The following is a 57,671-nucleotide window of genomic DNA, read 5'->3' on the forward strand; positions in this document are numbered from 1 at the left end:
AGGTTTTTTTATGGCTTTTAATAGTAAAAATTAACATTATTCATAATCTTGAAATAATAATTATTGCTTGACTTTAGTTTCATAATTTAATGCAACGCTAGTGTAATTCCCTATAATTTCCCAGACAATAAAAAAGTGCTACGCTTTACGTAACACTCTAATCTTCGTAATTCAGCTTATCATGCTAACGAGGTTCTACGATTAATTTAATTGCTGTACGTTCTTCATCATCAATTAAAATATCAGTAAATGCCGGAATACAGATGAGGTCAACTCCACTTGGTGCAACAAATCCTCTAGCAATTGCTACTGCCTTTACAGCTTGATTTAATGCACCAGCGCCTATCGCTTGAATTTCTGCTGAGCCGCGTTCTCTTAAAACATTCGCAAGTGCACCTGCTACTGAATTGGGATTTGATTTTGCTGACACCTTTAATACTTCCATTACTAGTACCTCCTTCATTAACTATTATAGTTCTATTGCTACTATATTCCTGGAGATGTTAGCTTATTACCCTATTATGCATTAATAATTCGAAACATTCAAATAATCAATAAATAAACGGATGATCATCATTTATTAGAATGCGCTCCACCTTTGTTGCTTTCCCACTTTTATCATCAATCGTAACGAAAAAACCATTTAACTGACTTCTTCCCTTTTTTGTAATTTCAAAACGTACAGGCATGGAAGTTAAAAACCGTTGGATCACCGCTTCTTTCTCTACGCCTAATATTCCATCATACGGGCCCGTCATCCCTACATCGGATATATATGCAGTACCACCAGGCAATATGCGTTCATCAGCGGTTTGTGTATGCGTATGAGTACCAACGACTGCACTAGCACGACCGTCTACATACCATCCTAATGCCTGTTTTTCACTAGTTGCTTCGCCATGAAAATCTATAAAAATTATATTTGTTCGTTTTTTAGCTTCCTCTATTAATTGATCTGCTTTAGTAAACGGATCATCACTAGGTGGAAGGAATGTCCTTCCTTGTAAATTCATAACAGCGACTTCAATTCCATTAATATTTACATAAATAATTCCTTTTCCAGGATTATTTTCCGGAAAGTTCGCTGGACGGATCATATTCTTAGCATCGTCTATAAAATCATATATTTCCCGCTTATCCCATGTATGGTTTCCCATTGTAACAACTTGGGCTCCCCACTCCAGAAATTGTTTATAAATTTTTTCAGTTATTCCTTTACCTGATGCTGCATTTTCCCCATTAACAATAGTAAGATTTGGTCGATATTTCTCTTTTAACTTAGGCAAATATTCCTGTACCATATTTCTACCTGGAGAGCCAACGATATCTCCAATAAATAAAATTTTCATTAATCTTATCATCCTATCCTTTTGATTACTTTAAGTCTTTCATACCGTGTTTATCTTGTCAAAATTTCTAGTCATTATGTAAGGAAAAATATGCAGTCATCCTTAAAATACGCAAAATAAAAAGCGGTCTATGACCACTTTTTATTTTGCATATTCAACAGCTCTCGTTTCCCTGATTACCGTTACTTTAATATGACCTGGGTAATCAAGTTCTCCTTCAATTCGCTTGCGGATGTCCCGTGCGATTCGAACGGATTCTACATCATCGATTTCATCAGGCTTTACCATAATGCGAATTTCTCTTCCCGCCTGAATAGCAAATGATTTTTCCACTCCAGTGAACGATTCAGAAATTTCTTCTAATTTCTCTAATCGCTTAATATAATTTTCCAACGTTTCACTTCTAGCACCAGGTCTTGCTGCAGATAGTGCGTCCGCTGCAGCAACCAATACTGAGATAATGGAAGTAGGCTCTTCATCGCCATGGTGAGAAGCTATCGAATTAATGACAACCTCATGTTCCTTATATTTCATTGCAAGTTCTTTACCAATTTCGACGTGACTTCCTTCCACTTCATGATCTATTGCTTTACCAATATCATGGAGTAGTCCCGCTCTTCTTGCCAATGTTTCATCTTCACCTAGTTCAGCAGCAAGCAATCCAGAAAGGTATGCAACCTCAGTTGAATGCTTCAATACATTTTGTCCATAGCTTGTACGATATTTTAATCTACCAAGAATCTTTATTAAGTCTGGATGTAAGCCATGTACACCTACTTCAAACGTTGTTTCTTCACCAATCTCACGTATATATTCATCTACGTCGCGTCTCGCCTTATCTACCATTTCCTCTATTCGTGCTGGATGTATTCTTCCATCTTGTACGAGTTTTTCTAAAGCGAGGCGAGCTGTTTCTCTTCTAATCGGATCAAATCCAGATAAAATTACTGCTTCTGGAGTATCATCAATAATTAAATCAATACCTGTCAGCGTTTCTAGCGTACGAATATTCCGCCCTTCACGACCAATAATTCGTCCTTTCATTTCATCATTAGGAAGGTTAACAACTGAGACGGTTGTTTCAGCAACGTGGTCAGCAGCACAGCGTTGTAAAGCTAACGATAGGATGCTTTTGGCTTTTTTATCTGCTTCTTCTTTTGCGCGATTCTCAGCCTCTTTTATTAATAATGCTGATTCATGCGCAACTTCTTGTTCGATTCTTTCAAGAATAATTTGTCTAGCCTGGTCTGTTGTATATCCTGAAATGCGTTCAAGCTCGGTTTGCTGCTCTTGTAATGTAGCTTCCACTTTGCTTTCCATTTCTTCAATTTGTTGTTGTTTTTCTGTTAACGACTGTTCTTTCCTCTCTAACATAAGCTCACGCTTGTCTAGTGTTTCACTTTTTCTGTCCAGATTTTCTTCTTTTTGCATCAGACGATTTTCTTGCTTTTGTACTTCGTTACGTCGTTCACGAAGTTCATCTTCGGTCTGTTGGCGAAGTTTATGATTTTCATCCTTCGCTTCAAGAAGCGCCTCTTTTTTGGAGGCATCTGCATTCCGATGCGCCTCATCAACGATTTGTTTAGCTAATGTTTCAGCACTAGAAATTTTAGCTTCAGCAATAGATTTACGAATCAGATAACCAACAACAATACCGACGATTAGGATTCCAAGCAAAATGGAGATGAGTAAAAGACTGTCCATGATTTCACCTCCTATTGCTATAAAGTTGTACAATTAAATTATTGTCGGCATGTAGCATTTTCAATGCGTGAAAACAATAAAATATATCATTGAAATGATAAATCTATACAGTATTAATTTTAATTGTGTAGAATGCGAATGTCAAGGAAACGTCACAAGTTGTCGCGATTACTTGTGTAAATAATGGAAATATACTTACTTTAGTTAAGAGATAGTAATATTTTTGTTAATAAGTGCTTTAGACAAACATAACTTCTCACTCAAAATACAAACAATTATTTTATCACTATGGGAATATAATCATCGCAACCTGAAATATATCCGTTTCCGCGGGAGTCTCGCTTATTTTAGGTGCTAAATTATTAATTCTAATCAAAAAAACGAACTATAATCAACTTTAACTAATTATAGCTCGTTTTGATTGTTTCTTATTTACTTTTATCCCAGACTTTTTAATTATTGACTAGACATCTAAACTTTCCTGACCGGCTTCTTCTACTTCTTCCTTTGGCTGATCATCAAGATTATAATGACTGCGAATAGCCTCATGAATTTCCGTCATCACATTCGTATTTTCTTTTAGGAACTGCTTCGCATTCTCTCGACCTTGACCAAGTCTTTCTTCATTATAAGAATACCAAGCACCGCTCTTAAGGACAATATCCAAATCTGATCCAATATCCAATATTTCTCCTTCTTTGGATATACCTTCTCCATACATAATATCTACTTCGGCTTGTTTAAATGGCGGTGCTACTTTATTTTTCACTACCTTAATTCTTGCCTTATTTCCTACCATATCATTGCCTTGTTTTAATGACTCTGCACGACGTACTTCTAATCTAACAGAGGAGTAGAATTTAAGTGCTCTTCCACCAGGTGTTGTTTCAGGATTACCAAACATGACGCCGACCTTTTCACGGATTTGGTTAATAAAAATGGCTGTTGTTTTTGATTTATTAATCGCACCAGAAAGCTTCCTTAAAGCCTGTGACATTAAACGAGCCTGAAGACCAACATGAGAGTCTCCCATTTCACCTTCTATTTCGGCTTTAGGAACTAACGCTGCAACAGAATCGACTACAATAATATCAACGGCACCACTACGAACTAACGCTTCGGCGATTTCTAATGCTTGCTCTCCTGTATCAGGCTGTGAAAGGAGTAATTCTTCAATATTCACTCCTAAAGCACGGGCATAAGTAGGGTCTAATGCGTGTTCTGCATCGATAAACGCAGCTTGTCCACCTTGACGCTGTGCTTCGGCAATAGCATGCAAAGCTACAGTTGTTTTACCAGAGGATTCTGGACCATAAATTTCAACTACTCTCCCTCTCGGATAACCTCCAATACCTAAGGCAACATCTAATGCTAGTGAACCACTCGGTATGGTAGCAATTTTTTGTTCAGCTTGTTCTCCAAGTTTCATAATGGAGCCTTTACCGAATTGTTTCTCTATTTGTCTTAACGCCATATCTAAAGCTTGTTTTCTATCACTCAAAGCGTCGTCCTCCTTTAATAATCTACTTACATCATACATGGTTTTCGACCTTTTGCCAAGCAAAAAACGAATAAATGTTCCCTTTTTTAGAGGGGAATAACAAAAGGAAAAAGAATTATAGAATAGATTTCCGCGTAACTATGTAATTATCCATTCAATTATTCTGCTAACTTTATCATTTTAAATGATTGTACAAAAGCTCTAAACCTTTCTGAACAGTTCTTCTTCTTATCGTATTTCGATCTCCTTGAAATTGACATTTCTCTCTTATCGTATGTCCAGCTTGATCATATATAGCAATATATACTGTACCAACAGGCTTTCCTTCTGTTTCTGAAGGTCCAGCAACTCCAGTAAACCCAATACCGATAGATGCATTGAGTTTCGTTGCTGCGTTTTTTGCCATTGCTAAAGCACATTCCTTACTAATAGCACCATATTCCTCAATCACCTGAGGTGGTACGCCTAAAACATTTTGTTTTACCTCGTTATTATATGAAACAATGCCTCCACGAAACACGTCAGAAACACCAGGAACAGATGAAAGCTTTCCGGAGAATAGTCCTCCTGTTAGACTTTCAGCAGTTGCTAGTTGTTTGCTATCTTTCCTCAGCAGTTCTACAATTTCCCCCTCTAGCGTGGCTTGATTGACTCCATAAAAATAGTGACCAACTAAATTTAAAATTTTTGATTTGGTTTTATCTAGTAATTCATCTACTTGTTGCTCTGATTCTCCATTAGCTGTTAACCGAATCACGATCCCATCATCCTGGGCTAACGGTGCAATAGTCGGATTTGTCTGGGCTTGAATCATGTCCCGGAGTTCATGTTCTAGCTTGGACTCACCTATTCCTATAAATTTTAATACGACAGATTTTATGATTTCATGCTGACTAACCATTTGCTGAATCGTTGGGAATACATGCTCGATAGCAAGTGATTTCATTTCCCTGGGAACGCCAGGTAAAAATATCCATTTCCGACCTTCAAATGTTACCATCATCCCTGGAGCCATCCCTACACTGTTTTTCCAAACATCTGCTGTTTCAAAAACACGAGCCTGCTTTCGATTATTCGGGGTCATCTCAACGTCTTGCTTATGAAAATATGCTTGTATTTTATCCATGGAAGGCTTGTGTTCCACCATCGATAAATTCGATAATGCTTGAAAAGCCTCTCTTGTTAAGTCATCTTCTGTTGGCCCTAACCCACCAGTTACTAAAATAATATCGGATCGCAGATGTGCTTGTCTAAATGTCTCTTCGACGCGGCGTAGGTTATCACCGACGACAACATGGTTATATATGTTAACTCCATACTGAGCAAGTTGCTGCGATAGCCATTGTGCATTCGTATTTGCAATCTGACCGAGCAGTAATTCTGTTCCTACAGCAATAATCTCAGCTTTCACTTTTTTGGTCATTTTGAATCCCTCATTACATGCCAGTTTTTCATGAAATAATCAACCCCAGATAAAATAGTAAAGAACAGGCTAATATACAGCATCCATTGTCCAAATGGAAATCCTATATAGGCAAACGGAAAATTATGCAGTAGTAATACTGCTATAGCAATCATCTGCGTTGCCGTTTTCAATTTACCCATACTCCCAGCTGCTAAAACAATTCCTTCACCAGCAGCAACAAGTCTAAGACCTGTGACTGCAAATTCTCTACTGATAATAATGATAACTACCCATGCTGGAGCTACCCCCATTTCTACCAGTATGATTAATGCTGCTGAAACAAGTAACTTATCTGCAAGCGGATCTAAAAATTTACCTAAATTTGTTACCAAATTGTATTTTCTTGCATAGTGGCCGTCAATCCAATCAGTAGCGGCGGCGACAATAAATAATAATCCAGCAACAAAATGAGTCAGAGGTAATTGAGCTTCACCAATGTCCCACGATCCCCAATAAAATGGCACACTCATTAAAATAATAAAAACTGGTATTAAAAGTATTCGAGATAACGTTATTTTATTTGGTACATTCATTTATACATCCTCCTCGTGTAAGCATCTATAAATTAAAACCCTTCCCAACAAGTTGAAAGGAAGGGCTTATCAGTTATTCAGCTTCTTGATTTAATTCTATCCATATATTTTGTCTTACGGTTTGTGGGTCAACTGGATATTCCATTTCCACTCCATTAATCGTAATCGTAAGTACAGATGCATTACCGATTTTGAAGAACACACGATCTTTCCCTGTAAGCTTCAGTTCTAAAGGTGATTTTTCCTCATTAAACATAGCCTCTTCAAAGAACGTCTCCCCATCTTCCGATTTAACACCAAGCCATGTATCCCCTTCAGCTTCAAGAGTTGCCTCCACTTCCTCACCAGAATAATTGAAGGCAACAATCGATTCCGGAGTACTTCCTTCACCTTTCTCTATGACAGAGAAAGCTGCTTCTGGTTCATCATTTTTATCGTTCTGAGCTTCATCACTTTCATCAGTTTTATTTTCTTCATCACTCTTTGTATCTTCTTCTGCTGGTTGTTTTGAACGTTTATCATCATTAATCACAACACTATCGTCTTCTTTCACTTCTTCATTATTAGCATTTCCCGACATATTTTGATTAATAAAGATCAAGGCAACTACGATAATACCAATAATTAGTAACACGACGATGATCGTAGGGAAGATCGAAAAGCTTGAAGGAGTCTTTTCGGCATTCGTCTCCTTACGAGTCCGTTGAATCCTACTTAGCTGCTCTCCATCAGGTTCTTCCGTTTTCGGTACTTCTTCTTTAAATTCTTCCATCAATTCATCCGGATCAAGTCCTACTGCATTTGCATATTCCTTAATAAATGCTCTTGCATAGAATTTTCCTGGTAGAATATGTAAATTACCTTCTTCTATGGCAAGTAAATACCTTTTTTGAATCTTTGTTGTTTCCTGCAAACTTTCTAATGAGAGGTTCTTTGCCTCCCTTGCTTCCTTTAGCCTTGCTCCAATTTCCATTTCAAACACCATCCATTTTAAAAATCGAACGTAGAGAATCCATCTTCTTGACTAAATTGTTGTCTTTCAATAGGTTCATACGTAATTTCTTCATTCTCATAACTTCTTAGTTCAATAATGTAATCAAAGTCATCCATTTTATACTCTGTTGATTGTACAAATATATCCGGATGTTCAACTACCTTTATAGCAGGTAGCTGCATAACCTCTCGAATTAGCTGCCAGTGCTTTTCATTAGCACGTCTTGTCGAAACCATTCCATCAATGATATAAATGTTATCTGGGTTGTATTCTCCCTCGATTAATTGACTACGAACTGTCTGCTTCAATAACGTACTGGATACAAACAGCCATCGCTTATTTGCACAAACACTAGCTGCTACAACTGACTCCGTCTTGCCAACTCTTGGCATTCCGCGAATCCCAATTAATTTATGACCTTCTTTTTTATATAACTCCGCCATAAAATCAACCAATAGCCCTAGGTCATCACGGACAAATCGAATGGTCTTACGATCGTCAACATCTCTATGTATATATCTTCCATGTCGCACTGCCATTTTATCTCTGAGTTTAGGCTTTCGAAGTTTAGTAACGTTGATCATGTCCATTGTTTCTAAAATTGATTTTAGGCGTGTTATATTTTCATCAAATTGCGACAATAATAGCATACCTCTACGTGCATTTTCCACACCATTAATTGTAATAATATTTATGGATAACATACCTAATAACGACGAAATATCACCAAGTAAACCAGGTCGGTTAATTTGAATTTCATATTCAAGATACCATTCTGTCTTCTCCATAAAAAGCTCCTTTAAGTGACAACTTTTTTACAGACCTTCTTCAATTTAATTTTAACGATATAACTATATAATAAAGGATTTTACTCCAAGTGAAAAGAGATTATCATAAGAAATAAAAAAAAGAAGCTGTTTATTTAATAATAAACAACTTCGTAAATGAATACAAAATAGTCCCTATTTTGTATTGCCTTGATTTTGCACAAATTTCACCATTGTATTTGCAATAGCTTGTTGCTCATCCTCTGAAGCGGCATTCCATAAATCACGTAAAATTGCCTCTTCATTATTCTTTGCGTCGACATTTTGTGCAAGATAGTCGCCGACCTCTTGTGCCATATTTTGTATCGTTTGTTCACTCATCCCTTGCTCTTGTACTTGATTAAGCTTATTTGCAAGGAAACTTTTCCACGAATCAAAGTTATCAAGAACTGACATACTTTCTCCTCCTTCAATATTTTTACATGCATAGTATTTGAATTATTTCCTTGTTTATACATGCATGAAGGAACAAAAGTGAACATATCAAAACTGTTGGCTAGATTACCAGCCACCGGTAACATTGATTATTTCTCCTTGAATATAGCTACTATTCCCGGAAAGTAAAAAACTAGTCATATGTGCAATTTCTTCTGGCTTCCCAGCTCGATTTAGCGGAATATCAGCTATAATTTCTGCTTTCTCTTCATCTAAAAGATGTTGGTTCATTTTGGTTTCGATATAGCCCGGACTAATTGCATTTACCGAAACGCCCGACGGTCCCACTTCTTTAGCTAAGGCCTTTACAAAGCTATTTTGTGCACCTTTTACAGATGAATAAATGACTTCATTACTGGCACCTTGTTCACCCCAAATAGATGTAATAAAAATAACTTGCCCGCCTGTATGAATCATGGACGGTAATAATTCTTTTACGATCATCCAAGGCGATTTTATGTGAAGCTGGAGCATCTCATCCATTACATCTTCGGGTGTATCTTGAAACAAACCAAAGTGTGCTTTGCCACTTGCAAAAACAACTGCATCAATAGGGAAAACGAGCTGCTTAACAAAGGCCTTGCAAGCAGTTGCATTACTTAAATCTGCTTGTAGCATAGAAAGAATTTTTTCCGGTTCGATACTTTTACGGAAAGCTTCAAGTGCCTGTTTGTTATGATTGTAATGAAGAATAAGCTGATAATTTTGCTCTGCCAATTGTTTAGCAATTGCCACACCAATATCGCCACTCGCACCAACGATTAAAACATTCTTCCCCATTGTATTTACTCCGCAGCGATTGTACAAACAGATAAACGCTCTTCACTAATCCAGTTCTGCATAAATTGCTGAGCATCTTCGAATGTTAAAGCTCTCACTGTTGATAATATGGAGAAAAAGTCCAAATCCAAAATATGGTAATGTGTATATAAATTAGCCATTGTCTCTAAGTTATTCATACTCCGGAGCAACTTTCCAATTTTTTTTCTTTTTATCCGTTCGAATGTTTCGCTAGTAAGTTTTGCGTTCGTTATCCGAAGTAACATTTCTTTTAATGTATCAGCAAATTCAGTAGGCCGCTCACTATTACTACCTATTAAAGTATAACCAAAGTTGCGATCTAAATTCGTCTCAAAAAAGAAGCTATCATCAATTAACTGTTCTTCATATAATAGCTGATAAAATTCGCCACCCTTAGAAAAATAATGGTCCAATATCATGCCTTGTAGCAGATCCTTTTTCAGAAATGCTTCATTTGAAATGTCTAGGTTTGCTTCTTTGATACCAACTGTACATTTAGTAATGGAAACAGGCATCGTTATTTTTTTCTCTTTTGTCGCAACTTCTTGAGGTTCTACTGGGAAATTCCTACGTAACTCTTTCATTTCCTTAAAATCTTTGCGGTTTTGATTTCGTTCAACTAGCTGCATCATTCGATTGGGATCAAAATTTCCAGTAATAAACAACGTCATATTCTCCGGATGATAAAACGTGTTATAGCATGTATATAGATCATCTTTTGTAATCTTATTAATCGATTCCACCGTACCTGCAATATCCACGTTAACTGGATGGTGCTTAAACATTGCTTTTATTGTACCCATAAAAGATTGCCAATCGGGCTGGTCATCATACATGTTTATTTCTTGTGCAATAATTCCCTTTTCCTTTTCCACTGATTGTTCTGTAAAATATGGATCTTGAACAAAGTCGATCAATGTTTCTACATTCTTCTCAATTTGATCGGTGGCTGTAAATAAATAGGCAGTTTTCGTAAACGATGTATAAGCATTGGCGGATGCACCTTGTTTGGAGAAGTCAGCAAATACATCACCCTTCTCACTTTCGAATAGTTTATGTTCTAAAAAGTGGGCAACTCCTTCTGGAACAGTTACGAGTTCGTCCTTACCGATAGGAACAAATTCTAAATCAATAGAACCATAGTTTGTCGTAAATAATCCATGAGTCTTTGCCATTTCTGTTTTCGGCAACAAGATAACATCCAAGCCATTTTCCAATTTTTTTGTGTAAATTGTTTCACCGATCTCTTCATACGTATGCTTATTCATTAGAATCCCCTTTCTCTGCTGTTAATAAATAGAGAGTATCTTCTTCAAGCTTGTTCGCAACAGCAACGACTTCCTCTTTCGTTACGCGCTTAATCTGTTCAATAAACGCTAGAGGTTCAACTTTTTTATTAGATAAAACTTGCTGATACAAAAATTCTATGGTTCCTTGAGGGTGATCTAATGTTTCTAGTAACTGATTGGATATTAACGCTTTTGTTTCATCTAATTCATTTTCTGTAAAGTCACCCTGCTTCATTGCAGTCATCTGCTCTCTTATGATATCTCTTGCTTTTTCAAAATCATCTGGTGCAATACCACTAAATACGAGTAATAGACCTTTATGACTTTCCATTCTAGATGCAGCATAGTAAGCTAAACTATTTTTTTCTCTGACATTTATAAATAATTTAGAGCTAGGAAAACCTCCGAATAAGCCATTAAATACATGTAATGCATAATAGGCATCATCTTGAAATGTAATATTTGTTCGATAACCGATATGCAGTTTAGCCTGTTGAATTTTATCTGTTTCAATAACTTCTCTAGGCTTGGTTTTCTCAACAGAAGCCGGCTTCGGGTTTTTGGTAGCTTGCATTCTTTCTGCTTCAAGATCGTCTCGATGAAATACAGCGGATAATTTTCTCTCCATAACCGCTTCGTCCAAATCACCTTGTATATAGAGATCAATACTATCTTCCTTAAGCATCTGTTGATAGTAAGTAAATAAATTCTGTTCATTAAGTTTATTAAGATCTTCCTCGTAACCATGTACATGTAATTGATATGGTTCACCATTACACATTTCATCAATTAACCGCATATTAGCATAACTCATTTTGTCATCTTTTAATGCATTGATTTTTTGTCTTAATGTTTCTTTTTCTCTGTTAAAAATGGCTTGTTCAAATTGTTGATTTGTTACATTCGGATCAAATAATATTTCGTGCAGTAAATTAATTCCTTCATCAAGAATCGTCGTTGTATCCTCGAGAAATTTCTGATTCGCTATTTCAAGACGTAGACTAATAATATGATTTTCTCCTTTTTTAGCACCATCGATGGAAATAGAAGCACCATAGAGATCATCTAATTTCATTTGTAGCTTTTGCTTAGAAGGGTACTTTTTGGTTCCTTGCTTTAAAATGTAAGGAATTAAAGCTCTTTTTGTTATCGTGTCCCTGCTTAAAGGAGCTTTTAATTTCAATACCAATGTAATTGTCTTATATTTTTTATTTGGAATAAAATGAAGATGTAGTCCGTTTACATCTTTCGTTGTTTCTAAAATTTCGCGCATAAACATCCTCCTGAATTTCTCTAAGATTTATCAACTTTATTCTTCACATATTTTCCATTTGTCATCCATTATAAAACAAAAAAAACCGGGTTGCGACTATAAGACGCAATCCGATTGAAATAGTTATCTATCTGCTACCTTTTATATATGGATCTCCGTTTGCTCTTGGAGCTTCAGCTCTACCAATAAACCCTGCTAAAGCGAGAATCGTTAATACATATGGTGCAATTAACAGGAATACCTGTGGTACATCAGCCAAGAAAGGAATACCTGCACCAATTACACTGAGACTCTGGGCAAAACCGAAGAATAATGCTGCACCCATCGCACCAAGTGGATGCCATTTCCCAAAAATAACTGCTGCCAAAGCCATAAACCCTTGCCCAACAATTGTAGCATGCGAGAAATTAAGCGCGATAGTTAATGCAAAAACAGCTCCACCTAATCCACCCATGGCCCCAGATATAATTACTGCTACATAACGTAATTTATATACATTAATCCCATTTGTATCTGCAGCCATCGGATGTTCTCCGACTGCGCGAAGTCGTAAACCAAATGGTGTTTTATATAGAATGTACCATGCAATAAGCGCTAATACGATAGCTACATATGAAGTAATATAAATCCCTTGAAAGAAAATTGGACCGATGATAGGTATATCCGCTAATAATGGAACATCTGTCGTATAGAATGGCTGACTAACCATATCTGTTTGCCCTTTATCATACCACTGCTTCGTTAAGAAAACACCTAACCCTAACGCTAAAAAATTAATTGCAACCCCACTAACAACTTGGTCAGCGCGAAATGATACGGAAGCAACTGCATGAATAACCGAAAATAATGCAGAAATCACCATTGCGACGACGATAGATAACCATGGTGTCCATGCACCGAAGACATCAGCGAAGGTTAAGTTGAAGACAATTCCAACAAAAGCTCCCATTACCATGAGCCCTTCCAAACCAATATTAACAACGCCGGATCGCTCACTAAACACTCCGCCCAATGCCGTAAATATTAAAGGCGCTGAATAAAATAATGCAGTTGGGATGATCGATTGTAATAATTCAATAAACCCCATTTATTTGCCCTCCTTTTTGAAGCGAAGTATAATCCAACGAATAATATAGCTAGATGCAACAAAGAAAATGATTAATGCAATAATAATATCAACAAGTTCATTTGGAACGCCCGCCTGTGTCGGCATATTTAGCGCCCCTACCTTTAATGCACCAAATAAAAATGCTGCAAGAACTACTCCAATTGCACTATTAGCTCCCAACAACGCAACTGCTATGCCATCAAAACCAATATTCGAAAATCCAGAGCTAACGGTCATATTCCCATAGGTTCCTAGTCCTTCCATAGAACCAGCTAGTCCTGCAAAGGCTCCAGAAATAACCATTGCCAAAACGATGTTGCGTTTAACGCTCATTCCGGCATATTTCGATGCATGTTGATTATAACCTACCGATTTAAGCTCATAACCAATATTCGTTCGCTCAATGATAAACCACATGATCATTGCAGCAAATAGAGCAATTAAAATCCCATAATGCATCCTTGAAAAATACGTTAATCCTTCTAACCATTCAGAAGCTAAAGATGCACTTGGTGCGATCATCTCTGTTTTATCAGCATTATTAGTTAGTACGTTACGGATAATTGCATTTGCACTATAAAGGGCAATATAATTCATCATGATGGTAACAATTACTTCATGAACACCAAGCCTCGCCTTTAATACCCCAGGAATAAACCCCCAAATAGCTCCAGCTAATGCAGCGACGATAAGCGCTAATGGTATATGAATGATCATAGGTGCCTCTACCGTTGTACCTATCCACACAGCAGCTAGCCATCCAACAATAACCTGGCCCTCTGCTCCTATATTGAATAACCCCGTCCTAAAAGCAAATGCGATAGCGAGTCCAGTTAATATATAAGGAGTTGTCTGTCGAATTGTTTCACCAAAGAAATAAGGGTCTCCAAATGCTCCATTAAACAGGGCGACATAACCTTGAATCGGATTATACCCGAATCCAAGCATAATGATTGCTCCTGCAAGTATACCAATAAAAACAGAAATAATAGGAACTAGAATATTGAACCACTTGTTCGAATTCATTGATTATCACCTGCCTTTTCTTGGTTACTGCCAGCCATTAATAACCCTAATTCCTGTTCATTCGTATTTTCTGGTGACACATTTGCTACAATTTTCCCATCAAAAATGACGGCGATTCGATCACTGACATCTAATATCTCATCTAATTCGAAAGATACGAGTAAGATTGCCTTTCCTTTATCACGTTCTTCAATCAGTTTGCGATGAATAAACTCTATCGCTCCTACATCAAGTCCTCTAGTTGGCTGTGCAGCAATTAACAAAGCTGGAGAACGGTCAACTTCCCTTGCAATAATCGCCTTTTGCTGATTTCCACCAGACAGCGCCCTTGCTTTTGTATAAGCACTAGGAGTTCGAACATCATATTCGGAAATTAGACTTTCTGCCTTTTGATAGATTTCTTTATAATTAAGAATCTTATATTTAGAATAGGGGTTTTTGTAATAAGTCTGTAACACAATATTTTCGCCAATAGGAAAATCCAATACTAGCCCAAACTTGTGTCGGTCCTGAGGTATATGACCAACTCCACTTTCTGTTACTTTACGTGGGGATAAATTAGAAATTTCCTTTTCATTTAACCGAATACTTCCAGCGTTTGTTTTTTTTAATCCAGTGATTGCTTCAATCAATTCTGACTGTCCATTGCCATCTACCCCTGCTATCCCTACAATTTCTCCGGCACGTACGTCTAGATTCAAGCCCTTAACCATGTTTACCTTTCTTGAATCTTTTACGAATAAATCTTTAATTTCTAAGACTGTATTAGTAGGTTCAGCGGTTTTCTTTTCCGTTTTAAAAGAGACATCTCTTCCAACCATAAGCGCGGCCAATTCGGTTACATTTGTTTCCGCTACATTTACAGTACCAATTCCTTTTCCTTTACGAATAACTGTACAACGGTCACAAATTTGCATAATCTCTTTTAGTTTATGTGTTATTAGAATGATAGATTTGCCTTCTGCTATTAATGCTTTCATTATCTCCATCAACTCTTTAATTTCTTGAGGAGTAAGTACAGCAGTTGGTTCATCAAAGATTAAAACATCAGCACCACGATATAGTGTCTTTAAGATTTCTACCCGTTGCTGCATACCTACCGAAATATCGCTTATCTTTGCTGTAGCATCAACCTGTAAGCCATAACGATCAGATAACTCCTGAACTTCTCGTTCTGCTTTTTTTATATTAATCTTACCGTGCTTCGTAGGCTCACTACCGAGAATAATATTTTGCGTTACCGTAAACGGTTCTACTAGCATAAAATGTTGATGAACCATACCGATACCTAATTGATTGGCAACATTTGGATCTGCAATATTTACCTTTTTTCCTTTGACACGTATTTCACCTAGCTCAGGCTGATACAATCCGAACAGTACATTCATTAACGTTGACTTTCCAGCACCATTTTCTCCTAGCAGAGCATGTATTTCTCCCTTTTTAAGTTGAACAGTAATGTCATCATTAGCCACTATCCCCGGGAATTCTTTCCGAATATTCAGCATTTCTATTACATAATCCATGGGACTTCACTCCTTTAATATTCAAGTAATCATTACATGCTATCAGAAAAACTAGCAACGGAAGAGGGCTGGAATTTCGCTTCCGTTGCTAACCTTTCTTCCAGCTTACATTACATGCAAAGAGGCTGTTCAACCAGCCTCTTCATTATTGTTCTATAAAGATTCCTCGAATGTCTTCAGTTCATCTCTTGTTTGTGGAACATCTACATCGCCCTTAATAATTTTTTCTTTCCAGTCGTCCACAGCTGAAACGATTTCGTCTGTTATTGCATCTTCATTTGTTTTAGCTAAGAATACGCCATCATCAGATAACCCAAATTCAAGAATTTTTCCACCTGGGAAATCTCCTTCTAGTCCCATGTTACTTACTTTTTGTACGGATAAATCTACACGCTTGACCATTGATGTAAATGTTACATTATGATCGCCAATTTTCCCCTCTTCGTGTTGATCGCGATCCACACCAATAACCCAAATATCACGTTCTGGATCATTTTGTTTAATATCTTTAGCTTGAGCAAATACACCATTTCCTGCAGCACCAGCAGCATGATAAATAATGTCGGCATCATCATTATACATACGCGTAGCAATCAGCTTTCCGTCTGCAGCAGAACTGAAATTCCCTACGTATTGAATGTCAATTTCGATTGCTGGATTTACTGATTTAGCACCAGCTACAAATCCAGCTTCAAATTTATTAATTAAATCAGAATCAACGCCACCAATAAATCCTAATTTATTTGTTTTTGTTTTCATAGCTGCTGCAACGCCAGCCAAGAATGATCCCTCGTGTTCGGCAAAGGTTAAACTAGCAACATTGGGTGCTTCAACAACTGTGTCAACGATCGCATAATTCGTTTCAGGATTTTGTTTTGCCACTTTAGTTATCGAATCTTGAAGCAAAAAGCCAACTCCAAAGATTAAATCATAGCCTTCTTTTGTCATTCTTGTTAAGTTTGGAAGATAATCAGATTCATCTGAGGATTGCGCATAGTCGAACCCATTTCCTTTTGAAAGTCCATGCTCCTCTCCCCAAGCCTTTAACCCTTCCCATGAAGATTGGTTAAAGGATTTATCATCTACTCCACCCTCATCGGTAACAATAGCTGCTGAATAATCCGTTGACTCGCCTTTTTCACTTCCCTTGTCTGCTTCCTTATCATTTGAAGTTCCACAAGCTGCTAACACCATACTAAAACTAGCAATAACAGCAAAGAATAATAAAAACTTACGCTTCTTCATTGATTAAACCCCCTATTATTTTTATAAACATCATAAGTACTTCCTACTTCAATAACTACGCTATAACCACCCCCTCGATATAATTCACAAAAGCGGGAAAATTCCGCATAAAAAATGAAAGCCGTTTCACAAATGGATACGCTTCATTTTTTATCATGTACTACTTTCATACATTCATTCAACTACATTTTACAAACGCTTTCTTAACACGTGAAAGCTGAACATATCAGATCGAAAATAGTTTGCTGAATATAATACTGCCTCATCCTCTTCTGTATAGTGCATTTGTTTTAGGAGTAATAAGGTTTGTTCTGGATGACAGTCTAAAATGTTATAAATTCGATCATGATATCCAATCGGTTCAATATAAGTCACTGCATAAGCTACTCGTTTATTCGCGTATTCCTCCATAAGTTTAAAGATGGAATCTTCTTTATGTACACGATTAAGTGGTATTAAATCTTCTGGAATCTTATCGATACAGAAAACGACAGGTTTACAATCCGCTGTTCGAACCCGTTCAATCTTCGCTAAACGCTTTACTGATTTCGGAGCAAATCTACTCTTTTCATCGTCTGTAGCATCTTGCACATCTGTAGATAAGTATTGCGAACCCGCAATCTTTCCAGATTTCTCGATCATTGATGTCACACTTGTTAATTGTTCGATACCTGATGAAAAAATAGGTTTAGGGTTAACAAATGTACCTACACCATGTCTTCGCGTTACAATATTATCTTCTTCAAGGATGCGCAATGCTTCTCTAAGTGTCGCACGAGAAACACCAAGAAGCTTAGATAATTGAAATTCCGAAGGTAGCTTCTCCTTTTCCTTATATTTCCCCTTTTCAATATCTCGTTTAATTTCATCAATTACTTGTAAATACAAATGTCTTGCATCGGTTTTAATCGACAAGCTATATCCCCCCATCCAATATTTACAAACATCAAGAAATCCGACATCTGACGTATGACTCGTTTGTTCGTCATAAATCATACCATTAATCTTAAAATAAATAAATAGCTATAGGACATATTTCTTAAAAATAATCTTCCTATTTCGACATTAATAGACATTTTTCCACTGATTGTTTTGCTCATTACAAAAAACCGTATAAAGCTGTTTGCACAGACTTTATACGGTTCAATAAAACCTATGAAGATTGCTCCTCTGCTGATTGACTGATTAATACAGTTCGCGGTTTACTCCCTTCATAAGGCCCAACAATTCCACGTTGCTCCATAGCATCAATCAATCTTGCCGCTCTTGTATAGCCAATTCTAAATCTTCGCTGTAGCATCGAAACACTTGCGCTTTGCATTTCCGTTATGAGTTGAACGGCATCATCATATAGTTCATCGTCCACTTCATCTACAACTTCATTCGTTTCTTCTGGAATCATTTCCTCTTGGTATGAAGCCTTTTGCTGATCAATACAATGATCAACAATTCGTTCTACTTCTTCATCAGATAAAAATGCACCTTGTACACGTGTCGGCTTTGATGCTCCTACTGGTAAGAACAACATATCCCCTCTGCCAAGTAGCTTTTCTGCTCCCCCTGAATCCAGAATTGTTCTTGAATCAGTTGTAGAAGAAACACTAAAGGCAATACGAGAAGGGATATTCGCTTTGATAACACCTGTTATAACATCAACAGAAGGTCTTTGTGTGGCAATAATTAAATGAATACCTGCTGCTCTAGCCATTTGCGCTAAGCGCGTAATGGAATCTTCCACATCATTTGAAGCAACCATCATTAAATCGGCTAATTCATCTACTAAAACTACTATATAAGGAAGGTTCGGCTGTGTTTCATCAGCATGTAGATTATGCTTCCTTATGTATTCATTATATCCTTCAATATTTCTAGTTCCTGTATCAGAGAATAGTTCATAGCGTCGTTCCATTTCGGATACAACCTTTTTCAATGCTCTAGAAGCCTTTTTCGGATCAGTCACAACTGGAGCTAGCAAATGTGGGATGCCATTATACACATTTAATTCCACTTTCTTCGGGTCAATCATCATCATTTTCACTTCATGTGGTTTGGTTCGCATCAAGATCGTAGTAATGATTCCGTTCACGCAGACACTTTTACCACTTCCTGTTGCACCTGCTATTAGTAAATGTGGCATCTTATTTAACTCTGAAACTACGGCGTCTCCAGATATATCTCTACCTAAAGCAAAAAGCAGTTTAGAAGCTTGTTTATTAACCATACTATCTAGTACCTCTCGTAAAGATACCATGGCTACTTCCTGATTGGGTACTTCAATACCTACGGCGGATTTACCTGGAATTGGTGCTTCGATTCGAATATCCTTTGCAGCCAATGCCAGGGCCAGATCATCATGCAAACTAACAATCTTACTTACTTTCACTCCTGCTTCTGGATATACTTCATATTTCGTTACTGCTGGTCCAACATGAACCTTTGTTACCCTAGCCTTCACCCCAAAACTATTAAACGTACGCTCTAATTTTCGAACAGTAGCTTGAATCTGTGACTTTTCCTGTTGTTGGGAATTATGTGCTGGCTCTGCTAATAGTTGCATGGAAGGTAATACATATTCATAGTTTTCCGTTTCAGTCATTGGCATATTTTCAAGTGTATCCTCTTCCCCATTGTCTGCTTCTGGCTGTACAGTTTTTTTGCCTTGATCAGCTTGCGGAGTATGGGGGGTATATGCAACATCTGTAAAGTCTTGAATGACTGGCTCTTCCTCCGTATGATATACCACCTCATCAACTTCAGGTTCATCAGCATCTGTATCAACTGGATGGTTCACTTCTGGAAGTTGCTTATTTGCACGCTTTTCCTTCCAAGCGGCTTTATATCTAGCAAAAGAACCGCCAACTTTCTTCCAAAGCTTTGAAAAGATATCACCTATTGACAATTCCGTCATAAATATGATCCCAATAACAATGGAAAAAACAGCAACGATTTTAGCACCTGCTAAGGAGAATAAATAGTACGTGAAGGTGAGTAATAGAGCACCTGCCATTCCACCACCCAAATAGCCAGATGACAATTGATTTTCAAGATATGCAGCGTAATTTTCCCATGTTGTACCAATAATAGAAAGCTGACTATCTGAAGCTATTACCTGATCGAACATCTGAATGTGTGTGAGTAACAATATGCCGCAAAAAACAATATAAAACCCTACAAGTTTTTTGTTTGCAAAATCCGGAAATCTTCGCTTTGCTACTAAAATCATTCCTGTAATTAACAACAATACAGACGCAGCAAAGTACCATATACCTAAAAAGAAGCGAAATAAGTGCTCTAATCCTCCCGGAATAGCTCCGTCACTAATAGCACTTGCACCACTACCAAATATCCCTAAAAATATAAACAAGAGACCGAGTAACTCAAATTTGAGTTGTTTTTTAAACTTACTCTTTCGTTTTTTTCGTTTCTTTGCCATTATTTCACCCCAATCGATCTTGGCAAGTATACATGAAGAATAAACCCCTGTCGAAAAAATGACAAGGGTTTTTTCACGATGCATTTATTTCAATTATACCATAAAACACCAATTTAATAATAACAGTAACGATGCAAATTTAATGAAAAAAAGCAACGAGGAATTAATTGTCTTTGATGTTTGTATTAGGCAAGATGGTTCCAGGTGCATAGTTTTCATTTAAAAAATCTTGCGGATCTGAGGAAAGTAACTGTAAGACTTCCAAAGAACCATCTGTTTTTTGTTGACAATACATGTATCTACCTTCGAACGAGATCATATGTCTATTCGTATGCTCAGATGGGGATGGAGGAAAGATATCTTCTTTTGAAAGCGGCGTATATAAAATCATTGTATCACCTGATTTTCCGCATTCTGTCTATTCTTAATCAGCTCAGTGACTTTCTCCATCGCCTCTTTCACACCACCAACATCATCAATTAGTCCATAGTCTACTGCATCTTTCCCTACAACATTCGTACCAATATCCCTTGTTAGGTTTCCTTTAGCGAACATAAGATCTTTAAACTTCTCCTCTTTTATATTTGAGTGATGAACAACGAAATTAACAACGCGATTCTGCATTTCATCAAGGTATTCAAATGTTTGTGGTACACCAATGACAAGTCCGGTTAAGCGAACTGGATGAATCGTCATTGTTGCAGTGGGAGCAATAAATGAGTAATTAGTTGCTACAGCAATCGGTACACCAATTGAATGTCCACCCCCAAGTACAATCGAAACAGTCGGCTTCGACAAGGATGCAATCATTTCAGAGAGGGCAAGCCCTGCCTCTACATCGCCACCAACTGTATTAAGTAAAAGAATTACACCTTCTATTTTAGGATTTTGTTCTATAGCTATTAATTGCGGAAGCAAATGTTCATACTTTGTCGTCTTATTCTGCGGCGGTAATTGCACATGACCTTCTACTTGTCCAATGATTGATAGTACATGAATATTAGAATCTGGAGCTTGTGGTACATTTGATTGACCTAACTGCTGAATTTTTTGAACCAATGCAGATGGATTAGCCTCTTGATTCTGATCATCTTTCTTTTCCGGTTCTTTATTCATTTACGTACACTCCTTATTGTTATAACTTCTCTTAGTATGAACGTAAATGATTTCCTCATGCATAAGAATAAAGTGAAACTTCAATCCAAACCAACTATATCCTACTATGAAATGAGTTTTTTTTATTTACCATGCTATAAACTCTCTAGCCCCCAGCATAGCCAGGGGTTTTCTAAGCCATTAATAAAGGCTGTCGAGACTTTTCTCGACAGCCTATAGGCTTTAATTAATACGCTCTATAATATTTTTAAGGTTTCGTTCTTCTGTTTCTGAAATACTGACAAGTGGTAATCGTAATGCTCCAGAATCTATTCCTTTCATACGTAATGCTGCTTTTACAGGGGATGGCGATGGAGCTGTAAATAGTCCCTTCATAACAGGTAAAAGTTTACGATGTAGCTTTGCAGCTCCTTTCGTATCACCTTGATTGTATAAATTAACCATTTGCTGCATTTCTTGACCAATTATATGAGAAGCAACAGAAATAACCCCCGCCCCTCCGATAGAAAGTAACGGTAATGTCATACTATCATCTCCACTGTAAACACTAAACGTATCGTTAGTAGCTTCAATTATTTCTGATACTTGATCTAAATCTCCACTAGCTTCTTTTATTGAAACAATGTTGTCTATTTTACTTAACGCAATTGTTGTTTCAGCAGTTATATTTACAATAGACCGACCTGGAATATTGTAAAGCATTACAGGTAAGGATGTTTCCATAGCAATTGTTTTAAAATGTTCATATAAACCTTGTTGATTCGGTTTATTATAGTACGGTGCTACAAGCATTATAGCATCTACACCACAACGTTCAGCCTCTTTTGTTAACGCAATAGAAGCCTGCGTATTATTACTTCCAGTCCCGGCAATAACAGGTACACGATTATTAACTGTTTTTACGACATGGTTAAACAGGCTAATTTTTTCTTCGGTTGTTAAAGTTGGGGATTCTCCTGTTGTACCTGCAACTACTAAACCATCCGTGCCATTATCAAGTAAATACTCAATGAGTATTTCTGTCTGATTAAAATCAATATTCCCTTTGGCATCGAATGGCGTAACCATTGCTGTTAGTACCTGACCAAAATTCATTCTTATCACCTTTTTTCTGTTGATTAAGCAGGACTGCCTGCATCGCTTAATTCAAACACATCGTGCAGCGCATTGACTGCAGTTTTTAAATCTCTGTCATGCACAAGCACCCATATGGTTGTATGACTATCAGCAGACTGTAGAATTTGCACATCTGCATCAGTTAATGCCTGCACTATTTTTGCTGCTACTCCTGGCACACCAGTCATACCTGCACCTACTGCTGATACCTTTGCACAGTTCCCCGTAATTTCCGGATGAAAACCTAATGTTTCTAATATATGAACTGCTTTGTCTGCAAAAGCATTTGGTACAGTGTAAATAACTCCAGTTGGTGATATTGTAATAAAATCTACAGAAATTCCTGCCTCAGCCATAGCCTTAAATACATCAGACTGCATTCGATAAGCTTCTTCTTTTGTTTGAACACGTATTTGTGTAATGTTGGCAATATGAGCAATACCAGTAATCAATCTATCAGCTACATCCATTCCTTCCACTCTTGAAGAAGTAACAAGTGTTCCTCCTTCTTGTGAATATGTCGACCTTACTCTCATAGGAATTTTAGCCTGCATTGCTATTTCTACAGCTCTAGGATGAATCACCTTTGCACCTTGATATGCTAAATTACAGATCTCTGAATACGTTACAACGTCTAGTGGCCTGGCTTTTTCAACTACACGTGGATCAGCAGTCATGATTCCATTTACATCAGTAAATATCTCTATTCGCTCAGCATTTAATGCAACTCCTAAAGCAGCAGCAGTCGTATCGCTTCCACCTCTTCCAATTGTAGTTATATCTCCACTAGGAGTTATTCCTTGAAAGCCTGCTACTACTACAACATCATAGGTTTTTAATTCCTGTAAAATTCGCTCAGGTTGTACTTCCTTGATTTTTGCTTGAGTAAAATCATCAGATGTTACAAAGCCCGCATGTGCACCTGTTAACGCTGTAGCAGTAATATGATGCTTCTGTAGTTCATTTGATAATACAACGGAGGAGATAATTTCCCCACATGACATAAGCATATCTAATTCGCGAGAAGAATTCTTGTTCGCTGGAAAATCAACTAAACCTAGTAGCGTATCCGTTGCATATGGATCTGGTTTTCTTCCCAATGCCGAAACAACAACGACCAGTTTATAGTCTTGCACTAATGCATCTTTTATATGTTTAATTACATGTTCCCTGTTTTCTTCAGACTGTACAGAAGTACCGCCAAATTTTTGAACGAGTATATTCATGGTAACACCTCTATCGCTGCAGCCAGTTATTTTCTATTAATGATTGTGCTATTTGTACTGTATTCCATGCAGCACCCTTCATTAGGTTGTCGGATACAACCCAAAGATGAAAACCATTCTCTTTATCCGGATCTTTTCTTACTCGACCAACAAACACCGCTTCTTTATTGGACGCACTCAATGGAGTTGGATATAGCTGTGCAGATGGATCATCTTCTAAGATAACACCTTCTGCATGCTTTAATTCATTCCATAAATCCGCTACCGTTACCCCTTCTTTATTAACCTCGATATATACACTTTCTGCATGTGATGTAAAGAAAGGCAAACGGACACAAGTAGCCGCTACTGACAATTCCGGTGCATGCATAATTTTTTTCGTTTCATTGATCATTTTCATTTCCTCAAACGTATACCCATTATCCTGAAATACATCTATTTGAGGCAGTGCATTAAAAGCAATTGGGAAGTGCTTCTTATCTCCTTTTACCGGAAGAAGACTTGCTTCCATTTCTTTATTATCCAAATAATCCTTCGATTGCTGTTCCAATTCCATATTAGCTTGATTACCTGCGCCTGAAACTGCTTGATATGTTGAAACAATAACTCTCTCTAAGCCAAAAGCATCTTTAAGTGGTTTTAGAGCTGCTACCATCTGAATAGTTGAACAGTTCGGATTAGCGATAATACCTTCATGATTCTGTAGATCAGCTTTATTTACTTCTGGTACTACCAGCGGTACATTTTCATCCATACGAAAAGCACTCGTATTATCAACAACAACAGCTCCTCGTTTTACTGCTTCTGGAGCCAATGCTTTAGAAACGGAACCTCCAGCGGAAAACAAAGCAATATCGACCCCAGAAAAACTTTCGGGAGTTGCTTCTTCTACTGTTAATTCTTTTTCTTTAAATCGTTGTTTCGATCCCGCTGATCTTTTGGAAGACAACAGCTTTAACTCATTTATTGGAAAATCCTTTTCTTCTAGTAATTGGATTATTTTTTGCCCAACTGCACCTGTTGCTCCTACGACAGCTACATCATATGCTGTTTTTTGTGGCATTTTTCCTATTGCTCCCTTCATAAAACAAGTTTAATAGACTTCTAGCTTATCATTTTATCATAGTTCAGCTGTTATGAGGAACAATAACCGGCTGAAGTTGCTTAAATTCTAATGCAGATTCTATCGTTTCGGGCAATAGGTCCATCTTAGCCACAAGTGAATTTGGTTTTTTATATGGATCATCCTGTCCATAAGGAATGAAATAGATAAATTTACTCGCCATCAAGCGCATCAAATTTACGCCATTTAAACCTAGCGCATCATTTGTTGAAACACCTAATACAACTGGTTGCTGGTTTCGCATGGTTGCTTTTGCTGCCATTAAAACTGGAGAATCCGTTAATGCGTTTGCCAGCTTACTTAAGGAATTACCAGTTAACGGTGCAATGACCATACAATCCAGAGGCATTTTCGGTCCTAATGGTTCTGCCTCTGGCATCGTAGAAATAACTTGCTTTCCTGTTATGGATTCTATTTTTTCAATATGGTCCTCCGCTTTCCCAAACTTTGTATCAGTTGTCCTTACTGTATAAGTTACGATCGGTATTACATCAGCATTTAATTCAATTAATCGTTCTATTTGAGGGAATACTTGATCATATGTGCAATGCGAACCCGTCAAGCCAAACCCTATTCTTTTACCCGATAAATCCATTTGTATAACCTCCCAGTAAATTAATACTTATTTCGTTTTTTGAACGAATTGCTTCACCACATCTGCCAAAATTTTCCCAGCAGTTTTAGGCGCTACAATTCCTGGCAAACTCCGAGCAAGTATTGCCTTGATTCCACGCTGTTCTGCATATTTAAAATCAGTACCTCCTGGCTTGGAGGCTAAGTCAATAATCACTGCATGTGAAGGTAAATGTTTAATTGCCTCTTTTTCGATTACGGGAGCAGGTATTGTGTTTATTAGTAAGTCACAGTTATGCATTTTCGTAGACAATTCTTCAAGAGGAACAGCAGATAACCCCATTTCTGTTATTCGTGCTAAGTCTTTAATTCTTGTTGCGCTTACAGAGACCTTTGCACCAAGTGATGAGAACTTATTAGCTACTGTATTGCCAACCCTTCCAAAACCTACTACCATGACTCGAGAGGAATGAATGGTAAAGTCCGTATGTTCAATTGCCATCATAATGGTGCCTTCTGCAGTAGGAATGGAATTATAAATTGCTACATCATCTCTATCTAATAATGGTACAAGTTTTATATTTGCTTGCTTTATAACATCTCTTAAATAATCGTTTGTAATTCCAGTAAATACGATTGAGGAGCTGGGAAGCTCTTTAAACCATTCTGCTGTTAGATAAATCGGTTTTTCCGAAAATACCGCTTCGACACGGCCTTCGTTATCTATGCCCGTTATAGGTAATATAACAGCATCTAATTGACCTGGGATTAATTCATGTACATCTAATTGTTTTAAACCCGTAAATCCTTGCTCTAATTTGTCAAATCCAACAAGGACAATGGTAGTATCAGTCAAGGATTGAAGCTGCCGAATTAATTCCAGATAACGGGCATCTCCACCGATAACTGCAATTGTTTGACTCATTCTTGTTGACTCCCTCCAAACGTACAATTTGTTTAGTATTCCTTTATAGCTTATGTGCCTCGAGCGTGTTAGTGATTGGGAGTTAGCAAAAAGGACAGGAAAAAAGGCTGATATCTCACCCGAGACACCAGCCTATAAAAAAGTTATTTGATTTTGTATCGTGAGTAAGAAAAACTGAGCAAAATTCGCTCAGTCCGTATCACTAAATGCTCAGATTTACGCTTCCTCTAGTAGCTATTATGGAATAATAGCTACTGCTTGACCACCACTCCGGCTGCCCACTTCCCTTTCCGTGGGGTTTGTCCTTCAGCTAACTTTTTTGAGCAAAACCCGCTCAAAAAAGTGGATCTTCCGGTCAAACAATTCCCACAGGAGTTGAAGTGGCCGGCCTTCGCTATTATCAGGCTCTACAACGCTAGCATGAAGTAACACAGCTGCTTTTATACTCACGGATAGCGATTTTCACTTTACCCATTGTAAAAAAAGTCAACCTATTACTTATGACAAGAATTGTTGCACCTTCTCATAGCGGAGACTAATTACGTAGACTCCTGCGGGATTAGCGCGAGCCGAAAATCCACTTTGCAACGTGTTCTTCTTTGCAAAGTTAGTTGAGGCCGTGCCCGCGGAAAGCGAAGTAATTAGTCGGAGCATTGCCAATATACATCAAACATTTCAAAATAACTACTTGGCTTAACGCAGTCATTGCACTGATTTTATACTTTCTTAACTTATAAAAAACATTAATTTAATTTTTCTGTATCAATTATAATCATGTCCTCACCAACCTTTTTAATAGCACTCCAACGAATCTTTGTTTCCTCTCCTTCTTTTTTTAATCCAAACCATTTATAATTTGGTATAATAAATGATTCAATTTGTCCTGTAGTTTCATTTATTTCTAAATCCGTTTGACCAAGTATTCCTAAACGTGACCCTTCATTTACATTTACAATCTCCTTACCACTTATATCTTTATAGCGCATAAAAATATCTCCTCCAATCAAGCTTTATAACATATATATGCACAAAAAAAACACCTATGTTTCCATAGGCGAACAGCTTGTAGAGAATCTACCATTTATAGCCGAAAGTGAAAATCGAAAATCACCTTGCTCCAACAGACATGGAACAGAAAAAGACGCTTTGCCAACTAGCTGCTATAGCTACGTATATGCCATTTCTCTGATGCTTGACAAGCAACTTCTTTCCGTTCCATTTCTCTTTTGTATAAAGTGAAACTTCAATCCGTGGGGGTTTTGTTTTATCCCACACGGATTGTTAGTACCACAAGGATATGACCTAAAGGCCTTTGAACCATCGGACATTTACTGGCAGTCGATCCCCAATTACCAAAAGTGTCTCACTTTATTGCTTGAAGTGGTGGTATTACTGCCAAGTTATATGCGGGAAAAAATAATAATACTTTTTTCTAGTGAGTTAATTCTCAGTATCTGGAGCAATTAAGGCTATAGAAGGAGACTGCTGGAATATACTATCCATCACTTGATGGATAGAAGCATGCGAAACTTCATCAATCACCTGAACCATCTCATCTAAGCTACGATGCTGCTGTAATATTAACTCATTTTTACCATTACGGCTCATTCTACTATTCGTACTTTCTAGACTTAATAACAGGCTACCTTTCAGCTGTTCTTTGCTATTTTGTAATTCTTTATCCGTTAAACCGTTTTTACTAAACGTAGCAATAGTTCCTTCAATTACTTCTGTTAATTTGTCTAACTGATCTTTCCCTGTACCAGCATATATAGTTAACAATCCATTATCGATAAAGGAGGAATGATAGGAAAAAACAGAGTATGCTAATCCCTGTTTTTCACGGACATCCTGAAACAGTCGGGAACTCATACTTCCACCTAGAACGTTATTCATAATAATTAAACTATAAATATTTTCATCATCAACTGCCAAGCCATTATATCCCATACAAAGATGCGCCTGTTCTGTATCTTTTTGTCGTATCAGCTTTTCACTTACAAATGCTGGTTTTGTAAGTAAGGATGGTGAATGGTCTGTTTGATAATTACCAAAATAACCTTCTACCGCCTCGAGATAAGATGAATCCACATTACCCGCGATCGAGATTACTACATTTTGAGGAGTATATCTTTCTTTCATATAATTTCTTAATTCATCAGGTGTAAAGGATTTTACATGATCCATCGACCCTAAGATTGGAAAACCTAGAGGATGATTTCCATACGAAGCTCTTGCTAAATAGTCGTGCACGATATCATCTGGAGTATCTTCGTACATTTTTATTTCTTCATACACAACTTTCTTTTCTTTTTCCATTTCTTCTTCATCAAATGTTGAATTAAAAAACATATCTGCAAGAATCTCTAATGCTTTATCCTTATGTGTATCTAATACTTTTGCATAAAAGCAGGTATATTCCTTAGATGTGAAAGCATTTACTTGTCCACCTATTGCATCAAATTCTTCAGCAATATCTTGAGGTGAACGGTTTATTGTACCTTTGAAGAACATATGCTCTAAAAAATGTGAAATACCATTATTCGCTATTGATTCATTTCGTGAACCTGTCAATACCCATATACCTACTGTTACAGATCTTACAGCAGGAATAGGTTCTAATACTACGCGTAAGCCATTTTTACAAGTATGTTTTTCTATCAATGCATTTCCTCCTATGTGTGTAGATAATACATACCAATGCTACCTTTTTGCATCTAAAAGCTTTTCTATTGTACTAATTTTTAAGTCTTTATCTTTTATGGAAGTTATAAGCGAATTTAATCCTCGTTCAGTAGCAGCAGTTGGATGCATTAATACTGTCGCACCTGGATGAATCTTTTCATTTACTCGATTAAGCATAACAGAAACAGAAGGGTTCTTCCAATCAATTGTATCTACCGTCCAGAGAATGGTGTTCATATGTAATTGATGACTCACTTTCACTACTTGATCATTAAAACTTCCGCTTGGCGGTGCAAACCATTTTGGACTACTACCAATAATTGCCTTAATAATATCATTCGTTTGAACGATCTGATCAACTATGCTTTGATAATTCATTTTTGCCATATCTGGATGATTATACGCATGATTACCAATAACATGTCCTTGTTCATGGATCATTTTAACGAGATCTGCATGTTTTTTAGCCCATTTTCCTTCTATGAAAAATGTAGCCTTTACATTATGATCCTTTAACGTAGATAATATGTTTGGAATATATTCTTCCCCCCACGATACATTTATTAAGAAAGCCACCATTTTTTTCTTCGGATGACCACGATAAACTGGTGATGCTGGAAGGTCATCCAACGAAACTTCTGGAGATACTTGATCATACACCAATAAGGATTCGTCAAAAGTACCAGTTTCTTTCATTTTTTTATAAGATTTGTCAATATTTACTTTCAAACCATTTCTTCCTGGTGTTTTTTTCCAGACGTTATCAATATATGCATCTTCAGGTGATTCATTATACTTCTCAGCTTTCATTTCTATCTCCTTGTATAATGAATCCTCTGTTTTTACTGCTTCCATTATTTCAGATGTTTCTGTAATGGTAACAGGACTCTTTTGTATATCAAAAGTCAAACCGACTAAAATGATAAATACAAAGAAATGGATCATATGACGGAATCGGTGCATAGCTAAGTCCCCCTTTGCTTTCATTTATATGAAAGGAAGGGACAAGGTATGATTAATTTGCCAAACGTACCAGTTGTTTGACAGAATAATAATAGCAAAATAAAAAGAAACTGGTACGCCAGCTTCTTGTTTAAGACTCTTATGATTTTGATTTTTCAGCTGCTTCTTTACGTTCACGTTCTTCTTTTATAACAGCTTTTCTAGAAAGATTAACTCTCCCTTGATGATCAATTTCTTTTACTTTCACCATAATTTCATCACCAATGGAAACAGCATCTTCTACTTTATTTGTTCTTTCCTCTGCCAGTTCGGAAATATGCACTAAGCCATCTTTTCCTTTAAATAATTCAACAAATGCACCAAATTTTTCAATTCGTTTTACCTTACCAAGATACATTTGACCGACTTCAACTTCTCTCACTAAGTCTTCGATGATTTTTTTGGCTTTTTCGTTCATAGTTGCGTCCGTTGATGATATAAACACACTTCCATCTTGTTCGATATCTATTTTAACGCCAGTTTCATCAATGATTTGATTAATCTGCTTTCCGCTTGGTCCTATAACATCACGGATTTTATCAGGATTAATACTCATGGTAAGGATCTTTGGAGCGTATTCAGAGAGTTCATTTTTAGGCTCCCCAATTGTCGCAAGCATGGATTCGAGTATCTGCATCCGTCCTTTTTTCGCCTGGCTTAATGCTTCTTCTAAAATCTCCTGGGATAATCCGTCGATTTTAATATCCATCTGTAAGGCTGTTACCCCCTGTGCTGTCCCAGCTACCTTAAAATCCATATCTCCTAATGCATCTTCCATACCTTGAATATCAGTTAAAATAGTATAGTCTTCTCCAGATTTAACAAGTCCCATCGCTATACCAGCAACTGGTGCTTTAATTGGTACCCCTGCATCCATCATAGCTAGTGTCGAAGCACAAATGCTGGCTTGAGATGTAGATCCATTTGATTCTAAAACTTCGGAAACAAGCCGTATCGTATAAGGAAACTCCTTATCAGAAGGAACCACTTTTTCTAAAGCACGCTCACCTAACGCACCATGACCAATCTCCCTACGTCCTGGTCCTCTAATTGGTCCAGTCTCACCAACGCTGTACTGCGGAAAATTATAGTGGTGCATAAAGCGTTTAGACTCTTCCAAATCAAGTCCATCAAGAATTTGGACATCTCCTAATGCACCAAGCGTACAAACACTTAAAGCTTGTGTTTGGCCACGAGTGAACAGACCAGATCCATGTGTACGAGGTAGAACATTAATACGAGAGGATAATGGACGAATTTCATCAATCTTTCGACCATCAGGACGTATTTTCTCTTTTGTAATAAGTCGACGGACCTCTTCTTTTACTATTTTATCAAGAACCGCTTTTACTTGTTTAATTTGGTCTTTATCTTCTTCATCATAGCCTTCGATGATCGCATCTTTCACAGCACTAATTGCTTCTTCTCTTGCATGTTTTTCTTTCACTTGAATTGCTGCTAACAATTTTTCTTTCGCTTCTGCTTCCACTTTTTCAGCAATCTCATCTTTTATTTCAAATAAGATTACTTCTTGTTTAGCTAAACCAACTGCTTGTACAATCTCTTCTTGGAACGTCACCAATCGTTTTATTTCTTCGTGTCCAAACATGATTGCTTCAAGCATTACTTCTTCAGGTACTTCTTTTGCTCCAGCTTCAACCATGTTGATAGCATCCTTAGTACCAGCAACAGTGAGTTCAATATCGCTTAGTTCTTCCTGTTCAATCGTTGGATTAATAACGAATTTCCCATCCACTCGACCAACATTAACACCAGCGATTGGTTCTGCAAATGGTATATCAGAAACGCTCAATGCTATGGATGAGCCAATCATTGCTGCGATTTCTGATGGACAATCTTGATCCACACTCATGACTGTACTAATTACTTGAACCTCATTACGGAATCCATCCGGAAATAAAGGTCGGATAGGGCGATCAATTAATCGAGAAGAAAGGATTGCTTTTTCGCTTGGCCTTCCTTCACGCTTGATAAATCCTCCAGGTATCTTCCCAACTGCATACAAGCGCTCCTCATAATTTACAGTAAGCGGGAAAAAAGGTAAATCTTTTGGTTCACTTGATGCCGTTGCTACGGATAACACAGCAGTATCGCCATAGTGAATCATACATGCACCATTTGCTTGTTTTGCTAATTCTCCTATTTCGACGGTAAACTTCTTACCGGCAATTTCTGTAGAAAATAGGTGTTTGTCATCTGCCATTAGTTATAGTACTCCTTTCAATAAACATTCTACCACTCATTTTATAGTTTATAAGCATGATTGTAAATTTTATGTAGGTAAAAAAGTGGAACTTCATAAGAACGGCTCATTACCAAATGACATGCTCTTCCAATGTAGAAAAAAAAGCAGGATTTCTCCTGCTTTTTAAATCTATCGGCGTAGGCCAAGATTTTTAATTAATTCACGATAACGAGTAACGTCTTTTTTACGAAGATAGTTAAGTAAATTACGACGTTTACCAACCATTTTCAAAAGACCACGACGTGAATGATGGTCTTTTTTGTGAACACGTAAATGTTCATTTAGTGTTGTAATTTCTTCAGTAAGTACAGCAATTTGTACTTCTGGAGAACCAGTATCACTCTCATGAATTTTGTATTCATTGATAATTTCATTCTTACGTTCTTGTGTAATAGCCATCTGGCTCACCTCCTAATAATCTTTTTAGCCCCATTCCCCTAGCAATCGTCGGAGTTACGTATTGCCAAGCGATGGTTTTACGTTTTTAATCGTACACTTTTTTTCAGGAAAATGCAAGGGGATTGATCAACAATTCTTAGCGAAATAATTGCGAATTTTCACCTCATCCTCTGCGATTTTCTTAATAAGCTGTGCGGCTCCAGCAAATTTTTGTTCTTCTCGAATAAATGCATGAAATTCCACAAGAAGCTCATCACCGTAGAGATCATTGTTATAATCAAATATGTTCACTTCAAGGACAGGCTCTAGCAAATCTGGTGTAAAGGTTGGATTCACTCCAAGGCTCGCCATACCCTCATACCTTTCATTTTTATAGATTATTTTCACCGCATAGACACCGGTTTTCGGCAACAGTGCATCACGATTTGTGTCGATATTCGCTGTTGGGTAACCCAACGCTTTTCCTCTCTGTTCCCCTTTAATAACAATACCATCTACGATTAATGGTCTGCCTAAGAGTTCATTCGCCTTTTCTATCTGACCTTTTTTTAAGCATTCCCGTATTCTTGTTGAGCTAATTTTCTCATTATCTAGTTCTACTTTGCTAATCGTAGTATACGAAAATGCATCAGCCGCATGCTCTTTAATCGTTTCCATATTTCCTTTCCCTTTATGTCCATAGGAAAAATCAAACCCTGCTACAACATGCTTTATATTCAATCCCTTTATAAAATGATCTATAAAACCTTGAGGAGATAAAGAAGCTAATGCTTTATTAAATTTAATAATATAGAGTCTATCTACTCCAAGCCGCTTCAGAATTTCCTTCTTTTCACGTAATGGTGTTATGTATTTAACGTGTTGCGCATCTTTTTTTAATACAACAGAAGGGTGAGGAAAAAAAGTGATAACTGCGCTTTCCATATTTCTATTTTTTGCTTCAGATACAGCTGTTTGGATCACCCGCTGATGTCCACAATGTATTCCGTCAAAAAAACCAATGGCTGTTACGGTTTCTGGTAGCTCGTTAAAAACTAATGCATGTGGATACTCTAATTCAAATGTTCGCATATTGCTTCACCTACACTTTTATTATCTGCTAAAAACACGAATTGGCTTCATCATTTCAGGGTTGTCAGGATGGATCTGATAGACTGCCAACAATTCATCCTGATACATTACTGTAAATGGATTTGTCGTTAATTTATACGTGTACTGCAGTTTTTGACCATGGAGTACTTTCTGTTTTGTATCTCGATCGACACGTAAGCAATCAAGATGTAAAAGTCCTTGTTCGATCGGCTGCAGAAGATCGGCTTCCTTCTTATTTCTGACCGCCTCCTCTATTGTAGCAAATGTCACGGTATTTTTCTTTGAAAAAGCACCGGTTGCCTCTCTAGTTAACTCAGCCATATGTGCAGGGTAACCCAATGCTTTTCCAATATCCACACATAGAGTTCTAATGTACGTTCCTTTCGAGCAGATCACTTTGAAAGAGATTGTATCTTGCTGTTGCTCATCTTCAGAAAGTTGCATGAGCTCATAGATATATACATGTCGTATTGGTCTTTCAACTGTCTCATTAGCGCGTGCATATTCATAAAGCTTCTTACCATTTACCTTAACAGCAGAATACATGGGGGGAACTTGTTCGATTTTCCCTAGAAATGAGGGTAATACTTCTTCTATTTGTTGCACATTTGGACGATATACTACCTCTTTCTCCTCGATGACTCTTCCTGTTGCATCCTCTGTATCTGTTGCTTGTCCGAGTTTTAACTTGGCAATATACGTTTTTTTAGTATCCGTTAAAAAAGGAACAATTTTGGTTGCTTGTCCAATACAAATAGGCAGTACCCCTTCAACATCCGGATCAAGGGTACCTGTATGACCTACTTTTTTGGTATGAAATAATTTACGTATTTTAAAGACGCAATCATGAGATGTCAAGCCTTTTGGCTTCCACAATGGCAGGATTCCATCCATTTAAAAAACCTCCGTTTATTTTCTGTACATGAAGGGAAAAATCTGACCTATTTATAAATAGGTCAGATTTTTGCAATCATCACTTATTCAAATCCCTAAGGATTGTTTCAATTCGATTACCATATTCATAAGCCTCATCAAACTCAAACATGAGTTCAGGTGTTTTTCGTAACCGAATACGATGGCCAATTTCTGATCGAATAAAGCCCTTGGCCTTCGCTAAACCTAGTAATGTATCTTGCTTTTGCTTTTCATCCCCAAGAACAGATATAAATATTTTTGCTTGTTGTAAATCTCCAGTAACCTCAACATCCGTTACAGTAACAAAACCTACTCGAGGATCTTTGATTTTTCGAGTAAGAATTTCACCTAATTCCTTTTTCATCTGTTCGGCTACTCTATTTGCACGTAAATCAGCCAATTCAATCACCTCATGTATAACTCCTTGCAGAACAAGAGACTTTAAATTCGTTCTACTTCGGTAATAGTTCGCTCAAGTTCAGTATATGAATCAATTACGTTTATTACTCCTTGAATTATCTGTTCCGCATGCTTCTGCTCATTGGAAATAGTAACAATTCCAAGTTTCGTTCGCTGCCAAAGATCATGATAATCCAATTCAGTAACTGCAACATTATAGTCATTTTTTAATTTTGCAATTAAACGCTTAATGACAGAACGTTTCTGCTTTAACGAATTCCCTTCATACATCATGCACTCAACTTCAGCATAAATGATCATGTACGCTCAATTTCCTCCATTACAAATGCTTCAATAATATCGCCTTCTTTAATATCATTAAAGTTTTTAATCGTTACACCACACTCATAATTCTGTGCCACTTCCTTCACGTCATCTTTAAAGCGTTTTAGGGCAGCTATTTCACCTTCAAATAATACTACTCCATTACGAATTAAGCGTACTCCAGCATCTCTTGTAATCTTACCATCAGTTACATAGCTTCCAGCAATGGTACCAATTTTAGATACCTTGAATGTTTCTCTTACTTCCGCTTGACCAATAACCTTTTCTTCAAACTCAGGATCAAGCAGCCCTTTCATTGCTGCCTCTACTTCTTCAATTGCTTTATAAATGACACGATGTAAACGAACATCTACTTTTTCTGACTCAGCAGCTTTTTTCGCATTCGCATCTGGACGAACATTAAAGCCAATTACGATAGCATTAGATGCTGCTGCTAGGATAATATCAGACTCAGTAATGGCACCAACACCGGTATGAATAATTTTAATATTTACTCCCTCTACTTCAATTTTTCGTAACGAAGAGGCAAGTGCTTCCGCAGAACCCTGTACATCTGCTTTAATAATAATGTTTATTTCCTTCATATCTCCTTGTTTGATTTGTTCAAACAAGTCATCTAGACTAACCTTCGTTTGTTCACCACGATTTTCTTGTATTTGCTTTTGCTGACGTGCTTCACCAATTTGACGAGCTTTTTTCTCATCTTTAAATACAAGAAATTGATCACCAGCTTGCGGAACATCATTCAAACCAGTTATTTCTACCGGTGTAGACGGTCCAGCATTGTTAACTCGCTTACCTAGATCGTTAACCATTGCACGTACTCGTCCATGTGTATTACCTACAACAATCGAATCACTAACATGCAATGTACCATTCTGGACTAATAATGTAGCAACAGAACCTCGTCCTTTATCAAGCTGTGCATCAATCACAGTACCAAATGCTGTTGTATGTGGATTTGCCTTTAGTTCTTCTACTTCTGATACGAGAACGATCATTTCGAGTAGTTCGTCAATACCTTCACCCTTTATAGCTGAAAGATTAACAAAGATCGTATCTCCGCCCCAATCTTCAGGAATTAATTCATATTCTGTGAGCTCCTGCATAACCCGATCTGGGTTTGCGCCTTCTTTATCCATCTTATTAACTGCTACTATAATTGGAACTTCTGCAGCTTTTGCATGGTTAATTGCTTCAACAGTCTGTGGCATAACTCCATCATCAGCAGCAACTACTAAGATGGCTACGTCCGTTACTTGAGCACCTCTTGAACGCATACTTGTGAAAGCGGCATGACCAGGAGTATCGAGAAATGTAATTTTCTTGCCATCGTTTTCAACCTGATACGCACCAATATGCTGTGTGATCCCACCTGCTTCCCCGGCAGTCACTTTCGTATGGCGGATAGAATCTAATAACGTCGTTTTCCCATGGTCCACATGCCCCATTATCGTTACAACAGCTGGTCTTTCAATTAAATCCTCTTGCTTATCTTCCTCAATATACTTATCGAAATCCGTATCCTCAAGGATAATTTCCTTTTCAACTTCTACATCGAATTCAGCGCAGATTAATTCAATAGTATCATCATCTAAATCTTGGTTTTTCGTTGCCATTACGCCAAGGAACATTAGCTTTTTAATAATTTCTGACGCTTCTTTATTTAATTTCTCGGCCAATTCACTTACCGTTAGCTTATTATGATAGGTAATGTGTTTAGGTGTCTCCTTTTTAACTGGTTGTGAATTCCCAACGGGCTTATTTCCTTTACCCTTTTTACCTTTTTTACCTTGAAATTTTTGCTGTTTATTTGGTTTGTTATTATTCTGATGGTTCTTTTTGTTTTGTTGTGGAGAATTATGATTGGATTTCCCTTTGTTCTCCTTCTTACCTTTATGTTCCGTTTTATCGCTACGTTGTTCCGCTGACTTGTCGGATTTCATTGAAGCCTGTGATTTATTATCTGACTTAAAATGATTATCTAGTTTCGCTATAACATCTGAAGAAATAGTAGACATATGGTTACTAACCTCTACATTAATCCCTTTCAAAAATGTCACTACATCCTTACTTGATGTATTATTTTGTTTTGCATATTCATATACACGCATTTTACTCATACGTTCACCCCCGAATTTATTACCCGAGTAACGATTTGAACTTCGCAGCAAACCCTGCATCTATAATTGCAATGGCTACTCTTTGGGCTTTGCCAATAGCTTTCGATATCGTATCTCTGTCGTCCACTATGACATATGGAATTTCATAGGTTTTACATTTATCCGTTAATTTTTTTCGTGTTTGCGGACCTATATCGTTCGCTAACAATACTAGTTTTGCCCGATTGGATCGAATTTCTTTAAGTATTGCATCTTCACCAAGTACACACTTACCTGCTCGATGAGCAAGACCTAACAAATTTAAATAATTACTTTTCATGATTCTTACCTGTTATCAGCGCTTTAAGTTCTTCAAATATGCTAGCATCGATGTCAGCATTTAAATGGCGACTAAGGACACTTGATTTTTCTGCCTTTGCAATAACATCCAAATCCTTTGATACATATGCGCCTCTTCCATTTTTTTTACCAGTGGGGTCTACAAACACTTCCCCTTCCTTATTACGCACAACTCGAATTAAATCTTTTTTTGGCATCATTTCATTTGTTACTACACATTTACGTGTAGGTATCTTTCTTTGTTTTGTCATTTAATGATCCCCCTTATTCAAACAAGCTTTCCTCATTGTCGGAATAAGTCTCATCCGCTTCATCCAATAAGCCTTCATCACGTGCTTCGGACTCACTTTTTATATCAATTTTCCATCCAGTGAGCTTAGCAGCAAGTCTCGCATTTTGACCACGCTTGCCAATAGCTAATGATAATTGATAGTCAGGAACAATGACAGTTGTCGCTTTTTCCTCTTCATTCACTAATACTTCAACAACTTTAGATGGGCTTAACGCATTTGAAACATATACTGTTGGATCTTCAGACCATTCTACTACATCAATTTTTTCTCCTTTTAATTCGTTTACAATTGCTTGCACACGCTGGCCTTTTTGTCCAACACATGAACCTACCGGATCAATTTCTGGATCTGGCGCGTAAACAGATATTTTAGAGCGGTCTCCTGCTTCCCTAGCAACGGACTTGATTTCGACAATGCCGTCATAGATTTCTGGAACTTCCATTTCAAATAATCGTTTTAATAACCCTGGATGTGATCTTGAAATATAGATTTGTGGGCCTTTGCTTGTATTTTCAACCTTTGTCACAAAAACCTTGATTCGGTCATGAATATAATATTCCTCCGTTGGCATTTGTTCAGCCTCAGCAAGTTTAGCTTCTATTTTTCCAAGGTTCACATAAACGAAGCGTGCGTCCTTTCGTTGAATAATTCCCGTCATTACATCTTCTTCACGGTCTGAATACTCTGAGAAAATCACACCTCGCTCTGCCTCGCGAACACGTTGTGTTACGACCTGTTTGGCGGCTTGGGCAGCAATCCTTCCGAAGTCTTTTGGTGTTACCTCTACCTCTACGACATCGTCAACCTGATAATTAGGATTAATTTTCTTTGCCTCTTCTAATGATAACTCTTGCTGTGTATCTTCTACTTCATCGACAACCGTTTTTCTAGAGAAAACGCCCATTTTCCCAGTTTCTTCATTTAGTTCCACACGTACGTTTGTAGCTGATTTAAAGTTTTTCTTATATGCAGAAATCAAAGCAGCTTCTAACGCTTCCAATAGAATGTCCTTATCAATACCTTTTTCTTTTGCTAAATAATCAATTGCATCAAACAATTGCGTGCTCACTTTTCTTTTCCCCCTTTAGAACGTTACAGCAAGTCTAGCCTTTGCTATTTTACTATACGGTATTTCTACTGTTAATTTGCGTGTTTTCACCTTATATTCTATCGTTAGCACATCATCTACAAAACGCTTGAGAACTCCTTCATATGACTTCTCGCCATCTACGGGCTCATATAGCTTTACATAAATATTGCTATTTATATGTTTCTCGAAGTCCTCTTTTGATTTTAATGGACGTTCTACTCCTGGAGATGATACTTCCAAAAAGTAAGCTTCCGATATTGGATCGGTTTCATCTAACTTTTCACTCAACTCTTCAGACACTTCTCCACATTCTGAAATATCTACTCCGCCATTTTTATCAATATAAACTCGAAGGAAACGATTTTTTCCTTCTTTCACATACTCAATATCGACAAGCTCTAAGTTCTTTTTCTCTAGAATAGGTAGAACTAGCTCTTCCGTTGTCTTAATTACTTGAGAACTCAATACATATCCTCCTTTATGCTGTTGTTTACTTACTAGTATGAACAAATCATTCCTATTTCATTTGAGTGAACTGCCTCCATCAATATAAAACCCCTGCCGTAAGGAGTGGCAAGGGAAGTCATTGAGCAAAGTAGAGGTATGAAGAAAGAGTGGGCTGTCACCCACTCTTTAAAAACGTTCGTATCATTACTTACCAAAATAAGTATATCATATGGATAAATACGACGCAAGTTTACGTGCATGTAGGAATAGTATATCCATTACAACCTCCAAATAAACTTAAAATGGAGAAGCTCAGCCAACAGAATTACACTAGAATAGTGATAATTGGTTTTTCTCAGCCATTCCTTCTAAACAGCCGTGATTATCCAAATACTCCAAAACTGTTTTTGAAATTTTGCTACGTTCTCTTAAATCTTCTTTTGACAAAAATTCTCCTTCTTCTCTAGCCTTTACAATATTTATTGCAGCATTAGTACCCAATCCATCCACAGCATTAAATGGAGGAATGAGCGCATCACCATCTACAATAAATTCAGAAGCACTCGATTTATATAAATCCACTTTTTTGAATGAAAAGCCTCTTTCGCACATTTCTAATGACAATTCGAGTACGGTTAGTAAATTCTTTTCTTTAGGCGAAGCATCATTTCCTTTTGCTGTGATCGTCTCCATACGATTACGTATCGCATTAGAGCCTTTGATCATTGTGTCCAATTCAAAGTCATCTGCACGCACCGTGAAGTAAGCGGCATAAAAGAAAATCGGATGATGAACTTTAAAATATGCGATTCGCACTGCCATTAACACATATGCAGCAGCATGTGCTTTAGGGAACATATATTTAATTTTTTTGCATGATTCAATATACCAGTCTGGTACATCATGTTTTTTCATTTCAGCAATCCAATCATCTTGAAGCCCCTTACCTTTACGAACAAATTCCATGATCTTAAACGCTAGCGAAGCATCAAGTCCTTTATGCATTAAATACACCATAATATCATCGCGGCAACCAATTACATCAGGTAACTTACAAATACCATCATTAATCAATTCTTGAGCATTTCCTAGCCATACATCTGTACCGTGAGACAGTCCCGATATAATTACCAATTCTGCAAACGTATTAGGCTTCGTATCTTCTAGCATTTGCCGAACAAACTTTGTTCCAAATTCTGGAACTCCTAATGTGCCCGTCTTACAATTAATTTGTTCTGCGTTAACCCCAAGTGCTTCTGGTCCTGAAAATATAGTCATCACATCAGGATCATCCGTTGGTATTGTTTTCGGATCAATTCCGCTAAGATCTTGAAGCATTCTAATTACTGTCGGATCATCGTGTCCGAGAATATCTAACTTTAATAAATTATCATGGATAGAGTGAAAGTCAAAATGTGTCGTTCGCCATTCACTATTCCGATCATCTGCTGGAAATTGAATTGGAGTGAAATCAAATATTTCTTTATCATCTGGCACAACAATGATACCACCTGGGTGTTGCCCAGTTGTACGCTTCACTCCTGTACATCCTTGCACTAATCGATCTACTTCCGCATTTTTATAAACAAGTTGTTTATCAGATGCAAAACCTTTCACATACCCATAAGCAGTTTTTTCTGCAATCGTACCAATTGTCCCAGCTCGATAAACATTATCTACTCCGAACAGCTCTTTTGTAAAATTGTGAGCACGGGGCTGATAATCACCTGAGAAGTTTAAATCAATATCTGGAACCTTATCTCCTTTAAATCCTAAGAACGTTTCAAATGGTATGTCTTGACCATCCTTCGTTAATGGCTTATCACAATTTGGACATGTTTTATCAGGTAAGTCAAAACCACTACCTACAGAACCATCCGTTATGAATTCATTATAATGGCAAGCTTCACATACATAATGTGGAGGTAAAGGATTGACTTCAGTTATTTCTGTCATTGTAGCCACAAAGGAAGAACCAACAGAACCACGTGATCCAACTAAATAACCATCATCTAACGATTTCTTAACCAGTTTATGAGAAATCAAATAGATAACTGCAAAACCGTGACCAATAATGCTTTCCAATTCCTTTTCCAAACGATTGGTTACAATCTCTGGAACTGGATCACCGTAAATTTTTTTCGCACGCGTGTAACACAAATCTCTCATTTCTTGATCAGCGCCTTCAATCGTTGGTGTGAATAATCCATCCTTTACTGGGGAAATGTCTTCTATCTCCTCAGCAATCATAGCCGAATTAGTAACTACAATTTCCTTCGCTTTCGCTTCTCCTAAAAAGTGAAAAGCTTTCAGCATCTCATTTGTTGTACGGAATGGTGTTTTAGGTAATGTTACTCGATTTAATGGATTTCCTGCTTGTGAAGCAACTAAAATTTGGCGATATACCTGATCATGATCATGAAGATAATGGACATTTCCAGTTGCAACTACTCGCTTTCCGATTCTGTCGCCTAACTTTACTAGTTTCTTTAAAATATCTAAGATCTGTGCTTCGTTTTGCACAAGGTCCTTCTCGATTAAATGGGTGTAATTAGCAGGTGGCTGCACTTCTATATAATCATAAAATTCCGCTACACTTTCCGCCTCTTCTTCGGACTTCTGCATGATTGTCTCAAATACTTCACCTTGATCACATGCTGAACCAATTAATATACCTTCCCGATACTTTTGTAATAAAGATCTAGGAATTCGAGGAACTCGATAGAAATAATCAATGTGTGCATGAGATACTAATTTATATATATTCTTTAAACCCTCTTGAGTCTTCGCAAGTAAAATACAGTGAAAAGGACGTGATCGTTGATATGCATTTCCTTCACCCATGTGATTATTTAATTGATTATGATTCGTAATTTCTTTTTTTAGTAATGCTTGCACTAACTTCCATAACAAATAACCTGTTGCCTCTGCATCATAAATAGCTCGGTGATGTTGAGTAAGCTCAATATCCAGATGTTTACATAACGTATTTAAACGATGATTTTTCAATTGTGGGAATAAAAATCTAGCAAGCTCTAATGTATCAATGACAGCATTATCTGCTTTGTTATAATTTATTTTCTTAAATCCTTGGTTTAAGAATCCCATATCAAAACTAGCATTGTGAGCTACTAATATATCGTTCCCCATCCAGCTATGAAAATCTTTTAATACATCTTCCACCTCAGGTGCATCTTGTACCATCTCATCCGTAATTCCTGTTAAATCTGTAGTTGTCTGAGACAAGGGATGATGTGGATTAGCAAAAGATTCAAATCGATCAACGATCTCACCTTGATGAATTTTCACAGCAGCTAATTCAATGATTGTATCATATACTGCCGAAAGACCCGTTGTTTCCACGTCGAATACAATGTATGTGCCTGTCTCTAAGTCAAGATTCTTTTCATTATAGGCAATTGGCACGCCATCATCTACTAAATTTGCTTCAACACCATATAACACTTTAATTCCATTCTTTTGGCCTGCTGCATACGCATCTGGAAAGCCTTGTACACCTGCATGATCTGTAATAGCAACTGCTTTATGACCCCATTTTGCAGCTTGTCCAATCAAATTTGCTGGCGATACGACTGCATCCATCTGGCTCATTGTTGTATGAGCATGTAATTCCACTCTTTTTTCTTCATCCGGCGCATCATCCATACGAGGTGCTACTTTCACTTCCTGAATATCATTAGCCATCATGGCCAATTCATTCGTATACATGTCCGTTTGTATACTCCCTCTCGCCTTAATCCACATCCCCTTTTTAGCTGCTTCAAATTTCTCTGCATCCTCATCGCCTTTGGAAAACATTTTGATTTGAAGAGAATCGGAATAGTCGGTGGCCTTGATTATCAGCAAGCTTCTACCAGAACGTAGCTTACGTATTTCGGATGAAAATATATAGCCCTGAACGGTTATTCGCCGTTCCTCTTCTTGGATTTCTTCCATTCTTATCGGTTCATCCTGAATTTTATATCCAAGCATAAGTGGCTTATTATCATTTTGTCCGTTGTTCTGATCCCGCTTTTCTTTTTCTTGTACGGTTTTTAGTACTAGCTGTTGATCCTCTAAAGCTTTTTGTTCCTTAAATTTCTGGAAATCAGCTTCTTCCGTCTTTACTTCCATTTGCATTGCATACAACGGTAGCCCAGTTTTTTGGCAATAACTTTTAAAGGTTGTTTCAAGTCGTTTTTTCAGTGCAGTAGCTTCAGCTTCATTCCTAGCTGTTAAAATGATGTTATTATTTTGAATTTGAGGAATTTGATTTTGCACCATTTCTTTATATGCTGGAGACAAATTTGTAAGTGACTGTATAAAGTGCTGCCAATATTTTACTGTCGTATCCGTATCACAAGATTTTTCATTCGTAACAATAGAAATGTCTACCTCTGCAATTTGTTGGAAGCTGTTACGCAGTTTACTTTCAAACACTTGGTATACTTCCCACGGTAGCACTTGTTCTGTATTAATATGAAAATGCCATGTTTTAGACTGTTTATACACTTCCAATTTATCTAAATAGCTATTCTCAAAATATGGGAGATGCTCCTGAGTAATATCCAATTGTTTTAAAAGTACATCCATCTTTTCTTTTTTAGAGATATTCATTTTCATCCTCCTACCCCTCACCCTTACTAGAAAGAATAACCTTCAGGAAGGGATCATTCATCTCATACATTAATTATAGTGAACCATCACTGTATTGACCAATCATTCATTTTTACATAGTGGAAACCCTTGCCAACACTTATTTGACAAGGGTTTTCTTGTTGTCTAGGAAATTATAAAATTAGCCTATGTGGGTAATTATGGGCGTGTTGAGCCGCGTCCAGCTAGGCGACTTCACGAATCGCAATACGATAAGGCGTCATCGGCTCGATTCCTTTATCCTAGCTGACTCGCTCCAGTCGCTACGGGAGCTTGGACTTTTGCTCAAAATTTTTGATTACCACGGTAGCCACTATAGAAATAATTCCTGAATATCATTCCATGTAACAATGATCATAAGAAGCATGAGCAAAGCAAAACCGACGAAATGAAACAATCCTTCCTTTTCTGGAGAGATTGGTTTCCCTCTCACAGCTTCTATTCCTACAAATAACAGTCTCCCTCCATCTAAAGCTGGAAGTGGAACTAGATTGACGATTCCTAAGTTAATACTTAGCATGGCCGTCCACATTAAAAAGTTCATAAATCCAGTTTGAACAATTTGATCTGTTGCATCATATATACCAACAGGTCCTGATAATGTTTCAATTGGTAATTGTCCAGTAATTAGCATGGCTAAGTTAGTTACTATTAATTTTGTTGTTTCAAATGTTTGCGTAAAACCATATGTTATTGTGCCGAGAACCGATTTCTCGAACCCTTGGTATACTCCGATCTGTCCATATGAACCTTGACCTTCTTGTCCAGGCACCTCTGCTGGAACAATCGTTAATGGAACTTCTTCCCCATTACGAAGTACAACAATATCTAGTTCTTCCCCAGGGTTCTTTCTTACAATGGAAGTAAATTCCTTCCACGTTGAAACCGATTGATCTTCTATCTTGATAACCTCATCATCGCTCTTCATACCTGCTTCTTGAGCAGGGCTATCTGGTTGTATTTGCCCCATTTTTGCCTCTTCAACTGGAACTCCTTGAATAAGTCCAAGTATTAAAAAGATAACAATTGCAAGAACAAAATTCATCATAGGACCAGCAAAAAGCTGCATAGCACGTTGACCTATCGTTTTGGAGGCAAATTGACGATCATACGGAGCGATTTGCGTTTCTCTTTCATCCATTACAAAAAATGCCTTCGGATCGACTTCGAAGCTAAGTTTTTCGTCTTGCTCATCAACCTCATAGCCTTCAATTCGTAATTTGTGATCTAAGTCCGCATGTTCTACTTCAATAATACGAGCATTTGGGTGCTTCGATTTATGATTTACAATAATCTTATTTACTTTTCCTGCATCGTTAAATTCAAGACCAACATGGTGGCCTGGTTTCAATTCGATAATTTCTGGATCCTCTCCAGCAACTCGGACATATCCACCGATTGGAAGGAGCCGTATTGTATATACAGTTTCATTTCTAGTAAAAGCAAATATTTTCGGACCAAAGCCGATCGCGAATTCTCTAGCGAGCATACCTGCGCGTTTTGCAAAAATTAAATGGCCCCATTCATGGATAAACACGAGTAAGCCAAACATGAATATAAAAGCGATAACTGTGTTCAAAGAAAGCACCTTCCTTTAGGGGATAAATTAATAACCTTTTATCTGTGAATTCTTACCTATACTAGTATATTATAGACATCCTACAAATATTTATTGCCTGCATTGTTTAGTTAAAAAAACCAACCAAATGTAATATAGGCATTACAAACAATAAACTATCAAACCGGTCTAATATACCTCCATGTCCTGGTAATACATTTCCTGAATCTTTTACTTCATAGTGACGTTTAAATGCGGACTCGACTAAGTCACCAATTTGACCAAAAATAGATGCCAATAGAGATACACTACTAATTGCTAGAAATGAATCTTCTATTGGATGAATAGCCTGAAAGATCACGCCAACAACAATTGCTAAAAAAACGCCTCCTAGCGCACCCTCAACCGTCTTATTCGGACTGATTTTTGGCCAAAGCTTCCGTTTACCGAATGCTCGTCCAAAAAAATATGCACCTGTATCTGTTGCCCAAATAATAAGAAATACGTAAAGTATCGTTGCTAATGCGTCGGTGCTTTCAGGTCCAACTCGCGCTTCAATTAAATAATAAAATCCCATTCCTACATAAATAGCTGATAAAAGCACTACTCCAGCATGATCAAAAGTAAACTTGTTCTTAACGAGTACCGTATACGATAATAAGAGTAGTACCATTAGCATAATGACTTCTGACTTTGTAAACCAAGCTAAAGGAGTTAAATCTGTATTACTCTCTTGCATCAAAATTAACCACACTAATCCAATTCCTAAGATGGATGGAATGGAATACTTGGAAATTTTACCCATTCTTATCAATTCAACAAAGCCAATTGTGGCCATTGCATAAACCAAAAGTTGAAAAGGCATCCCTCCGATAATGACAAAGGGCACAAATATAATTAGTGCAATAATGGCTGTAATAATTCTTTGTTTCATCGCAATTCCTCACCTTAAATTCCGCCATAGCGTCGTTGACGTTGCTGATACTCTTGAATAGCTTCTTGAAATACTTCTTCCGAAAAATCTGGCCAAAGGACATCGGTAAACCAGAATTCGGTATAGGCTAACTGCCATAAAAGAAAGTTACTTAGTCGTTGTTCGCCACTTGTACGAATTAATAAATCCGGATCACTTAATCCCTGCGTATATAGATATTTAGAGAAGATTTGTTCATCCAATGAATCAATGCTTAGTTTGGAACCATCAATATCTGTCATAATCTGTTTTATCGCTTGCATTATTTCATCTCTACTTCCATAGTTTAAAGCAAAATTAAGCAATAATCCATCATTACCCTTTGTTTTATCAATAGCGTATTGAACAGCTTTTTTCGTATGCGTAGGCAAAGATTCAAAATCTCCAATTGTTTGAATTCGAACATTTTTCTCCATTAACTCTGGTAAATGAATATGTAGGAATTCTTTCGGCAACTTCATCAAATATTCTATTTCAGGCTTAGGTCTTTTCCAATTTTCAGTTGAAAAAGCATAAAGGGTTAGTACTTTTATGTTCGACTTATAAGCAGCTCGCACTACTTTTACTACTGAATTAACCCCTTCCTTATGACCTGCAATTCTTGGTAGGGCACGTTTCTTAGCCCATCTTCCATTTCCATCCATTATTATGGCTACATGATTGGGGATGTTCTCGGTCTCCATCTCCATTTGTTTATCGTTCGATGTCTTTTGTTTATTTTTTATAAAAGGAAGTCTAATTGACATTTTTTGTCCTCCGAATGCTGTTGATTATCCATATCATGATTCTACAACTATCATCTATATGTAAACCGCATTGATTATATGCCAGTCCATTCTGGATAAATCATCATTATATCACCAAATCATTTTATATTATAACGATTTTGGCGTAAGAATACAAAAGCCCCCTTAAACAAGAAGAGGGCTTATACATCTTATTTTACACGGAATTAGACTAAACTTCCATAATTTCTTTTTCTTTATCTTTAGCAAGTTGATCTATTTTTGCAATATGATTATCGGTTACCTTTTGAACTTCATCTTGGGCACCTCGTAATTCATCCTCAGGCAGACTATCGTCTTTTTTCAATTGATCATTGGCTTCACGACGAATATTTCTTACTTGCACACGAGATTCCTCCGCGTATTTTCCAACTACTTTCACTAAATCTTTTCTGCGTTCCTCAGTTAGTGTTGGGATATTAATGCGAATCACATTCCCATCACTAGAAGGTGATAATCCTAAATCGGCTTTTTGAATTGCTTTTTCTACATCGGAGATGGCGGATTTATCATACGGTGTAATAACCAATAAACGTGCCTCAGGTGCCGTTACGGAAGCTAACTGATTTAACGGTGTAGATGTACCATAATAATCAACATATACACTATCTAACAAATTAGGGTTTGCTCTACCTGCTCGAACAGTTGCTAAATTTTTCGAGAATGCTTGAACTGCTTGCTCCATTTTTTCTTTCATTTGTTTCATAATACCTTCAGACATCTTTATTTCCCCCTTATCGTAGTTCCAATATTATCTCCTTGGACTACTCGTTTAATATTTCCTTCTTCCATAATAGAAAAAACAACTAATGGAATATCATTATCCATACATAATGTGGAAGCAGTAGAATCCATAACTCCTAGTCCTTCATTCAGCATTTCCATATAAGATAGATTTTCATATTTTTGCGCATCTTTATTAACCTTTGGATCATCTGTATATACGCCATCTACATTATTCTTAGCCATAAGGATTACTTCAGCTTCGATTTCAGCTGCGCGTAAAGCAGCAGTAGTATCAGTTGAAAAGAAAGGATTTCCTGTACCGGCAGCAAAAATGACAACACGTTTTTTCTCCAAATGACGAATTGCTTTTCTCCTTATGTATGGCTCAGCCACTTGTCGCATTTCGATTGATGTCTGTACTCTAGTAGGTATACCCATATTTTCCAGTCCATCTTGAAGTGCTAGAGAATTCATAATTGTTGCTAACATTCCCATATAGTCAGCAGTAGCACGATCCATACCCATTTCACTACCAACCTTGCCTCGCCAGATATTTCCACCACCTACGACGATTGCGATCTCAACATCTAATTCGGCAACTTCTTTCACTTGATTAGCGATAGACTGAATAATTTTAGGTTCAATGCCATATCCTTGTTCGCCACTTAAAGCTTCTCCACTTAATTTAAGTACGATTCTACGGTAACGAGCTGTTGTCATAATAACCTCCATAGAAATTTGATATTGTTTTGTAGTTTTGTTCACTTGGGGATAGATGGAGAAATAGGGAACAACTATTGTGCTCCCTATTGACCTACCATTTATTTTTTAATTTGGCTCATTACTTCATCAGCGAAGTTTTCATCACGTTTTTCCATACCTTCGCCAACTTCATATCGTACAAATGTTTGTACAGATGCGCCCTTATCCGTTACATATTTTTTCACTTTTTGATCTGGATCTTTAACGAAGCTTTGTTCTAATAAACAAATTTCTTCAAAGAATTTACCAAGGCGTCCTTCAACCATTTTTTCGACAATATGTTCTGGCTTACCTTCATTTAAAGCTTGAGCTTTTAATACTTCACGCTCATGGTTTACCTCTTCATTAGATACAGCATCACGTGATACATAACGAGGGTTTACTGCTGCTACATGCATCGCAACATCTTTCGCTACTTGCTCGTCTGTTGTACCTTCTAGTAGCGTTAATACACCGATGCGGCCACCCATATGCAAATACTCACCAAATGCGTCGTTGTCTGTTTTTGACAAGATTGTAAAACGGCGTAGCGATAATTTCTCACCAATTTTTGCAACAGCAGAATTAATGTAATTCTCTACAGTGTCTCCACTACCATCCATTTCTTGTTGTAACGCTTCTTCCAGCGTTGCAGGGTTACGATTAAGTAAATGTTTTGCTAAATCAGAAAGTAATTGTTTAAACTGATCATTCTTGGTTACGAAATCTGTTTCACAGTTAACTTCTAAAAGAACTGCTTTATTACCGTCTATTTCAATGTACGTTGAACCCTCCGCAGCAATTCGGTCAGCCTTCTTCGCTGCTTTTGAAATTCCTTTTTCACGAAGATAATCAATTGCTTTCTCAATATCTCCGTCCGTTTCTTGTAGCGCTTTTTTACAATCCATCATACCTGCGCCAGTTTTTTCACGTAATTCTTTTACCATTTTTGCAGTAATAGCCATAAAAATCCTCCTTTGGATAATCAATGTAGTATCTCGTTCTTTAAAAAAGGTGATAAAAGGCTCTTATCCTCTTATCACCCTCACCTTTCAATTGATTACTCTTGTTCTGTTTCAGAATCGGTTGCTTCCTGTTGCTCTTCTTGCACTTCTTCTGTTTCTTCCCCTTGTTTCACCTCTAAAATAGCATCTGCCATTTTTGAAGTCAAAAGTTTCACCGCACGAATAGCATCATCGTTTGCAGGAATTACATAATCAATTTCATCAGGGTCACAGTTTGTATCCACAATTCCGATAATCGGAATATTTAATTTATGCGCTTCTGCAATCGCAATTCGTTCTTTACGTGGATCAATGACAAACAATGCATCAGGTAGTTTATTCATTTCTTTAATTCCACCAAGGAATTTAACTAGGCGATCTTTTTCTTTTAATAAGTTAACAACTTCTTTTTTAGGTAACACTTCAAATGTGCCATCTTCTTCCATACGTTCGATATCTTTCAAACGATTGATACGTTTACGAATTGTTTGGAAGTTAGTAAGTGTACCACCTAACCAACGTTGGTTTACATAGTACATACCAGAACGAGTTGCCTCATCACGCACAGAGTCTTGTGCTTGTTTTTTTGTACCTACGAAAAGGATTGTACCACCATCAGCTACAACATCCTTTACATAATTGTACGCTTCATCAACCTTCTTCACTGTTTTTTGAAGATCAATGATATAAATTCCGTTACGCTCTGTAAAGATGTATTTTTTCATCTTTGGATTCCAGCGACGGGTCTGATGTCCAAAATGTACACCAGCTTCAAGTAATTGCTTCATTGAAATTGCTGACATTAAAAATTCCTCCTAAATGGTTTTTTTCCTCCGTTTAGATCATTTTTGCAAACAGACCATTTACATGGCACCACATTTACAAATCACTAAACGTGTGTATTTATTACTTGCTCAACCTACGAAGAACATAGTATTCACACCAAAAAATAATATATCATAAGCATGAAGACTTATCAAGTCAAACATATGAATTTTTTCGTATTTATGTGCATAAAATTAATACTATGCATGCTTACCAGCCATTTTGATAATCAATTCAGCCTCCGTCTTTCCACAATTTAATTGCCGAGCAATTTCTGTAATAGACAACCCTTTGCTATACAGATGTAATATCCTTGCTTGTAAAGAGGCTTCTACTTGATCATCCTCGTGAACCTCTGGCTCGTATTCGGAATGAGCTTGCTGTATTTCTCCAGCCCTTTTAGAATCCTGTGTGGCAGAAGCCTCAGATACCTCTTTGGACTTTCTATCTCTATGTGTAGTTAACTGATTTATCAATCTGTCATTTTCCTCTTTCAATTCTTCTAGATAGTTGTCGAGGAGAGAATTTATTTCTTCAGAACTTATTTGGTTTGGCTGATTTGGCTGCCTTACCTGTTTTAATAATTGATAAATAGCAGCAAAGGCAATAATATGTAACAAAAAGCTGATAATTAATAAAAACGATGTCATCGAATCCCTCTTTTATCCATTAAAATCTACACGTTTTCCTAAATAAGGATGACGCCATTCTTTTCGTTCTCGCTCTTTTTCTTCATCTTTTGCTTGAATAGAAGCGTTCAATCTTTTTTGATCTTGTTGCTGTTTCCATTTTAATTGCTGAAGATCCTTTGACCCCATTACTCGTTTCCGTTTTAGCTCTTCTTGTTGTAGCTGTGTTTGGGCAAGTGATGTTTGGAAATTCTCATTTTGTTTTAGCATTTGCTCTTGCATTTTACCTGCATCCTGAGAACGAGGAATAGCAACTTGTAATTCTATCGATTTCCACCCCATAAAATCTACACCCCTTACGGCTATTCGAATAATGGATAAATAACAATCTCATTATCTACTAAATGCATTTTCACAAAATGTTGATTGTCTTTGATAATTCGTCGATATTTTCCAAATGCAACGATTACATTCGAAAAAATATAATTTCTTACAATTAATTCTGCATAATGTTCACTACCTATACTGGAGTTGAGTTTATCAAGTTGCAATGTTACTTCTTCAAGTTGTTCATTCGTTTTGTTCCATGAATTCTTTTGACGAAGTAGGGTGATGCGGAGCTTTGGATTTTGCTCAATATCTCTTTGCTTTATTTTTTCGCCTAATATTCTTAATTTCGACAGCGTATCTTCTAATTCCTTTTTTTTCTCTTGTAACTGCCTTTCCTTCGTTTCAATGGATTTATCTACACCGAATATAATCTCTGTTTCCGTGCTAAGACGATTACCAATGTCCTTTGCTTCTATCGATTTACCTGCAGAAAGGGCACCTCCTATAATGTTCCCTTTTTGACAGAAAACATGACCCTTGACCGTACAGTTACTATGTAGAATGGAGTTTTCTACATATAAATCTTGTCCAGCAACAGCGATGCCTTGATTAATATAGCCAATTTTAATGGATTCGTCCGCTTTTATAGTTCCTTTTGCTTGGCCAGCCAAGCCCTCTGATACATAAACAGAACCTCCAGCAATCACCGTAGCCGCCTCAACCATACCAAATATTTTAACATCACCTTTTGCCTTGACTGTATATCCAGTGGGAACATCTCCATGAATAATAATGGTTCCTACAAAATCAAGATTTCCATTTTTCATGGATAATGTTTCTTCTACTTCAAATACAGGCTGAATTTGGATCCACTTGTCGACCTTACTTAATTGCCCCTCAGATGCAGCATAAAAGGATTGATCTTCCTCCCGATATACAACATTTTTCCCGGCCTTTACAACCGCTGGTCTTCCAGGTCGAGCGGCAATTTTTGTACCATCAATCGTATACCCACATTCACCTTCGGATGGGTCATACAGCTCTGCAATTTTTTCCCCTTTTCTCACAGTAGGAATCCGCATAACATCCCTGAAATTCCAATTACAATCACGAACGATATCTGTTGTAAAATCAGAGATATATTGCAAAACCCCATCTTTACCATGTTTCACTTGCTTCCCTTTTGCAACCGTTATTGGAAAGGTTATTTCCGACAAATTACTAGAAAGTTGAGATATTGATTCCTCCATGACTCCATATAAAATTCGATGATCTCGTAAGAATTGACGAATTTCCTCATCCGAAATACTACTAATTTCTCTCTCTATTTGTTCTTTCGTATCTAACTGTGCGACCATCTTATCCTTAGAAATAGTTACTTGAAAGATATCATCTAATTGACCCACTTGTATTTCCTCCTTTTACTTCCACATCATCCCGTTATATGGATTTTAAAAAGTGAGGAGAAAAGATATATCGAATGATTGCTAATGTTGTATTCCATTCATTATGCATTTTGCTTACATCAATTGTAATAGCAGTTATCAAAGCAATTGATATTCTTTTACATACCCGACTCTTCAAATCTTCACTTTGTATAAACACCCTTTATGAAAAGGATTGTATTTTTTTTAAGGTAGATCGAAGTTTGACTATCGATTTTTTGTGTATTTGTGATATTCGTGAAGTAGTTAAGCCTAGTACTTGTCCAATTTCTGTTAATGTTAGCTCCTCGTGATAAAACAAACTAATTACCATTTGTTCATTTTCATTTAAAGCCTTTATTCCTTCTTTAAGTTCATCTTTTAATTCATTGTTTATCATATGATCTTCTGGTGCGACTGTTTTATCATCAGGGATAGAGTAGCCAATCCCCTCTTTTAACTTCATCTTCTGGTCACTTGGCTTATCTTCAATAGACAATATATTAGCAAAAAGTGAGTCACGCATTGCACTCTCCACCTCTTTCACTGTCATGCCGATGTTGTCTGCTATTTCTTCGGTAGTTGGCTTTCTTTGGTTTTTTTGCTCTATTTGGTTTGACACCTGCTCAATTTTCTTCGTTTTATCTCGTAAAGAGCGGGGCAACCAATCTTCCCTTCGTAATCCATCCATTATCGCACCTTTAATCCGAAATGATGCATAGGTATCGAATTTTAGATCTCTGCTCGGATCGAATTTCTTTAGTGCATCATATAGTCCCATTAAGCCAAAGCTCTTAACATCCCCTCTATTGACATTGCTCGGCAAGTTACTTGCAATTCTCTCCACATGAAAACTTACAAGATACATATATTTATCAATAAGTTGATTTGCTGCATCCATGTTATTATAAACTAACCAGTCATCCCACAGCTTCTCTTCATGAGGAGATTCATTCACTATCATTATATACACCCCTTTTATTACGATCTGCTCTGATCTATTCTAAATAAAGGTTTCTTCTCTATTAATTTTTCTGATTTTTAGCTTACTGGTTTCTGGATCAAATTCTATTGTTCTACCAGTATTTCCTCCCACATCTTGAGCAACTACTGGAATATTACAATCCTTTAGCTTATCTAAAACTGCCTCTACATTTCGAGGGCCAATTCGCATCATATCGGAACCAGAAGCGAATTGAAACATTTGCGCACCACCAGCAATTTTTGCTTTTAATTTATGTTTATTAGCTCCACAATCTATCATTTTCGTAATTAGTTTTGGGATGGCTGTGTCTGCATATTTATACGCATTGTATTGCTTCTGTCTGGCCAATTGAGAATTTGGAAGCAGAATATGAGCCAATCCCGAAACCTTTTCCGTTTCATCATAAATTACTACTCCTACACACGATCCTAATCCAGATGTTCTAATTTTCATAGGAGGAGTTACAACATTTAAATCTCCAATACCTACTTTGATGATCGACGCTGTTTTATTCATATCCATTTATTCCTAACGCTTGAAATAACTTTGGGAATGAGTCTGGATCAGGAATAAAGAGAAAATGACCTTCTATACTATGAGATAGATGCGAGGGATTCATCTTCGTATTGATAATGATTGCATAATCCGTAACTTGTGATAGTTCAATAAGTCCTGCCGTTAAAATCGCTCCTGCCATATCTATGCTGAGATACGGAACAGATGGCTGCATATTTACTTGTGTGAAATCTGATAGAGCAGATAGGTATGCACCAGTAACAATATTTCCGGTTTCTTTAAGTACAGAAATAGCTAGTTCATTATCAGAAGAAGCAAGTAAATTCATTGCTTGATCTCCTGTTATTTCTCTAACTAATGCTTCAGCTCTCTCAGTTGATAGGATAAAATAAACGGTTCCTGGTGCAACGCCCTGTATTCGGAATAAAAGTGCAACAATAACTTCATCTGGCCCCCCCAGCAACTCCATCATTTCGTCATAGCTTACAACGTTTACGGAAGGAACTTCCATATCTATTTTTCTATTTAGTAATTTAGACATGGAAGTTGCCGCATTTCCTGCTCCAATATTTCCAATTTCTCGCAAAACATCTCGCTGTATGGTCGTGAGTTTTGTATAGTCCATGAACGATTATCCTTCGACAGATTTTAATTCATGAATTTCATCTTCGGTTAATACTTTTTGCAAATTAAGAAGGATTAATAGACGATCATCTAATTTTGCTACCCCTTCTATATAATCCGCATCAACCGTACCAATAACTTCAGGTGCAGGTTCAATCTCATTTTCTGGAATATCAATCACATCATTTGCAGCATCTACTACGAGACCAACTTCCATATCATCTACGAAAACAATAATAATTCTGGTTGAATCAGAAAATGCTGTTTCCTTCATCCCAAAACGTAATCGTAAATCAATAACAGGCGTAACCACTCCTCTTAAATTTATGACACCTTTCACAAAGTCAGCTGTTTGTGGCACTCTTGTAATTGGAATCATCTTTTCAATAGATCCCACCTGCTGCACAGAGACAGCGAACTCTTCATCCTCTAATTGAAATACAATTACTTTCCTATTCATTAACGTTTCATTTTCCATTTTTTTCTCCTCCAATTATCATTTTTATATAACTAATGCATTACTATCTACGATTAAAGCTACTTCCCCATCACCTAGTATCGTTGCTCCAGAAATAGCAAATGTATTTGATAAATAACTGCCTAAGGATTTTAAAACTACCTCCTGTTGTCCTATAAAGGCATCAACAACGAGTCCTGTCATTTTATTCCCTTTTTTAACAATGACAACCGATATATATTCATTATCTATTACATTATCATCTGCTGGAACAGTAAAAATATCATTGAGAAATGCTAATGGAACCACTTTCCCTCTAAAATCAATTACTTTTGTATTATGTGCATGCATGATATCATCCCGATGAATAATTGCCGTTTCAATAATGGAAGACAATGGAATAGCGTATTTTTCATTTTGTAATTCGATAAGCAATACGGAAATAATGGATAACGTTAAAGGTAATTGTATAGAAAAGATAGACCCTTGATCTTTCTTAGCATCAATCGAAATCCTTCCACCTAATGATTCAATTGTATTTTTAACAACGTCTAGACCTACACCTCTTCCGGATATATCTGAAACCGTATCTGCAGTAGAAAAACCACTTGCCATAATCAATTCGAATATCTGCTGATCTGACAATAATTCGGATTGACTATCATTAACAACACCATTTGCGATAGCTTTCTTTAATACTTTTTCTTTATTTATACCAGCACCATCATCTTCAATTTCGATGAAAACGTGATTGCCACTGTGATAAGCTTCGAGTTTAATCGTTCCGTGTTCAGACTTTCCTTTTTTTAACCGTTCGTCTGGAGATTCAATACCATGATCAATTGCATTCCGTATTAAGTGAACGAGCGGATCACCTATTTCATCTATTACGGTTCGATCTAGTTCCGTTTCTGCCCCAATAATCTCAATTTCCACATTTTTATTTAGATCCCTTGCTAGTTGGCGAATCATACGAGGGAACCTATTAAACACTTGCTCTATTGGCACCATCCGCATCGTTAAAATGATGGATTGTAAATCACTAGACACGCGAGACATATGCTCTACGGTCTCCTGTAAATCTCCATGGTTTAAGTCTAGAGAAATTTGTTCTAATCTGCCTCGATCGACGACAAGCTCCTCGAATAAATTCATCAGGACATCAAGTCGGTCAATATTAACTCGTATCGTCTTGTTTGCTGAAGTTTTAGCAGAATTTTGCTGCTTTTTGTCCTTATTGGACTTCGTTTCTTGTGTCTGCTGTTCATCCCTTGCTTTATCATTGCTTTGTTGATCAGCTTTATACGTGCTTGCTGAGAAAGTATGAACTTCTACTTGTTCAATTTCTGAAACTTTTTCTATATTTGTTGAAATTTTTTCTTTAGAATGTTCTGATATGAATATTACTGTAAAACTAGTATCAAATTGTTCTTCTTCTAATTCATTTACAGATGG

At 37.1% G+C, this 57,671-nt stretch carries 55 protein-coding genes (1 of these 55 running past the window's edge); all 55 read right to left on the reverse strand.

Features of this window, described 5'->3' with window-relative positions; translation table 11 throughout:
* Nucleotides 1-184: 184 nt before the first annotated feature.
* Entirely contained in the window at nt 185-445 is a 261-nt protein-coding gene (locus tag Q1A47_RS00005; protein ID WP_021291504.1) for a stage V sporulation protein S, read from the reverse strand.
* 106 nt (nt 446-551) lie between these two features.
* Nucleotides 552-1,349, reverse strand: coding sequence for a TIGR00282 family metallophosphoesterase (locus tag Q1A47_RS00010; protein ID WP_121605202.1), 798 nt, complete (start codon nt 1,347-1,349; stop codon nt 552-554).
* Between the two features lie 141 nt (nt 1,350-1,490).
* Nucleotides 1,491-3,053, reverse strand: a complete 1,563-nt coding sequence (gene rny, locus Q1A47_RS00015; protein ID WP_026680965.1) for a ribonuclease Y — start codon at nt 3,051-3,053, stop codon at nt 1,491-1,493.
* Between the two features lie 463 nt (nt 3,054-3,516).
* Nucleotides 3,517-4,554 carry a recombinase RecA gene (recA, locus tag Q1A47_RS00020; RefSeq protein ID WP_121605203.1) on the reverse strand — a complete coding sequence of 346 codons (1,038 nt, stop codon included), beginning with the start codon at nt 4,552-4,554 and terminating at the stop codon, nt 3,517-3,519.
* A gap of 175 nt (nt 4,555-4,729) precedes the next feature.
* A complete protein-coding gene (locus Q1A47_RS00025) occupies nt 4,730-5,977 on the reverse strand; it encodes a competence/damage-inducible protein A (RefSeq protein ID WP_166529871.1) in 1,248 nt (415 codons plus the stop codon).
* Nucleotides 5,974-6,552: a CDP-diacylglycerol--glycerol-3-phosphate 3-phosphatidyltransferase gene (gene pgsA / locus Q1A47_RS00030; RefSeq protein ID WP_166529872.1), complete on the reverse strand. Its 579-nt coding sequence runs from the start codon at nt 6,550-6,552 to the stop codon at nt 5,974-5,976. The genes Q1A47_RS00025 and pgsA overlap by 4 nt, the downstream gene beginning before the upstream one ends.
* A 73-nt stretch (nt 6,553-6,625) precedes the next feature.
* The gene (locus Q1A47_RS00035; RefSeq protein ID WP_299629518.1) at nt 6,626-7,537 is read right to left on the reverse strand and encodes a helix-turn-helix domain-containing protein; all 912 of its coding nucleotides are present in this window, start codon (nt 7,535-7,537) and stop codon (nt 6,626-6,628) included.
* Between the two features lie 5 nt (nt 7,538-7,542).
* A complete protein-coding gene (locus Q1A47_RS00040) occupies nt 7,543-8,334 on the reverse strand; it encodes a YmfK family protein (protein WP_026680960.1) in 792 nt (263 codons plus the stop codon).
* Nucleotides 8,335-8,508: 174 nt separating this feature from the next.
* Nucleotides 8,509-8,769 carry a DUF3243 domain-containing protein gene (locus Q1A47_RS00045; RefSeq protein WP_166529874.1) on the reverse strand — a complete coding sequence of 87 codons (261 nt, stop codon included), beginning with the start codon at nt 8,767-8,769 and terminating at the stop codon, nt 8,509-8,511.
* Between the two features lie 105 nt (nt 8,770-8,874).
* Nucleotides 8,875-9,588: an elongation factor P 5-aminopentanone reductase gene (locus Q1A47_RS00050; protein ID WP_121605207.1), complete on the reverse strand. Its 714-nt coding sequence runs from the start codon at nt 9,586-9,588 to the stop codon at nt 8,875-8,877.
* A 5-nt stretch (nt 9,589-9,593) separates the two neighbouring features.
* Complete coding sequence (locus tag Q1A47_RS00055) at nt 9,594-10,877, reverse strand: EF-P 5-aminopentanol modification-associated protein YfmH (protein ID WP_166529875.1); 1,284 nt, start codon at nt 10,875-10,877, stop codon at nt 9,594-9,596.
* Complete coding sequence (locus Q1A47_RS00060) at nt 10,870-12,171, reverse strand: EF-P 5-aminopentanol modification-associated protein YfmF (RefSeq protein WP_166529876.1); 1,302 nt, start codon at nt 12,169-12,171, stop codon at nt 10,870-10,872. Before Q1A47_RS00060 ends, Q1A47_RS00055 begins: the two co-directional genes overlap by 8 nt.
* A gap of 127 nt (nt 12,172-12,298) precedes the next feature.
* On the reverse strand, nt 12,299-13,258 hold the full coding sequence (locus Q1A47_RS00065) for an ABC transporter permease (protein ID WP_026680955.1): 960 nt from the start codon (nt 13,256-13,258) through the stop codon (nt 12,299-12,301).
* Complete coding sequence (locus tag Q1A47_RS00070; protein WP_121605210.1) at nt 13,259-14,305, reverse strand: ABC transporter permease; 1,047 nt, start codon at nt 14,303-14,305, stop codon at nt 13,259-13,261.
* Nucleotides 14,302-15,831 carry an ABC transporter ATP-binding protein gene (locus Q1A47_RS00075; RefSeq protein ID WP_026680953.1) on the reverse strand — a complete coding sequence of 510 codons (1,530 nt, stop codon included), beginning with the start codon at nt 15,829-15,831 and terminating at the stop codon, nt 14,302-14,304. The genes Q1A47_RS00070 and Q1A47_RS00075 overlap by 4 nt, the downstream gene beginning before the upstream one ends.
* 153 nt (nt 15,832-15,984) lie before the next feature.
* Nucleotides 15,985-17,076: a BMP family protein gene (locus Q1A47_RS00080; RefSeq protein ID WP_026680952.1), complete on the reverse strand. Its 1,092-nt coding sequence runs from the start codon at nt 17,074-17,076 to the stop codon at nt 15,985-15,987.
* A gap of 189 nt (nt 17,077-17,265) precedes the next feature.
* Nucleotides 17,266-17,991, reverse strand: coding sequence for a GntR family transcriptional regulator (locus tag Q1A47_RS00085; RefSeq protein ID WP_121605211.1), 726 nt, complete (start codon nt 17,989-17,991; stop codon nt 17,266-17,268).
* A gap of 238 nt (nt 17,992-18,229) precedes the next feature.
* A complete protein-coding gene (locus Q1A47_RS00090; protein ID WP_121605212.1) occupies nt 18,230-20,509 on the reverse strand; it encodes a DNA translocase FtsK in 2,280 nt (759 codons plus the stop codon).
* A 163-nt stretch (nt 20,510-20,672) separates the two neighbouring features.
* Nucleotides 20,673-20,900, reverse strand: a complete 228-nt coding sequence (locus Q1A47_RS00095; protein ID WP_026680949.1) for a YlzJ-like family protein — start codon at nt 20,898-20,900, stop codon at nt 20,673-20,675.
* A complete protein-coding gene (locus Q1A47_RS00100) occupies nt 20,897-21,625 on the reverse strand; it encodes a ClpP family protease (protein ID WP_026680948.1) in 729 nt (242 codons plus the stop codon). Before Q1A47_RS00100 ends, Q1A47_RS00095 begins: the two co-directional genes overlap by 4 nt.
* A 222-nt stretch (nt 21,626-21,847) precedes the next feature.
* A complete protein-coding gene (gene dapA / locus Q1A47_RS00105) occupies nt 21,848-22,720 on the reverse strand; it encodes a 4-hydroxy-tetrahydrodipicolinate synthase (RefSeq protein WP_026680947.1) in 873 nt (290 codons plus the stop codon).
* Nucleotides 22,721-22,743: 23 nt separating this feature from the next.
* Complete coding sequence (gene dapG, locus Q1A47_RS00110; RefSeq protein ID WP_121605213.1) at nt 22,744-23,967, reverse strand: aspartate kinase; 1,224 nt, start codon at nt 23,965-23,967, stop codon at nt 22,744-22,746.
* Between the two features lie 10 nt (nt 23,968-23,977).
* Nucleotides 23,978-25,030 (reverse strand): aspartate-semialdehyde dehydrogenase, encoded by a 1,053-nt coding sequence (gene asd, locus Q1A47_RS00115; protein WP_026680945.1) that lies wholly within the window; start codon nt 25,028-25,030, stop codon nt 23,978-23,980.
* A gap of 64 nt (nt 25,031-25,094) precedes the next feature.
* The gene (gene dpaB, locus Q1A47_RS00120; RefSeq protein ID WP_026680944.1) at nt 25,095-25,685 is read right to left on the reverse strand and encodes a dipicolinate synthase subunit B; all 591 of its coding nucleotides are present in this window, start codon (nt 25,683-25,685) and stop codon (nt 25,095-25,097) included.
* Nucleotides 25,686-25,712: 27 nt separating this feature from the next.
* Nucleotides 25,713-26,588 (reverse strand): dipicolinic acid synthetase subunit A, encoded by an 876-nt coding sequence (gene dpaA, locus Q1A47_RS00125; protein ID WP_026680943.1) that lies wholly within the window; start codon nt 26,586-26,588, stop codon nt 25,713-25,715.
* Between the two features lie 743 nt (nt 26,589-27,331).
* Nucleotides 27,332-27,574 (reverse strand): YlmC/YmxH family sporulation protein, encoded by a 243-nt coding sequence (locus tag Q1A47_RS00130; protein WP_026680942.1) that lies wholly within the window; start codon nt 27,572-27,574, stop codon nt 27,332-27,334.
* Nucleotides 27,575-28,028: 454 nt separating this feature from the next.
* Complete coding sequence (locus Q1A47_RS00135; RefSeq protein WP_026680941.1) at nt 28,029-29,252, reverse strand: pitrilysin family protein; 1,224 nt, start codon at nt 29,250-29,252, stop codon at nt 28,029-28,031.
* A 39-nt stretch (nt 29,253-29,291) separates the two neighbouring features.
* Nucleotides 29,292-30,236, reverse strand: coding sequence for a polysaccharide deacetylase family protein (locus Q1A47_RS00140; RefSeq protein ID WP_166529877.1), 945 nt, complete (start codon nt 30,234-30,236; stop codon nt 29,292-29,294).
* A gap of 139 nt (nt 30,237-30,375) precedes the next feature.
* Nucleotides 30,376-32,499: a polyribonucleotide nucleotidyltransferase gene (gene pnp / locus Q1A47_RS00145; protein WP_026680939.1), complete on the reverse strand. Its 2,124-nt coding sequence runs from the start codon at nt 32,497-32,499 to the stop codon at nt 30,376-30,378.
* A 171-nt stretch (nt 32,500-32,670) separates the two neighbouring features.
* Nucleotides 32,671-32,940: a 30S ribosomal protein S15 gene (gene rpsO / locus Q1A47_RS00150; protein ID WP_026680938.1), complete on the reverse strand. Its 270-nt coding sequence runs from the start codon at nt 32,938-32,940 to the stop codon at nt 32,671-32,673.
* Between the two features lie 126 nt (nt 32,941-33,066).
* Nucleotides 33,067-34,011, reverse strand: coding sequence for a bifunctional riboflavin kinase/FAD synthetase (locus Q1A47_RS00155; RefSeq protein WP_166529878.1), 945 nt, complete (start codon nt 34,009-34,011; stop codon nt 33,067-33,069).
* Between the two features lie 21 nt (nt 34,012-34,032).
* Nucleotides 34,033-34,926 carry a tRNA pseudouridine(55) synthase TruB gene (truB, locus tag Q1A47_RS00160; protein ID WP_026680936.1) on the reverse strand — a complete coding sequence of 298 codons (894 nt, stop codon included), beginning with the start codon at nt 34,924-34,926 and terminating at the stop codon, nt 34,033-34,035.
* Between the two features lie 79 nt (nt 34,927-35,005).
* Complete coding sequence (gene rbfA, locus Q1A47_RS00165) at nt 35,006-35,347, reverse strand: 30S ribosome-binding factor RbfA (protein WP_026680935.1); 342 nt, start codon at nt 35,345-35,347, stop codon at nt 35,006-35,008.
* Between the two features lie 41 nt (nt 35,348-35,388).
* Nucleotides 35,389-35,667 carry a DUF503 domain-containing protein gene (locus Q1A47_RS00170; protein WP_026680934.1) on the reverse strand — a complete coding sequence of 93 codons (279 nt, stop codon included), beginning with the start codon at nt 35,665-35,667 and terminating at the stop codon, nt 35,389-35,391.
* The gene (infB, locus tag Q1A47_RS00175; protein ID WP_026680933.1) at nt 35,664-37,814 is read right to left on the reverse strand and encodes a translation initiation factor IF-2; all 2,151 of its coding nucleotides are present in this window, start codon (nt 37,812-37,814) and stop codon (nt 35,664-35,666) included. Before infB ends, Q1A47_RS00170 begins: the two co-directional genes overlap by 4 nt.
* Nucleotides 37,815-37,833: 19 nt before the next feature.
* Entirely contained in the window at nt 37,834-38,133 is a 300-nt protein-coding gene (locus Q1A47_RS00180) for a YlxQ family RNA-binding protein (protein WP_026680932.1), read from the reverse strand.
* Nucleotides 38,123-38,404, reverse strand: a complete 282-nt coding sequence (locus Q1A47_RS00185) for an RNase P modulator RnpM (protein ID WP_026680931.1) — start codon at nt 38,402-38,404, stop codon at nt 38,123-38,125. The genes Q1A47_RS00180 and Q1A47_RS00185 overlap by 11 nt, the downstream gene beginning before the upstream one ends.
* A gap of 13 nt (nt 38,405-38,417) precedes the next feature.
* Complete coding sequence (gene nusA, locus Q1A47_RS00190) at nt 38,418-39,515, reverse strand: transcription termination factor NusA (protein ID WP_026680930.1); 1,098 nt, start codon at nt 39,513-39,515, stop codon at nt 38,418-38,420.
* A gap of 15 nt (nt 39,516-39,530) precedes the next feature.
* A complete protein-coding gene (rimP, locus tag Q1A47_RS00195) occupies nt 39,531-40,001 on the reverse strand; it encodes a ribosome maturation factor RimP (protein ID WP_026680929.1) in 471 nt (156 codons plus the stop codon).
* A 312-nt stretch (nt 40,002-40,313) separates the two neighbouring features.
* Nucleotides 40,314-44,600: a PolC-type DNA polymerase III gene (locus tag Q1A47_RS00200; protein WP_166529879.1), complete on the reverse strand. Its 4,287-nt coding sequence runs from the start codon at nt 44,598-44,600 to the stop codon at nt 40,314-40,316.
* A 352-nt stretch (nt 44,601-44,952) separates the two neighbouring features.
* Entirely contained in the window at nt 44,953-46,218 is a 1,266-nt protein-coding gene (gene rseP / locus Q1A47_RS00205) for an RIP metalloprotease RseP (RefSeq protein WP_026680928.1), read from the reverse strand.
* Between the two features lie 106 nt (nt 46,219-46,324).
* The gene (locus Q1A47_RS00210; RefSeq protein WP_166529880.1) at nt 46,325-47,131 is read right to left on the reverse strand and encodes a phosphatidate cytidylyltransferase; all 807 of its coding nucleotides are present in this window, start codon (nt 47,129-47,131) and stop codon (nt 46,325-46,327) included.
* Between the two features lie 14 nt (nt 47,132-47,145).
* A complete protein-coding gene (locus Q1A47_RS00215) occupies nt 47,146-47,916 on the reverse strand; it encodes an isoprenyl transferase (protein WP_026680926.1) in 771 nt (256 codons plus the stop codon).
* A gap of 211 nt (nt 47,917-48,127) precedes the next feature.
* On the reverse strand, nt 48,128-48,676 hold the full coding sequence (gene frr, locus Q1A47_RS00220) for a ribosome recycling factor (protein ID WP_026680925.1): 549 nt from the start codon (nt 48,674-48,676) through the stop codon (nt 48,128-48,130).
* Between the two features lie 2 nt (nt 48,677-48,678).
* On the reverse strand, nt 48,679-49,401 hold the full coding sequence (gene pyrH, locus Q1A47_RS00225) for a UMP kinase (RefSeq protein WP_026680924.1): 723 nt from the start codon (nt 49,399-49,401) through the stop codon (nt 48,679-48,681).
* A gap of 101 nt (nt 49,402-49,502) precedes the next feature.
* Nucleotides 49,503-50,387, reverse strand: coding sequence for a translation elongation factor Ts (gene tsf, locus Q1A47_RS00230; RefSeq protein ID WP_026680923.1), 885 nt, complete (start codon nt 50,385-50,387; stop codon nt 49,503-49,505).
* A 95-nt stretch (nt 50,388-50,482) separates the two neighbouring features.
* A complete protein-coding gene (rpsB, locus tag Q1A47_RS00235; RefSeq protein WP_026680922.1) occupies nt 50,483-51,229 on the reverse strand; it encodes a 30S ribosomal protein S2 in 747 nt (248 codons plus the stop codon).
* Between the two features lie 222 nt (nt 51,230-51,451).
* Nucleotides 51,452-51,901: a DUF6115 domain-containing protein gene (locus Q1A47_RS00240; protein WP_026680921.1), complete on the reverse strand. Its 450-nt coding sequence runs from the start codon at nt 51,899-51,901 to the stop codon at nt 51,452-51,454.
* A 12-nt stretch (nt 51,902-51,913) separates the two neighbouring features.
* Entirely contained in the window at nt 51,914-52,222 is a 309-nt protein-coding gene (locus Q1A47_RS00245; protein ID WP_026680920.1) for a hypothetical protein, read from the reverse strand.
* Nucleotides 52,223-52,242: 20 nt separating this feature from the next.
* On the reverse strand, nt 52,243-53,616 hold the full coding sequence (locus Q1A47_RS00250; protein WP_034678898.1) for a DUF342 domain-containing protein: 1,374 nt from the start codon (nt 53,614-53,616) through the stop codon (nt 52,243-52,245).
* A gap of 202 nt (nt 53,617-53,818) precedes the next feature.
* The gene (locus tag Q1A47_RS00255; protein WP_026680918.1) at nt 53,819-54,598 is read right to left on the reverse strand and encodes a FliA/WhiG family RNA polymerase sigma factor; all 780 of its coding nucleotides are present in this window, start codon (nt 54,596-54,598) and stop codon (nt 53,819-53,821) included.
* A gap of 39 nt (nt 54,599-54,637) precedes the next feature.
* Nucleotides 54,638-55,135 carry a chemotaxis protein CheD gene (locus Q1A47_RS00260; RefSeq protein ID WP_166529881.1) on the reverse strand — a complete coding sequence of 166 codons (498 nt, stop codon included), beginning with the start codon at nt 55,133-55,135 and terminating at the stop codon, nt 54,638-54,640.
* A complete protein-coding gene (locus Q1A47_RS00265) occupies nt 55,128-55,760 on the reverse strand; it encodes a chemotaxis protein CheC (protein ID WP_026680916.1) in 633 nt (210 codons plus the stop codon). Before Q1A47_RS00265 ends, Q1A47_RS00260 begins: the two co-directional genes overlap by 8 nt.
* 6 nt (nt 55,761-55,766) lie before the next feature.
* Nucleotides 55,767-56,237 (reverse strand): chemotaxis protein CheW, encoded by a 471-nt coding sequence (locus tag Q1A47_RS00270; RefSeq protein WP_026680915.1) that lies wholly within the window; start codon nt 56,235-56,237, stop codon nt 55,767-55,769.
* Nucleotides 56,238-56,261: 24 nt separating this feature from the next.
* On the reverse strand, nt 56,262-57,671 hold the 3' portion of the coding sequence (locus tag Q1A47_RS00275) for a chemotaxis protein CheA (protein WP_026680914.1). 624 nt of this gene lie beyond the right edge of the window; only the last 1,410 of its 2,034 coding nucleotides appear in the window; its start codon lies beyond the right edge, outside the window; its stop codon occupies nt 56,262-56,264.

It is taken from the genome of uncultured Virgibacillus sp. (assembly GCF_947495635.1).
Taxonomy (GTDB): domain Bacteria; phylum Bacillota; class Bacilli; order Bacillales; family Amphibacillaceae; genus Virgibacillus; species Virgibacillus salarius.

Bases quoted from the DNA above. Each gene is read 5' to 3' on its own strand.
- Q1A47_RS00005 (WP_021291504.1), bottom strand. From the start codon at position 445: ATGGAAGTATTAAAGGTGTCAGCAAAATCAAATCCCAATTCAGTAGCA.
- Q1A47_RS00010 (WP_121605202.1), bottom strand. From the start codon at position 1,349: ATGAAAATTTTATTTATTGGAGATATCGTTGGCTCTCCAGGTAGAAAT.
- rny (WP_026680965.1), bottom strand. From the start codon at position 3,053: ATGGACAGTCTTTTACTCATCTCCATTTTGCTTGGAATCCTAATCGTC.
- Q1A47_RS00025 (WP_166529871.1), bottom strand. From the start codon at position 5,977: ATGACCAAAAAAGTGAAAGCTGAGATTATTGCTGTAGGAACAGAATTA.
- pgsA (WP_166529872.1), bottom strand. From the start codon at position 6,552: ATGAATGTACCAAATAAAATAACGTTATCTCGAATACTTTTAATACCA.
- Q1A47_RS00035 (WP_299629518.1), bottom strand. From the start codon at position 7,537: ATGGTGTTTGAAATGGAAATTGGAGCAAGGCTAAAGGAAGCAAGGGAG.
- Q1A47_RS00040 (WP_026680960.1), bottom strand. From the start codon at position 8,334: ATGGAGAAGACAGAATGGTATCTTGAATATGAAATTCAAATTAACCGA.
- Q1A47_RS00045 (WP_166529874.1), bottom strand. From the start codon at position 8,769: ATGTCAGTTCTTGATAACTTTGATTCGTGGAAAAGTTTCCTTGCAAAT.
- Q1A47_RS00050 (WP_121605207.1), bottom strand. From the start codon at position 9,588: ATGGGGAAGAATGTTTTAATCGTTGGTGCGAGTGGCGATATTGGTGTG.
- Q1A47_RS00055 (WP_166529875.1), bottom strand. From the start codon at position 10,877: ATGAATAAGCATACGTATGAAGAGATCGGTGAAACAATTTACACAAAA.
- Q1A47_RS00060 (WP_166529876.1), bottom strand. From the start codon at position 12,171: ATGCGCGAAATTTTAGAAACAACGAAAGATGTAAACGGACTACATCTT.
- Q1A47_RS00065 (WP_026680955.1), bottom strand. From the start codon at position 13,258: ATGGGGTTTATTGAATTATTACAATCGATCATCCCAACTGCATTATTT.
- Q1A47_RS00070 (WP_121605210.1), bottom strand. From the start codon at position 14,305: ATGAATTCGAACAAGTGGTTCAATATTCTAGTTCCTATTATTTCTGTT.
- Q1A47_RS00075 (WP_026680953.1), bottom strand. From the start codon at position 15,831: ATGGATTATGTAATAGAAATGCTGAATATTCGGAAAGAATTCCCGGGG.
- Q1A47_RS00080 (WP_026680952.1), bottom strand. From the start codon at position 17,076: ATGAAGAAGCGTAAGTTTTTATTATTCTTTGCTGTTATTGCTAGTTTT.
- Q1A47_RS00090 (WP_121605212.1), bottom strand. From the start codon at position 20,509: ATGGCAAAGAAACGAAAAAAACGAAAGAGTAAGTTTAAAAAACAACTC.
- Q1A47_RS00095 (WP_026680949.1), bottom strand. From the start codon at position 20,900: ATGATTTTATATACGCCGCTTTCAAAAGAAGATATCTTTCCTCCATCC.
- Q1A47_RS00100 (WP_026680948.1), bottom strand. From the start codon at position 21,625: ATGAATAAAGAACCGGAAAAGAAAGATGATCAGAATCAAGAGGCTAAT.
- dapA (WP_026680947.1), bottom strand. From the start codon at position 22,720: ATGAATTTTGGTCAGGTACTAACAGCAATGGTTACGCCATTCGATGCC.
- dapG (WP_121605213.1), bottom strand. From the start codon at position 23,967: ATGAATATACTCGTTCAAAAATTTGGCGGTACTTCTGTACAGTCTGAA.
- asd (WP_026680945.1), bottom strand. From the start codon at position 25,030: ATGCCACAAAAAACAGCATATGATGTAGCTGTCGTAGGAGCAACAGGT.
- dpaB (WP_026680944.1), bottom strand. From the start codon at position 25,685: ATGGATTTATCGGGTAAAAGAATAGGGTTTGGCTTGACGGGTTCGCAT.
- dpaA (WP_026680943.1), bottom strand. From the start codon at position 26,588: ATGAGTCAAACAATTGCAGTTATCGGTGGAGATGCCCGTTATCTGGAA.
- Q1A47_RS00130 (WP_026680942.1), bottom strand. From the start codon at position 27,574: ATGCGCTATAAAGATATAAGTGGTAAGGAGATTGTAAATGTAAATGAA.
- Q1A47_RS00140 (WP_166529877.1), bottom strand. From the start codon at position 30,236: ATGCACCGATTCCGTCATATGATCCATTTCTTTGTATTTATCATTTTA.
- pnp (WP_026680939.1), bottom strand. From the start codon at position 32,499: ATGGCAGATGACAAACACCTATTTTCTACAGAAATTGCCGGTAAGAAG.
- rpsO (WP_026680938.1), bottom strand. From the start codon at position 32,940: ATGGCTATTACACAAGAACGTAAGAATGAAATTATCAATGAATACAAA.
- Q1A47_RS00155 (WP_166529878.1), bottom strand. From the start codon at position 34,011: ATGCGAACATTTGAATTAGAGTATCCACATGCATTAGTTTTTAACGAG.
- truB (WP_026680936.1), bottom strand. From the start codon at position 34,926: ATGGATGGAATCCTGCCATTGTGGAAGCCAAAAGGCTTGACATCTCAT.
- Q1A47_RS00170 (WP_026680934.1), bottom strand. From the start codon at position 35,667: ATGATCATTTATGCTGAAGTTGAGTGCATGATGTATGAAGGGAATTCG.
- infB (WP_026680933.1), bottom strand. From the start codon at position 37,814: ATGAGTAAAATGCGTGTATATGAATATGCAAAACAAAATAATACATCA.
- Q1A47_RS00180 (WP_026680932.1), bottom strand. From the start codon at position 38,133: ATGAAAAGTAATTATTTAAATTTGTTAGGTCTTGCTCATCGAGCAGGT.
- Q1A47_RS00185 (WP_026680931.1), bottom strand. From the start codon at position 38,404: ATGACAAAACAAAGAAAGATACCTACACGTAAATGTGTAGTAACAAAT.
- Q1A47_RS00200 (WP_166529879.1), bottom strand. From the start codon at position 44,600: ATGAATATCTCTAAAAAAGAAAAGATGGATGTACTTTTAAAACAATTG.
- Q1A47_RS00210 (WP_166529880.1), bottom strand. From the start codon at position 47,131: ATGAAACAAAGAATTATTACAGCCATTATTGCACTAATTATATTTGTG.
- Q1A47_RS00215 (WP_026680926.1), bottom strand. From the start codon at position 47,916: ATGTCAATTAGACTTCCTTTTATAAAAAATAAACAAAAGACATCGAAC.
- frr (WP_026680925.1), bottom strand. From the start codon at position 48,676: ATGTCTGAAGGTATTATGAAACAAATGAAAGAAAAAATGGAGCAAGCA.
- pyrH (WP_026680924.1), bottom strand. From the start codon at position 49,401: ATGACAACAGCTCGTTACCGTAGAATCGTACTTAAATTAAGTGGAGAA.
- tsf (WP_026680923.1), bottom strand. From the start codon at position 50,387: ATGGCTATTACTGCAAAAATGGTAAAAGAATTACGTGAAAAAACTGGC.
- rpsB (WP_026680922.1), bottom strand. From the start codon at position 51,229: ATGTCAGCAATTTCAATGAAGCAATTACTTGAAGCTGGTGTACATTTT.
- Q1A47_RS00240 (WP_026680921.1), bottom strand. From the start codon at position 51,901: ATGACATCGTTTTTATTAATTATCAGCTTTTTGTTACATATTATTGCC.
- Q1A47_RS00245 (WP_026680920.1), bottom strand. From the start codon at position 52,222: ATGGGGTGGAAATCGATAGAATTACAAGTTGCTATTCCTCGTTCTCAG.
- Q1A47_RS00255 (WP_026680918.1), bottom strand. From the start codon at position 54,598: ATGATAGTGAATGAATCTCCTCATGAAGAGAAGCTGTGGGATGACTGG.
- Q1A47_RS00260 (WP_166529881.1), bottom strand. From the start codon at position 55,135: ATGAATAAAACAGCGTCGATCATCAAAGTAGGTATTGGAGATTTAAAT.
- Q1A47_RS00265 (WP_026680916.1), bottom strand. From the start codon at position 55,760: ATGGACTATACAAAACTCACGACCATACAGCGAGATGTTTTGCGAGAA.
- Q1A47_RS00270 (WP_026680915.1), bottom strand. From the start codon at position 56,237: ATGGAAAATGAAACGTTAATGAATAGGAAAGTAATTGTATTTCAATTA.